Here is a 57,671-nt window from a genome sequence, read left to right as displayed (position 1 = left end):
CGAGAGCCGTTTCGAGAACTACCACCGCATCCTGGAAAGCATGGCGCAGGTACAGGTAAAAACGCGTAAAAACTTTTCCTCGTCCGATGACTGACCATTAAGCTGAGCGTCACGTCAGGCGCTGCCGGGCAGCGGTGATGACGCAGCTTACGCGGATGCCATTTAGCGAGTTTTACGTATAGAATCGTCCCCCTTTTTTCAGGTCCCCGCCCGCGGGCGGGGTCAGGAACGACATATCATGGCCTGGAGGCTACTTTGTTAAACGATCTTAAACTTTCACTGCAATACATTCTGCCTAAACTGTGGCTCACCCGCCTCGCAGGCTGGGGTGCGAGCAAACGCGCAGGTTGGCTGACGAAGCTGGTCATCGATCTGTTCGTGAAATACTACAAGGTCGATATGAAAGAGGCGCAGAAGCCGGATACCGCGGCCTATCGCACCTTCAACGATTTCTTTGTACGCCCGCTGCGCGACGACGTTCGCCCGCTGAATACCGATCCTAACGTGCTGGTGATGCCGGCCGACGGCGTAATCAGCCAGCTTGGCGCGATTGAAGACGACAAAATTCTGCAGGCCAAGGGCCACAACTACAGCCTGGAAGCCCTGCTGGCCGGCAACTATCAGATGGCCGACCTGTTCCGTAACGGCAGCTTCGCCACCACCTATCTGTCGCCGCGCGACTATCACCGCGTGCACATGCCGTGCAACGGCATCCTGCGCGAAATGATCTACGTTCCTGGCGACCTGTTCTCCGTTAACCATCTGACGGCGCAGAACGTGCCGAACCTGTTCGCCCGTAACGAGCGCGTCATCTGCCTGTTTGATACTGAGTTTGGTCCGATGGCGCAAATTCTGGTGGGCGCGACTATCGTCGGCAGCATCGAGACCGTGTGGTCCGGCACCGTGACCCCGCCGCGCGAAGGCATTATTAAACGCTGGACCTGGCCCGCTGGCGACAGCGAAGGCTCCGTCGCCCTGCTGAAAGGCCAGGAGATGGGCCGCTTTAAACTGGGCTCCACCGTGATCAACCTGTTTGCCCCGGGCCAGGTGAAGCTGGTCGACACGCTGCAAAGCCTGTCCGTGACTAAAATCGGCCAACCGCTGGCGACAACGGTGGAAGCAACCGCCGCCGCTGAACCGGCGCCGTTACCGGAAGAAGAGATCCGCGCCGAACGTCGCGCCAGCCCGCTGGTTGACGATAAACAAGACCAAGGTTAATTCTTCAGCAAAAGGGTTATGCCGTGCGCCTGATATACACTTTCCTGTTGGCCTTGAGCCTCAGTTTCGGGGCGTACGCTGCGACAGCCCCGGATGCTAAACAGATAACCCAGGAACTGGAACAGGCGAAGGCGGCAAAGCCCGCCCAGCCTGAAACCGTTGAAGTTCTGCAGTCCGCGCTGAACGCGCTTGAGGAACAAAAATCGTCCCTCGAGCGCGCCCGTCAGTATCAGGACGTTATCGACAATTTCCCCAAACTGTTTCAAAGCCTGCGCGCCCAGCTCAACAATCTGAGCGAAGAGCCGCGCCAGGTGCCAGTCGGCCTGACCGCCGATGCGCTGAACCAGGAGATCCTCCAGGTCAGCAGCCAGCTGCTGGAGTCAAGCCGTCAGGCGCAACAGGAGCAGGATCGCGCGCGTGAAATCGCCGACTCCCTGAACCAGCTGCCGCAGCAGCAAACCGACGCCCGGCGTCAGCTCAATGAGGTTGAGCGCCGCATCGGCACGCAAACCGGCAACAATGCTCTCGCCCAGGCGCAAAATCTTGCCCTGCAGGCGGAATCGGCGCGCCTGAAGGCGCTGGTGGATGAACTCGACCTCGCCCAGCTCTCCGCCAATAACCGCCAGGAGCTGTCGCGCGCCCGTTCTGAACTGGCGCAAAAGCAGAGCGAGCAGCTGGATGCCTATCTGCAGGCGCTGCGTAATCTGCAGAACAGCCAGCGCCAGCGTGAGGCGGAAAAAGCACTGGAGAGTACCGAACTGCTGGCGGAGAACAGTGAAAACCTGCCGCCGGACATCACCGCCCAGTTTAAAGTCAACCGCGAACTCTCCCAGGCGCTGAACCAGCAGGCGCAGCGTATGGATCTGGTGGCGTCCCAGCAGCGGCAGGCGACGAATCAAACGCTGCAGGTGCGCCAGGCGTTAAACACCCTGCGCGAGCAGTCGCAGTGGCTGGGCTCCTCTAATCTGCTGGGCGAAGCCCTGCGCGCCCAGGTGGCGCGGCTGCCGGAGCGTCCTCGCCCGCAGCAGCTGGATACGGAGATGGCGCAGCTGCGCGTGCAGCGTCTGCGCTTTGAGGATTTACTCAGTAAGCAGCCGCAGCTGCGGCAGATCCGCCAGGCCGACGGCGAACCGCTGACCAGCGAGCAGAACAAGATCCTGCAGGCGCAGCTGCGCACGCAGAACGAGCTGTTGAACTCGCTGCTGCGCGGCGGCGATACCCTGATGCTGGAGCTCACTAAGCTGAAGGTCGCCAACGGCCAGCTGGAAGACGCGCTGAAGGAGATCAACGAAGCCACCCACCGCTATCTGTTCTGGACTTCGGACGTCAGCCCCATCGGCTTCTCCTGGCCGCTGGAAATCGTCCAGGATCTGCGGCGCCTGATCTCCCTGGATACCATCAGCGAACTGGGTAAAGCCAGCGCGATGATGCTCACCAGCAAAGAGACCCTGCTACCGCTGTTTGCCGCCCTGCTGCTGGTTGGCTTCAGCATCAGCTCGCGGCGCCATTTCACCCGCTTCCTTGAGCGCTCCAGCGCTCGGGTGGGGAAAGTCACCCAGGATCACTTCTGGCTGACGCTGCGTACGGTCTTCTGGTCGATACTGGTGGCTTCGCCGCTGCCGGTGCTATGGATGACGCTCGGCTATGGTCTGCAGTCCGCCTGGCCATTCCCGCTGGCGGTGGCGATTGGCGATGGGGTCACCGCGACGGTGCCTCTGCTGTGGGTGGTGATGATCTGCGCCACCTTCGCCCGGCCAAACGGGCTGTTTATCGCCCACTTCGGCTGGCCGCGTAGCCGCGTGGCGAAAGCGATGCGCTACTACCTGATGAGCATCGGGCTGATTGTGCCGCTGATTATGGCGCTGATCATGTTCGATAATCTTAACGACCGCGAGTTCTCCGCTTCGCTGGGCCGCCTGTGCTTCCTGCTGATCTGCGGCGCGCTGGCGGTGGTCACTCTGAGTCTTAAGCACGCCGGTATCCCGCTCTATCTGGATAAAGAGGGGAATGGCGACAATATGGTGAACCGCCTGCTGTGGAACCTGATGCTTGGCGCGCCGCTGGTGGCCATGCTGGCGGCGGCCGTCGGCTATCTCGCCACCGCCCAGGCGCTGCTGGCGCGTCTGGAAACCTCCGTCGCCATCTGGTTCCTGCTGCTGGTGGTCTATCACATTATCCGCCGCTGGATGCTGATCCAGCGCCGCCGGCTGGCCTTCGACCGGGCCCGCCATCGTCGCGCGGAAATTCTCGCCCAGCGCGCCCGCGGCGAAGATGAGCCTGTTCACGTCAGCAGCCCGGAAGGGTCGGTGGAGACGGAGGTCAGCGAGGTCGATCTCGATGCCATCAGTACCCAGTCGCTGCGCCTTGTGCGTTCCCTGCTGATGCTGATCGCGCTGCTGTCGGTCATCGTGCTGTGGTCGGAAATTCACTCGGCGTTTGGCTTCCTTGAGAATATCTCGCTGTGGGACGTTACCTCAACGGTACAAGGAGTGGAAAGCCTCGAGCCCATCACCCTTGGCGCGGTGCTGATTGCCATTCTGGTGCTGATCATCACCACTCAGCTGGTGCGCAACCTGCCGGCGCTGCTGGAGCTGGCGATCCTCCAGCACCTCGATTTAACGCCCGGCACCGGCTACGCCATCACCACCATCACCAAGTATCTGCTGATGCTGGTCGGTGGACTGGTGGGCTTCTCGATGATCGGCATTGAGTGGTCGAAGCTGCAGTGGCTGGTCGCCGCACTGGGTGTGGGTCTCGGGTTTGGCCTGCAGGAGATCTTCGCTAACTTTATCTCCGGCCTGATTATCCTGTTTGAAAAACCGATCCGCATCGGCGATACGGTCACCATCCGCGACCTGACGGGCAGCGTCACCCGCATCAATACCCGCGCCACCACCATCAGCGACTGGGACCGGAAAGAGATTATCGTGCCGAACAAGGCGTTCATCACCGAACAGTTTATCAACTGGTCGCTGTCGGACTCGGTCACCCGCGTGGTGTTGACGGTGCCGGCTCCGGTGGACGCCGATACCGAAGAGGTGACCAAGATCCTCATCGCCGCGGCGCATCGCTGTTCGCTGGTCATCGATACCCCGGCGCCGGAGGCGTTTCTCGTCGACCTGCAGCAGGGGATCCAGATTTTCGAGCTGCGTATTTTTGCCGCCGAGATGGGGCACCGCATGCCGCTACGCCATGAGATGCATCAGCTGATCCTGGCGGGCTTCCGCGAGCATGGCATTGATATGCCGTTCCCTCCGTTCCAGATGCGGCTGGAAAGTATCGACGGCAGGCAAAGCAGTAAAACCATGACCTCGGCCGGGAAAACCAGCCGACGTACGGCTGGCAGCCTGTAGGCCATACCCTGCCCGGCGGCGGCGCCGGGCAGGCTTTCTAGCTCTCCATCACCAGCGCGCCGGACGCCAGGCGCCGACGGTAGCTTTCGTAAATTCCCCACGCCAGCAGCGAGAAGAAGATCGGCCCGCCGACCATCCACAGCGTGCTGCTCCAGTCCCCGCTGTCGATGACCGGCTGAATGATGGTGAAGATATTGGCGAAAGTCACCACCAGTAGCACCACGCCGGTCGCCAGCAGCGACGCCTGGCCTCATAAAACGAGCGCGGATAGTAGCAAGAGCACCGAAGGAGATTGTGGATATTCGGGCGAAAGCCGGGATAGCATGAGGGAGGGGGAATCAGGGCAGACCTGTCACCTCCCCCGCCCACTGGCGGCAGGAGGTGACAGCGCCATCAGGCGCGGTCGACCGTAAAGGCGATCACCTCGCCGATGCTTTCAGCGCCCAGCGCCAGCATCACCACGCGATCAACGCCCAGTGCCACGCCGGAGCAGTCCGGCAGCCCCGCCTCCAGCGCCGCCAGCAGGTTGTTATCGATGGGCTGCTGCGGGAGACCGCGCGCGGCACGCTTGCGGTTGTCCTGCTCAAAGCGCAGGCGCTGCTCATGGGCGTCGGTCAGCTCGTGGAAACCATTTGCCAGCTCAATCCCTTTGTAATAGACCTCGAAGCGCTCCGCGACCCGATGATCTTCCGGGCTGATCTGCGCTAAAGAGGCCTGAGTCGCCGGGAAATGATAAATGAACGTCGGCCGATCTTTGCCGATGTGCGGCTCCACGCCCATGGTGAACAACAGTTGCAGCAGCGTGTCGCGATCTTCTTCAGTATCGGCGATATTGCTCAGATCCAGCTTCGCCGCGACTTCGCGCAGCTGCGCTTTATCGGCAGAGAGCGGGTCAATATCCAGATGACGCTGGAACGCCTGCTGATAGGAGAGGCTTTCCGCCGGCTGGCACTCCAGCACCTGCTGCAGCAGATCGTCCACCTCGTTGATCAGGCGATACATGTCATAGCACGGACGATACCACTCCAGCATGGTGAATTCCGGATTGTGATGCCGCCCCATCTCTTCATTACGGAAGCTACGGCACAGTTGGAAGACCGGGCCACAGCCCGCCGCCAGCAGGCGCTTCATATGATATTCCGGACTGGTCATCAGGTACAGATTGAGTCCCTGTGAGTGGCCCGGGCCGACGAAACGGGTTTCAAACGGGAACAAATGGATATCCGTTACCGTCGCCTGACTCATGCAAGGCGTCTCCACCTCAAGCACGCCGCGATCGGTAAAGAAACGGCGGATTTCCGCCATCACCGCCGCGCGTTTCAACAGATTGGGAATGGGTGCGCTCGGCTGCCAGGTTGCCGTCTCGCTCATGGTACTTTCTCCGATTGCAAACAAGGGCACGAAGTCTACTCGCAACCGGCGAGTGAAACAAATTTTGTGCAATCCCCGGCAGATTACATGCCATTAATCTATCGTTAACTTAAATGCATAAATATCACTGATAAATAACCGCACATATCGATAAAAAAATCGAACACGTCAATTTTCCATACTGACCCTACGGCTATACTCCTGTACCTATAAAGGAGCAGTGATACTTTTTCGCCAGCCCGGCGGCGAAATACACTAAAACTGGAGGAATGTCGTGCACACTTTTCAAGCCGATCTCGCCGTAATTGGCGCCGGCGGGGCAGGCCTTCGCGCCGCTATCGCCGCCGCCCAGGCCAACCCCAATGCCAAAATCGCCCTGATTTCTAAAGTCTATCCGATGCGCAGCCATACGGTCGCTGCAGAAGGGGGGTCCGCAGCCGTTGCCCAGGATCACGATAGCTTTGAGTACCATTTTCATGACACCGTCGCCGGAGGCGACTGGCTGTGCGAGCAGGATGTCGTCGACTATTTCGTTCACCACTGCCCGACGGAAATGACCCAACTGGAACAGTGGGGATGCCCGTGGAGCCGCCGCCCTGACGGCAGCGTTAACGTCCGGCGCTTCGGTGGCATGAAGATCGAACGTACCTGGTTTGCCGCCGATAAAACCGGCTTCCACATGCTGCATACCCTCTTCCAGACCTCCCTTCAGTTTCCCCAAATTCAACGCTTTGATGAACATTTCGTCCTTGATCTGCTGGTCGATGACGGCCAGGCCCGCGGCCTGGTGGCGATGAATATGATGGAAGGCACGCTGGTGCAGATCCGCGCCAACGCGGTGGTGCTGGCCACCGGCGGCGCCGGACGCGTCTATCGCTACAACACCAACGGCGGCATCGTTACCGGTGACGGGATGGGTATGGCGCTGGGCCACGGCGTGCCGCTGCGCGATATGGAGTTCGTTCAGTATCACCCGACCGGTCTGCCGGGTTCCGGGATCCTGATGACCGAAGGCTGCCGCGGTGAAGGCGGGATTCTGGTCAACAAAAACGGCTATCGCTATCTGCAGGATTACGGCATGGGCCCGGAAACCCCGCTCGGCGAACCGAAGAACAAATATATGGAGCTGGGCCCGCGCGACAAAGTGTCCCAGGCCTTCTGGCACGAGTGGCGGAAAGGGAACACCATTCCCACGCCGCGCGGCGACGTGGTCTACCTCGATCTGCGCCACCTCGGCGAGAAAAAGCTGCTGGAGCGCCTGCCGTTTATCTGTGAGCTGGCGAAAGCCTACGTCGGCGTCGACCCGGTGAAAGAACCGATTCCGGTACGCCCGACCGCGCACTACACCATGGGCGGCATCGAAACCGATCAACAGTGCGAAACCCGCATCAAAGGGCTGTTTGCCGTGGGCGAATGCTCGTCCGTTGGTCTGCACGGCGCCAACCGCCTGGGCTCCAACTCGCTGGCCGAGCTGGTGGTCTTCGGCCGCCTGGCCGGGGAACAGGCCATGCGGCGCGCCGCACAAGCGGGCGAAATGAACGGCTCCGCCCTCGATGCGCAAGCTGCCGATGTGGAGCGTCGTCTGAAAGATCTCGTCAACCAGGAGGGTAACGAAAACTGGGCGAAAATCCGCGACGAAATGGGGCTCTCGATGGAGGAAGGCTGCGGCATTTACCGGACGCCAGAGCTGATGCAGAAAACTATCGACAAGCTGGCTGAGCTGCAGGAGCGCTTTAAGCGCGTGCGCATTACCGACAACTCCAGCGTATTCAACACCGATCTGCTTTACACCATTGAGCTGGGACACGGTTTAAACGTTGCCGAATGTATGGCGCACTCGGCCATCGCCCGTAAAGAATCGCGCGGTGCGCACCAGCGTCTGGATGAAGGCTGTACCGAACGCGACGACGTCAACTTCCTCAAACATACGCTCGCCTTCCGCGAGGCTGATGGCACCACCCGCCTGGAATATGGCGATGTGAAGATCACCACGCTGCCGCCGGCGAAACGTGTTTATGGCGCTGAGGCGGAAGCGGCTGAGAAGAAGGAGACCACCCATGGCTGAGATGAAAAACCTGAAAGTCGAAGTGGTGCGTTACAACCCGGAGGTCGACACGGCACCGCACAGCGCGTTCTATGACGTGCCTTATGATGAACAGACCTCGCTGTTGGACGCGCTGGGCTACATTAAAGACAACCTGGCGCCCGACCTGAGCTACCGCTGGTCCTGCCGGATGGCGATCTGCGGCTCCTGCGGCATGATGGTCAATAAGGTGCCGAAGCTGGCCTGTAAAACCTTCCTGCGGGATTACACCAAAGGTATCAAGGTTGAGGCGCTGGCCAACTTCCCGATCGAGCGCGATCTGGTGGTGGATATGACCCACTTTATCGAAAGTCTGGAGGCCATTAAGCCGTATATCATCGGTAATACCCGCACTCCGGACCAGGGACCAAACAAGCAGACGCCAGCCCAGATGGCCAAATACCATCAGTTCTCCGGTTGTATCAACTGCGGGCTGTGCTATGCCGCCTGTCCGCAGTTCGGCCTGAACCCGGAGTTTATCGGCCCGGCGGCGATCACCCTCGCCCACCGCTATAACGAAGACAGCCGCGACCACGGCAAAAAGGAGCGCATGGCGCAGCTTAACGGCCAGAACGGCGTCTGGACCTGTACTTTCGTGGGCTACTGCTCGGAAGTCTGTCCGAAGCACGTCGACCCGGCGGCCGCGATCCAGCAGGGCAAGGTGGAAAGTTCGAAAGACTTTCTTATCGCCACCCTGAAACCACGCTAAGGAGTGCATTATGACGACGAAACGCAAACCCTACGTCCGGCCGATGACCTCCACCTGGTGGAAAAAGCTGCCGTTTTATCGCTTCTACATGGTGCGGGAAGGCACGGCGGTACCGACGGTCTGGTTTAGCATTGTGCTGATTTACGGGCTGTTTGCCCTCAAGCACGGCGCCGAAAGCTGGGCGGGATATATCGGATTCCTGCAAAATCCAGTGGTGGTGATCCTCAATCTGATCACCCTGGCGGCGGCGCTGCTGCACACCAAAACCTGGTTCGAGCTGGCGCCGAAAGCCGCCAACGTCATCATCAAAGGCGAAAAAATGGGGCCAGAGCCGGTGATTAAAGGTCTCTGGGTGGTGACGGCGGTGGTCACCGTGGTGATCCTGTTTGTCGCCCTGTTCTGGTAAGGAGGCTGAGATGATTAATCCCAATCCGAAACGTTCCGATGAACCCGTTTTCTGGGGGCTGTTTGGCGCTGGCGGCATGTGGGGCGCGATTGTCGCGCCGGTGATGGTGCTGCTGGTGGGCATTTTGCTGCCGCTGGGGCTCGCCCCCGCCGACGCCTTCAGCTATGAGCGCGTGCTGGCCTTTGCCCAAAGCTTTATCGGCCGCGCGTTCATCTTTCTGATGATTGTCCTGCCGCTGTGGTGTGGGCTGCATCGTATTCACCACGCCATGCACGACCTGAAAATCCATGTGCCAAACGGCAAATGGGTCTTCTACGGTCTGGCGGCGATCCTCAGCGTCATTACTCTGGTTGGCGTACTGTTTATCTGATCCTGCAAGAGCCCGGCAGCAATTCTGCTACCGGGCTCGCTTCATAGAAAAATCTTGCCGCCTTTGCCCTGCCGGACTCTACACTTAGCTTAAAAGCCAGCAAGGAGCATACCATGCGTATCCTGCCGATAATCACCGCGGTCGCCGTCTCGTTCCTGTCTGTCGCCTGCAGCACCCCTGCCCCGCCGCCAGGCGTCACCGTGGTCACCCCCTTCGACGTTCAGCGCTATCTGGGTACCTGGTACGAAATCGCCCGCTTCGACCATCCTTTTGAAAGCGGGCTTGAAAAGGTCACGATCGCCTGGCAGCCGCGCGATGACGGCGGTCTGGACGTGGTCAATAAAGGCTATAACCCCGACCGCGGCATGTGGCAGAAAACGGACGGGGTGGCGTATTTTACCGGCGAACCCAGCCGCGCCGCGCTGAAGATCTCCTTCTTCGGCCCCTTCTATGGCAGCTATAACGTCATTGCGCTGGATAAGGAGTATCGGTACGCGCTGGTCTGCGGCCCCGACCGCGACTATCTCTGGCTACTGGCGCGAGCCCCCACCATCGCCCCGGAAGTCAGGCAGCAGATGCTGGATATTGCCACCCGGCAGGGTTTTGATATCAGCAAACTGGTCTGGGTCAATCAGCGCTACAACTAGTGCGCGCTGATCTTCAGGCCAATGATGCCGACCACGATGCAGACAAGACTGGCGATACGCATAGCGCTGGCGGATTCACCTAACAGTACGATACCGGTCACAGCGGCGCCCACGGCGCCGATCCCCGTCCAGACGGCGTAAGCGGTACCCACCGGCAGGGTTTTCATCGCCCATGAAAGCAGCGCCATGCTGACGACCATCGCGACGATGGTGATGACGCTGGGAACCAGGCGGCTAAAGCCATGGGTATATTTCAGGCCGACGGCCCACACCACTTCCAGCAGGCCAGCGATAAATAAGACTATCCAGGACATAAGGCTCCTTTGCTGGGACCGTCCCCGGATGAGAAACGCTTACGGGTCGTCCCGTAAGGTGGATGAAAAGTCGTAGTGAGTATATCCAACAGAATGGGGGAAGTGAAGAACGGTACGGCGCAAAACCGTACCGTCGAAGGCTGTTATTGCTGAGCTTTGGTTGCTGCGCCAGAGATTGCGCTGCCGCCCTCTGAAATATCCTGACCCACACCGCGCGTGGTGTTACAAGCGGTCAGTGCTGAAGAGAGGACCAAAACCGTAAAGAACGCTGCAATCGTTTTTTTCACCATAATGTCATCCTTAGTGTCAGTTTTGTTTTCATGCCCTATAAGCATAGACAAACCGTCCACAGATGAAGGGATCTTTGCGTTTTTTAAGAGAAAAGGAGTATTCGTGAAGGAAGCAGGCGCACCGGAAGGCGAGCGCGGCAGGCGAAACGGAAGGAAGTCAGCTTACAGCGCGAGAGATGGCGTGGCCCAGGCCCTGAATATCTTCACCGAAACCGCGGGCGGTATTGCAGCCAGACAGCAGTGCGCTGCTCAGAAACAGTAACGCCAGGAGTTTTACGCTGCGCTTCATGTGTCGTGCTCGTCGTGCCAGTACAGAAAGAGCGGCGCAGCACAGAGGCTGCGCCAGTCATCATGACGTGAAATTACTTCACGCGGGATACGTATTCGCCAGAGCGAGTATCCACTTTAATTACTTCGCCAATCTGGACGAACAGCGGCACTTTAACCACAGCGCCAGTAGACAGGGTCGCTGGTTTACCACCGGTACCCGCGGTGTCGCCTTTCAGACCTGGGTCGGTTTCAACGATTTCCAGCTCAACGAAGTTCGGCGGGGTGACCGCGATCGGCTGGCCGTTCCACAGGGTTACGATGCACTCAGCCTGATCCAGCAGCCATTTGGCATTGTCACCGATCGCTTTCGCGTCAGCAGACAGCTGTTCGAAGGTTTCGTTGTTCATGAAGTGCCAGAACTCACCGTCGTTATACAGGTAAGTCAGGTTCATATCGACAACGTCCGCGCCTTCTGCAGAATCAGTAGATTTGAAGGTTTTCTCAACGCGGGTGCCGGTCAGCAGACGGCGCAGCTTAACGCGCGCAAACGCCTGGCCTTTACCTGGTTTAACGAATTCGCTGGCTTCTACCGCATAAGGTTCGCCATCTAACATGATTTTAAGACCAGCACGAAAATCGTTGCTATAGTAAGTCGCCATAAGGCCCTCTGAAATTGTTTAACTGGTAGCTAAGCCACAAAATGGCGCATATTGTAACCCTAAATACCCCATCCAGAGAAGATTGGATAACGCAACTTGCCAATGTTGTGACCAGTCCTGATGAACTGCTGCGTCTTTTAAATGTAGACGCTGATGAAAAACTGCTCGCCGGACGTGAGGCCAGACGCCTGTTCCCGCTGCGCGTCCCGCGCGCGTTTATTGCCAGAATGGAGAAAGGCAACCCTGACGATCCGCTGCTTCGTCAGGTACTTACCGCCGAAGAGGAGTTTATCGTCGCCCCCGGCTACTCCACCGATCCGCTGGAAGAACAGCACAGCGTCGTGCCCGGCCTGTTGCACAAATATCGCAACCGGGCCCTGCTGTTGGTGAAAGGCGGTTGCGCAGTCAATTGCCGTTACTGCTTCCGCCGCCACTTCCCTTATGCCGAAAATCAGGGCACCAGGCGCAACTGGCAGACGGCAATGAACTATATCGCTGAGCATCCGCAGCTTGATGAAATCATCTTCTCCGGCGGCGACCCGTTGATGGCGAAGGACCATGAGCTTGACTGGTTAATGACCCAGCTGGAAGCCATTCCGCACGTTAAGCGTCTGCGTATTCACAGCCGCTTGCCGATCGTGATCCCGGCGCGCATCACCGAGACGCTGGTCAGCCGCTTCCACCGTTCGTCGCTGCAGGTGATCCTGGTTAACCACGTCAATCACGCTAATGAAATTGACGGCGAGTTTCGCGCGGCGATGGCCATGCTGCGTCAGGCGGGCGTCACGCTGCTTAACCAGAGCGTGCTGCTGCGCGGGGTGAACGATAACGCGCAAACCCTGGCCGATCTCAGCAATGCGCTGTTCAATGCCGGGGTAATGCCCTACTACCTGCACGTGCTGGACCGGGTACAAGGGGCGGCACACTTTATGGTCAGCGATGATGAAGCCCGTGAAATCATGCGTGAACTGTTGACCCTCATCTCCGGCTATATGGTGCCGAAGCTGGCGCGAGAGATCGGCGGCGAACCCAGCAAGACGCCGCTGGATTTAGGACTGAAGCAGCGTTAGCCCCCCTCCCTTGTCTGCCAGGTCGTGCTGGCAGACATCTTAATATGAATACACCGCCAGGTTGGGGCTAACATACTCGGCAATCCACTTTACCGTTACCTTCTCGATATAAACCCCAGCGGCGGCGTATTATCGATGTAACACGATCAGTACGATAACATTGATAACTATCATCACGACAATCAGCGCGATTAACCAGGTGGGAACTTTAAAGGTTATATGTAATCGTTCCGATACTTTCTCTGCCACCTTCACGCTATTTTCCCGCCTATCATTCTCCTGGATTGCTAAATTCACTGGTAGTGGAAGACTTAATTTATGGTCAATTTTCCCCGTATCATTGAAAATGACATCAGCAGTTTTACTACTGTGAAAATGCGTTAATCTTTCCCGATTCATATTCTCGCACTCTTCATCCGAGAGCGGGATAACTAAAGTATCCGGGGCGACGCTAAAGCCTTTTTGTCTGACGGTGATAATGATATCCTCAGATAGTCCGGCTTTGAGCAGCGATTTTCTCAACAAAGAGATATTTTGATAAAATGTATTTTGCGAAACTACCACACCCCGTGTTTCCCATACAGCCGCCAGAAATTCATCCCGAGAAATCACTTTGCCGCAATTCTGCAATAGCAGCAGCAAGCATCTGGCGGTAGGCGCATTGAGGCTGATGCTCTCCCCATTCCCGGCAAGCGGTCGCAGCTCATTCATATTGGCATTAAATATAATTTCCTGATTAATTATACAGCCATTAAATAATGCAATATCATCCATATCCTTGCCCCACGCAACCCTATTATCCATAACAAAAATAAATAATCCCAGCCAAACCATGGCGTGAACATTATCGCTTCAGACAGAAGCGGGGTCAGTTCACATTGAACTTCAGCTTTGAGGATACCGCATAAAAAATGACAAGCGATAGTTATCTTGTTTAAAAGCCACATTTTCAGATTAAATTTATCTAAACCTAACTCAATATCTCATTAGAAAAGGTCATTATTAAATTCACGTGTGCTTCATCAAGAATTCACAAGCATTTTTTGCACCAGACTTTTAAATTACCCCCGCTTCTCCATGGTTCGCTATGGCAAGTGATATTGTAGCGTCGTTCACAGGAGGGTAGGTTTCAGCACTATATAAGGAATGCTGGCGCTTATTTTCAATATCAATAGGAATGCATATTCCATTCCCATGATAACTGTTATCGATTCTACACAGGACTAAGTATCTATATATGGATTAATTAAATGAAAAAGACAATCGTAGCTGTAATGGTCGCTGCTTCTGCAGTTCTGAGTGCTCAGGTAATGGCAACCAACACCGCTCAGGTAACTGTACTGGGTGAAGTCTCTGATGCAGCTAACTCTTGCGTCGTGACTCCGACGGGTACCCTGAACAACGGTATCGTTCAGCTGATGACCGTGACCACTACCGAAGCGAATGCTGAAGCGGCTGGTGCTCTGTTTAAAACTCAGGACTTCGGTTTTGACGTGAAAGACTGCGCACAGGGTAGCGCCACTCCGGTTACTGCTGTAACCGTCAATGTGACCGGTGCCTCCAGCAACGCTAACATCCTGGACAACACCGCACCTGGCGGCGCTACCGGCATTGGTATCGGTATCCAGCGCGTACGTGATGCACACCGCGTAGGTTTCGACGGTTCTGACCTCATGACCGAAAGCTACACTGCAGCTGGCGGCACTCAGCTGAAGTACACCACTGGTTATGTGAAAGTGAACTCCGCGACTCCGGTTACCGAAGGTCCGGTTAAAGGTGTTGCGACCTTTACTATCGATTATACCCTCTAATTTTTCCCCGAAGGGCTCCGCTTCACGGCGGGCCCTTTTTCGCATTCAGAGAAAAACCATGTTCAGGAACTTATTAAATATCACCGCATCCTGTGCATTACTCCTCAGTAGTATTGCCCATGCTGGTATTGTGATTGAGTCCACCCGCTACCTCTATAAAGAAGGTGCGCGTGAAATCACCGCGCAAATCGAAAATAAAGATGACATCCCTTATCTGATTAAATCCTGGGTTGAAGCGCCGGCAGGGAAAACGCCCTCTTTTATGGCTACACCTCCGTTATTCCGCCTTGAGGGTAAGCAGCAGAATACCGTGCGTCTATTTTCTACCGGAAACGTCAATGCCCCGAACGACCGGGAATCCATATACTATTTTAACGTGATGGCCATCCCGCCGGCGGACGATGAGAAAGCCAACGCCAATACTATTCAACTGGCGGTCCGCCACCGCATGCGTCTGGTCTATCGTCCAAAAGCACTTTTCGACCTTTCTCCAAACATTGAAGCCAAAAAACTCGAATGGCGGAAATCAGGCACAAAACTGACGATTAAAAATCCGACACCGTTTTTCTTCTATTTCCATAGTGTTCAGATTGGTAGCAAAGAAGTGAAGCCGGAAGTCAACTCGGTCGCTCCAATGACGACCAAAGAAGTGACATTAAAAGAAAATATCAATGCCTCCAGCGTCAACTGGAAAGTAGTTAATGATTATGGCGGAGCAGGATCGCTCTATTCCTCATCGCTGTAATAAGAATTTTATTTTATCATTATAGGGATGTGTCTATGCCAAATAAGAATAATGGATTATTCAAACTATCCGCGGTCTTCCTCGCAATGCTTCCGGCATTGCTTTCTGGTTTGAATAATAAAGCGCAAGCACGTGACTTTTTCGATCCCTCATTCATTAGCTCATTGAATGGTAGCGATCCATCAACCACTCCCGACTTATCTATTTTCCAGACGCAGAACGCACAGGCGCCAGGGGATTATCGGGTAGATATCATGTTTAATGGTCGCTATCTGGATACCAGGACAATGAAGTTTGTTGCGAATAGCCGTGCCACTGGGAATAATCGAGAGCCCGCCCTGGTGCCCTGTTTGAGCCTGAAAACATTGGCAGAGTATGGCGTACGGGTTAAAGCCTTTCCCGAACTGGTCGAGGATAAAAACGGCTGCGCCAATCTTTCAGTCATCCCGGATACCAAAGCGGATTTCGACTTTACCGTCCAGCGCTTGAATATATCCATTCCGCAGGCGGCACTATCTACCACCGCGCAGGGATATATTCCACCGGATCAGTTTGATGACGGCATCAACGCCCTGCTGGTGAACTATCAGTTCAGCGGCTCAAACGACATGCAGGCCAATGACGAATACTACAGCCTGAACCTGCAGTCTGGCCTCAACGTTGGCCCATGGCGTATCCGTAACCTCAGCACCTGGAATAAAAACAACGGCGATGCGGGTGATTGGGACTCAGCCTATCTCTACATGCAGCGCAGCATTCGTCCCATCAACAGTAACCTGGTGATGGGCGAGAGCTCGTCACTCTCAGGCATCTTTGACAGTGTACCGTTTACCGGTATTCAACTGGCCACCGATACATCAATGTTGCCGGAAAGTATGCGCGGCTATGCGCCGATTATCCGTGGTATCGCCAAAACCAACGCCCGTGTCTTCATTAAACAAAACGGCTACCAGGTATACCAGACCTACGTGGCGCCTGGCGCGTTTGAAATCACCGATATGTACCCGAGCGGCGGTAGCGGCGACCTTTACGTCACCGTGGAAGAGTCCGACGGTTCTAAGCAGGAGTTCGTCGTACCGTTCGCTACGCTGCCGGTGATGGTCCGTGAAGATCAGCTGGAATATGAAATTACGTCTGGTAAATATCGTCCTTACGACGGCGGGGTCGATGAAACGCCCTTTACGCAAGCTACCGCGACCTACGGTGTCTCCAGCAGCCTGACGCTTTATGGCGGGGTGCAGGCCGCATCGCGCTATCAGGCGCTGTCAACAGGCCTCGGCTATAACCTCGGCGAGCTTGGCGCCGCCTCGGCAGACGTCACCCAGGCCTGGTCAAAAATGAAAGACGACGAAAAGACCTCTGGGCAGTCATGGCGTGTCCGTTACGGGAAAAATATTATCGAAACCGGTACAAACGTGACTATCGCTGGCTACCGCTATTCCACCCGCGGATTTAATACCCTCTCTGAAGTGTTAGATAGCTATTCTAATGATGGCAAGTATACTCCTCGCTCGCTGCGCAACCGCACCAATCTGACGCTGAATCAAAGCCTGGGTAAAGGCCTCGGCAGTCTGTCTATCAGTGGATTGATTGAAGATTACTGGGACGATAAGCGCACCAACAAGTCGATCAGCGTGGGGTACAACGGTGGCTTCCGCAATGTAAACTATTACCTCGGGTACAGCTATAACCGCTATACCTGGAGCGGGAATAACTCCGGGAAAGACGCCCAGGACGATCAGCGTATCTCGCTGACCGTCACGCTGCCGCTGAGCAACTGGCTACCGGGCACCTATACCAGTTATCAGTTAACCAACAGTAATCCGGGGTCTACCGATCAGTCCGTTTCCATCGGCGGCGTCGGACTGGATAACGATAGCCTGGACTGGAGTCTTCAGCAGGGGTACAGCAACCGGGAATATTACAGCGGCGATATGCGCGCGACCTATAACGGCGCCCGCGGCAGCGTCAATGCCGGTTACAGCTACGATCGCGGTAGCGAGCGTATAGACTATGGCGCCAACGGCAGCATTGTCGCTCATGCCGATGGGGTCACGCTTGGTCAGGACATCACCGATGCCGCCGTACTGGTTAAGGCCCCAGGTTTGGATAACGTCAAGCTGGCCAACGATAACACCATCACCACCGACTATCGTGGTTACGCCATCGTACCTTATGTCACGCCTTATCGTCGCACCGATATCACCCTCGATAGTACTTCGCTTGGCGAAGATATGGAGCTTCCGGAAACCACGCAGAGCGTCGTTCCGACACGCGGCGCCATCGTGCGGGCCAATTATGCCGGTAATATCGGCCAGCGCGCATTTGTCCATCTGAAAACGGCCAGCGGCCAGGACGTACCTTATGGTGCGATGGTGTTACTCGCCGGGAGCAGCCAGGCACAGCCAGGCATCGTCAGCGACGCCGGGATGGTCTATATGTCCGGCCTGCAGCAAACCGGAATACTTAACGTGCAATGGGGCAAAAGCGCGGCGCAGCAGTGCAATGCTTCCTTTACTTTACCGGCCAGGGAAGGCAAAGCGGCTGGCATCAGTCAAATCGAAACAATTTGTCGCTAATATTGACCAAGGACAATAAAGAATGAGAAAAACACTGATTTTTCTATCTATATTATTATGTTGTTGTGAAGCAGCTGCCAAATGCGATTATGATGGTTCCGATGGGCAAGCAGTATTTAACTTAAGTCCTAAAATCGCAACGGATCCAACAATACCCGTTGGTACAGTTTTGTATACCAAAAAAGTTGGTACCGGACACTATAAAACCTTTGAATGCAGCAAGATAATGGGTGATCAGTATATCATTACCTCATCCGCACCCGAGGTCTCTGGTGTCACGGGTATAATGGGAAAACCGGTCTATGAAACGGGGATTGATGGTATTGGTTTTCAGTTTTCAGATATTCTGGACAGCAAGCATGGTTCAATTAAACCCGCAGTGGCACAATCTACGATTGTGCCAATTTTAAAGTCGAATGATGACTACAGATTTATGACAGTATGGTTAATAAAAACAAAACCTGTCATTGATACATCCGGCGTCAGTACCAATCCGGTATTTAAATTCTCAGCGGGTAACTTAAGCACCAACCCCAGGGCGTCAGATCGTCTGTTAATGACTGCGTCTCTGAAATTCAAGAGTATTTCTTATAAGGCGACCTCCTGTGATATTTCTGTGTCTGGACCGAGCCAAATCACCTTAAATACAATTGAAAAAAATACATTAATGTCAATCCCTCGGGGTGGCACAACCCCATCACAGAAAACTATCACAATGGACGTTTCATGCCCAGCGGGTTCAATTGGTAATAAACTTTACTATTGGTTTAACCCAGTTAGTGGCACCAGTCCTGCGGGGAATGGCATCATCGATAATCTGCTAACAGGAGGCGGAGCAGCAAGCAACGTTGGCATTATCTTCAAAAAAGACAATAGTCCCGTTATATTTTATGACGCAGAGACCTACAGTATTGCCAGCGCTCAAGCATCGCAAAAAATTAACTTTACCGCCGATTATTACCGAATGAGCGACAACAGCGCTGAAGTCTCGGCCGGGCATGTAAAAGCGATACTTGAGGTAGTAGTTCAGGAAGAATAAAGAGAACCATAATCTCATAAAAGGTGGATAATGATATCCACCTTTTTTTATTTTTCCATACATAATCAAAAGCATTATGATATATACGGATGAAAGTAATGCACTACATTTGAGTCACGTCCATAATAATAGCTTAATTTAACTTGCTAAAATTAATATTGCTTTGTGAATCTATAAAATAATTAGATTAGATTAGATTCAGAATGAATCTGAAATTTCATCAACAATTCACATTAAGTTGAGTTGATTCATACTACAGCAACGACTATCTTCTCTGCGGACCAACTTCCGGTCTGGAATGAACATATAATTTTAATTTTAGTTAAAGGACTAATCATGCATCAATTAACTGTATTTGAAATGGAAGAGATTTCTGGCGGCGCGCTGACTGATACTCTTACCGATATTATGACCTGGGCTGCTAAAGAAGTAGGCGCCATCGCTCTGGGCGCCTCTCTGGGGGCGATTTTTGGTACAGGTTACGCTGGACGTTGGGGCGGCGTAAGCGGCGGTATCTTTGGTATCGGCTCGATTGGCCAGGGTGTAGGAATGATTGCCGGGGTTATTCTCGGTGGCGTCTGCTTTGGTATTGCTGCGGGTATCGTTGGCTGGGATATGACGCTGCATTATGCAACAGGTGTAATGGATGCCGTTTATGATGGCACATTAAACTTCTGGAGCAATTAATTTACGCCTCAGCTGTTTGCTCAACGTTTTGTTGACATTCTTTACTAAGTAAATAGGGCCTGAAATATCGGGCCTTTTCATTTCATTATGTAAGTGATAATTATGTTAAGAAAAATCTATCGCAAGGAAGCGATCGAATACAAAAAGCATCACTGGAAAGGAAAGGCTTTGCTGCTAGCAGGGCTTCCAGCATGGCTTATTGCATTACTTTCTTTTGCCTTTTTAGCCATTCTAATAACCACCACAATATTTTGTACCTTTACCCAACGCATTGATGTTCGTGGGGAAGTTATTACTTTACCTCATTCTGTCAATGTTTATGCGCCACAGCAAGGGTTTGTTATTTCCCAATATGCAAAAGTCGGTGACCTTGTCGCCAAAGGACAGTCTTTATATGAAATTGACATCTCCCGAAATACAACAACAGGCAACGTCAGTACGGCGCAAATAGAAGTCATTAATGAAAAGATTGCGAACGCTGAAGATATCATCACCAAACTTTCTCATAATAAAGAAGAAACTCGCTTATCTTTAGATAAACAGCTAAAAACCATCAATGATTCGTTAAAAGAAACTAACCGCATGCTGGTTAATGCGCAGACTGGTTTAAAGAAAATGCATGATAATCTTTCCAGTTACGATAAATATCTTCGTGATGGCCTTATCACCAAAGATCAGTATAACTATCAGCATTCATTATACTTTCAACAACAGAGTACCTATCAGTCTTTGGTCAGTCAGAAAATGCAACTGGAATCCCAGGTAACCCAGTTAAATAGCGATAAAATCACAAAAACGGCAGATTTTGACAACCAAATATCATCTCAGGAAAACCAGATTAATGATTACAAAAACCAGTTGGTTGAATCAAATGCCAATGGTAATGTCATTATTAAAGCAACCACAGAAGGACGCATTGAATCGCTGGCTGTAACAAAAGGACAAATGGTCGACAAAGGCAGCAGTTTAGCGCAAATCAAACCCACTGGTGATATAGAATATTATCTTATTTTATGGTTACCTAATAATAGCATACCTTACGTCAAACCGGGTGATGTCATTAACATCCGCTATGATGCTTTCCCATCCGATAAATTTGGGCAATTCCCGGGGAAAATACTTTCAATATCTTCGGTCCCGACATCCCGACAGGAACTGTCTGAATACACTAATGTTAATAATGGAACGAACCAGCAGGAACTGGCACTCTATAAAACCATTGTCAAAATTGAAAACAAAACCTTTAATTACAATGGTAAAACGCTTTCGCTTTCGAATGGACTGAAGGCTCAAGCCGTTGTATTTCTCGAAGAGCGCCCACTTTATATGTGGATGTTTACCCCTGTGTATAAGATAACTCAAAGCATTACTGGGCCAATCCATGACTAACGAATTGTTCAAAACCATTGTTGCAAAACTAAATTTTTCTCTGGTTAACAAAACGCCTGTTATTCTACAGTCAGAATCATCGGAATGTGGAGTTGCCTGTCTGGCGATGGTCTGTGGTTATTATGGGTTAAATATCGATTTATTTAATTTTCGTCAACGATTCGGTAGCCCCTCACAGGGCTCCTCACTGCTGTCTCTAAGCAAAACAGCCGAGCAGGCTGGTTTAAAAAACCGTGCGCTAGCGCTCGACCTCGATGAAATAAAACAGCTTAAGCTTCCCTGCATCATCCACTGGGGAATGAACCACTATGTAGTCCTTACAAAAGTAAAGAAAAACGGATTTGTGATTCACGATCCCGCGCTGGGTAAACGAATCATTGGCATCAGTGAGATGTCAAATAATTTTACCGGCGTTGCGCTTGAACTCTGGCCTGACCATAACTTCCAACAAGAGGAGGCGAAATCCCGTTTACGACTCCTGGATTTAATGCATAAAATTGTTGGTTTAAAATCGGCGCTGATTAAGATCTTTGCTTTCTCTGTTGTGGTAGAAGCGATTGGCCTCCTGTTGCCTATTGGTACACAGTTAGTAACTGACCATGTCATTATGGCGCACGATGAAAGTTTACTCTCTGTTATTTGTATTGGTTTAATATTTTTTACGCTATTCCGCACGTTTATTAGCATGCTCCGAGCATGGACGTCGTTAACGTTGAATACATTGACAAACATTCAATGGAAAACAACGCTATTCGATCACTTGGCAAGTTTGCCATTATCTTTTTTCGAGAAAAGACACTTAGGTGATATCCAGTCTCGTTTCTCGTCTCTGGATACCATTCGTTCAATTTTTACCAACAGTATCGTCACTGGCATCATCGATTCGATAATGACGATCGGTTTGTTAGTCATGCTGACATTATATGGCGGCTGGTTAGTCTGGGTCGTCATTGGCTTTACCGTCTGCTATGCGATTATGCGCTTCGCTACCTATAGTTTTTATCGGCGCGTAACGGAAGAGCAGGTCGTTAAAGGGGCGCGTGCTAACTCTCACTTTATGGAATCACTTTATGGCATTTCCACGATCAAAGCATTAAATTTAAAAGAACGTCGCTCGCAGCATTGGCTGAATCTTAACGTTGATGCCAGTAACGCAGGTATTAAGCAAACTCGCTTTGATATGATGTTTGGTGGGATTAATACCTTTATCACCTCTATCGATCAGGTGGTGGTACTGTGGTTGGGTGCCATTATGGTAATTGATAATGAGATGACGCTCGGTATGTTTATGGCATTTAATGCTTATCGAGGCCAGTTTTCTCAACGTGCATCGAATCTCATTGATTTGGTGATGCAGCTTCGTATGCTCTCGCTTCATAATGAACGTCTATCTGAAATCGCCTTTAGCGAACCGGAAAAAGAACTTCCATCCCGACGTGTGTTTACAGCAAACACCGGCGTGAAACTTGAAGTCAGGAACCTGAGTTATCAATACGATCCTTTTTCACAACCTATTTTTACCAATCTGAATATAACGGTTGCCCCAGGCGAGTCTGTCGCGCTAATTGGCCCATCTGGCGTTGGCAAAACCACGCTGTTGAAAGTCATGTGCGGTTTGCTTTCACCTGACTCCGGCGAAATACTGGCGGATAATCTGGAGATTCAAAAAATTGGTTTAAATAACTATCGTCTCGGTATCGCCTGCGTACTTCAGGAGGATCGTCTCTTTTCAGGTTCACTTATCGATAATATCAGTGGTTTTGATGATAACCCCGATTTGGAATTCGTAATGGAATGTGCCAAACATTGCAACATCCATGATGAAATCATGAAGATGGCGATGGGATACGAAACCATTGTCGGCGAACTGGGGCTGGGCATTTCCGGCGGTCAAAAGCAGCGTATCCTGATCGCTCGTGCTTTGTACCGTAAACCGAGTATTCTGTTTATGGATGAGGCAACTAGTCACCTGGATCTCAGAAATGAGTCGGTCATCAATCAGTCGATTTCAGCGTTAAGTATCACCCGAATTATTGTCGCGCACCGGCCATCAACCATTGCATCAGCCGATCGCGTTATTGACCTCTCACAATCGAAGTCGATGGCTACCGCTTAATAAAGGAGAAGATTATGCAAGGAACGTTTATTGGTTTTAATACTGCAGGAATTACTTTTGAAGAGCGTTTCCTGGCGCTGTTACTTAAGGTCAAGAAAGCGAATGATACCTGTGAGATTTTCTATCTTCAGGCACCCGTATTATCCGACCTGCTTCTGATATTGCAAAGTAGAATGGCCTTAATTTTTCAGCGACTTGAAAATAAAGGCGAGGCTTACAAAGATGAGATTATCGCTTATAACGAAACACTCGTAACCCATATCCCCACGGTAGAAATGGCTGAAATACAACAGCCTTCTCCTGAGCGGCGTATAATGTCTATTACGCTTAAACCTGGCGAAACGCAGTCAACGCTGATCCTGGTATTTCAGGATGAGCAAATTAAGACGTTAACTATTGATGACCGACAGGTTGAAGCCCTGATAATCGGTATTCAACAGGCATTAAAAACAGTCGGCGATCAGGAACTTATCCAGTATTTAAGTTCAAATATGGATTTTTTAATGTGCTACAGCGTCGACTTAACTACTCAGCCGAATATTGATTACCAGCAGTATCCCCAGGAAGAATGGAAGCTAAACCTGTTTTCCCATTATCTGGGCGTGCTCTATTGCTGCGAGACGGACGAAGGCAAGAAAATTGTCTCCGGAGCGGTGGTAAAAACCAGTGCGCCACATTTATCTGAAATGGAAAACAGCGTGGTAGTACGCCTTATTGAGAAAAGCCCCAAGCTTAAGGCGATGCACACGGCGCTGGCGCCATGCCAAATCTTCAGTACCATTATTCCTTCCCAGCCAGGAAGAATGCTCAGCCTGGAAGAGTGTCTGCGTCCCCTGCATGCCTTCTATCTGGAGAAGAAAGCGGAGCTTAACGCCTGACCCTCTTCTACCGGTCACGCCTCTCTCTACGCTCGCAGAGAGAGGCATCGCGCATCAGTTCGGGCACTTATATACCTGGCCGTTCATCTCGCTGTCGGTGGGCACAAAGCTCGACAACAGATTTTGCGTCGGGCTGCTGACGCCATAAATCACGTTGCCGCCCATGGCTGCCGCCTGGTTACGCAGGGCGTTAGCCGCACCGCGCATGGAGCCACCCTCATCGCCATTCTGGCCGGAGAGCCAGTTACTCTGTTTACCCGTCGCGGTCCCTAACAGCTGACACTCTGCGCCCGGCTTCTCCTGTACAAAACGCACATTCTGGCCGGCAGAGGTTAATTCATTGCTGGAACTGCAACCTGCTAACAGTAAGGCTGCGCCGGCAATCCCTGCTAAATATTTTACCTGCATGTTATTCCCCATGATCGATGAGCTGGACGCACTGGCCCGGATGTAAACCTGTCATCCTTCAAACTGCGTCGGCATGAGCCGCTTTCATTCCTTACCCGGTCGCGCTTGTCAGTCGCTTCCGATACGAAGGTGCTTGCCGCTCTGATACAGCTTAAATGATTTTATGTATAAGCCTTATACTAAAAAGCGCACCAAAAGAAAAACCCCCAGCCATTGCTGGCCAGGGGTTTCTGCTTTTTTATGCTGTATAGCGCACGATTACATCATGCCGCCCATACCGCCCATGCCGCCCATGCCGCCAGCAGCACCTAAATCAGGCGCGTCGCCTTTCGGCAGGTCGGTCACCATGCACTCGGTGGTGATCATCAGGCCAGCCACGGAAGCCGCGTACTGCAGTGCAGAACGGGTTACTTTGGTTGGGTCCAGGATACCGAAGTCGATCATGTTGCCGTATTCTTCAGTTGCCGCGTTGTAACCGTAGTTACCGTCGCCTGCTTTCACGTTGTTCGCGACAACAGACGGCTCTTCACCGGCGTTGGACACGATCTGACGCAGCGGCGCTTCCATTGCGCGCAGCGCAACTTTGATACCGACGTTCTGATCTTCGTTCTGACCGGTCAGGCCAGCGAGTTTCGCAGCAACGCGAACCAGCGCTACGCCGCCGCCAGCCACCACGCCTTCTTCAACCGCAGCACGGGTTGCGTGCAGGGCGTCGTCGACGCGTGCTTTTTTCTCTTTCATTTCAACTTCGGTAGCTGCACCGACTTTGATTACTGCCACGCCGCCAGCCAGTTTAGCGACACGTTCCTGCAGTTTTTCACGGTCATAGTCGGAGGTTGCTTCTTCGATCTGCTTACGGATCTGAGCAACACGGCCCTGGATTGCGGACTCTTCGCCAACGCCATCGATGATGGTGGTGGTGTCTTTATTGATAACCACGCGTTTCGCCTGGCCCAGGTCTTCCAGAGTTGCTTTTTCCAGCTCCATACCGATCTCTTCAGAGATAACGGTACCTCCGGTCAGAGTAGCGATATCCTGCAGCATGGCTTTACGACGGTCGCCGAAGCCCGGCGCTTTCACCGCAGCCACTTTAACGATGCCGCGCATGGTGTTAACCACCAGGGTCGCCAGCGCTTCGCCTTCAACGTCTTCAGCGATGATAACCAGCGGTTTGCCCGCTTTCGCTACAGCTTCCAGAACCGGCAGCATTTCGCGGATGTTGGAGATTTTTTTGTCAGCCAGCAGGATGAACGGGCTTTCCAGCTCAACGGCGCCGGTGTCCGGCTTGTTGATGAAGTACGGGGACAGGTAGCCACGGTCGAACTGCATACCTTCAACCACGTCCAGTTCGTCTTCCAGGCCAGTACCGTCTTCAACGGTGATCACGCCTTCTTTACCGACTTTGTCCATCGCTTCCGCGATCAGTTTACCTACGGTTTCGTCAGAGTTAGCGGAGATGGTACCTACCTGAGCGATAGCTTTGGAGTCAGAGCACGGAACAGACAGCGCTTTCAGCTCTTCTACTGCAGCCAGTACCGCTTTATCGATACCGCGTTTCAGATCCATCGGGTTCATGCCTGCAGCAACAGCTTTCAGGCCTTCGTTCACAATGGCCTGCGCCAGCACGGTTGCGGTGGTGGTACCGTCGCCTGCCGCGTCGTTCGCTTTAGAGGCAACTTCTTTCACCATCTGCGCGCCCATGTTTTCAAACTTGTCTTCCAGTTCGATTTCACGAGCAACGGAAACGCCATCTTTGGTGATGGTCGGCGCGCCGAAGGATTTGTCCAGAACCACGTTACGGCCTTTCGGGCCCAGGGTCACTTTAACTGCATCTGCCAGTACGTTTACGCCGCGCAGCATTTTTACACGAGCGTCGTTACCGAATTTTACGTCTTTTGCTGCCATTTCTTATATTCCTCAAATTCGTTCAGGGTCGTGCGAATTAAGCTTCAACAATTGCCAGGATGTCGCTTTCGGACATGATCAGTACTTCTTCGTTGTCGATCTTTTCAGTCTTCACGCCGTAGCCATCGTTGAAAATCACGATGTCACCAACTTTAACGTCCAGCGGCTGCACGGTCCCGTTTTCCAGGATGCGGCCTTTACCGACAGCGATGATTTCGCCACGCGTTGACTTAGCTGCTGCAGAACCGGTCAGAACGATGCCGCCCGCAGATTTGGTTTCAACTTCTTTACGTTTGACGATCACACGATCATGTAACGGACGAATACTCATTGATAGCTCTCCTTCGAGAAAGTCATTATCAGTTATGGGTGACGCCGGGCCGAACGCGGTTTACCGGCTAGTGCAGAGAGAGATGGGGATGGCCATTTCCGGCTTCAAGGGCAAAATTAAAAAAAAATTTTTACCTTTGCGCTGGCACGCAAAAAGCGGCGTCACCGGGCAACCGGTCATAAGGAAAAGCGATTGTGATACTCTCTTTCTTTTTACTGGCGCAGGATGGAATCATGAGTGGTTTAAAACAGGAGTTAGGGCTGGGACAGGGAGTCGGGTTGCTTTCCACCTCACTGCTGGGCACTGGCGTTTTCGCCGTCCCGGCGCTTGCGGCGCTGGTCGCTGGCGATAACAGCCTGTGGGCATGGCCGTTGCTCATCCTCCTTGTTTTTCCGATTGCCATCGTCTTCGCCCTGCTGGGCCGCCATTTCCCCAGCGCGGGCGGCGTGGCCCACTTTGTCGATATGGCCTTTGGCCCACGTCTGGCTAGCGTCACCGGCTGGTTATTTTTATCGGTTATCCCGGTCGGGCTCCCCGCCGCGCTGCACATCGCCACTGGCTTCGGCCAGGCGCTGTTCGGCTGGCATGATGCGCAGCTGTTGCTGGCGGAGCTAGGTACCCTGGCCATCGTCTGGTGGGTCGGTTCACGCGGCGCCAGCTCCAGCGCCAACCTGCAGACCCTGGTTGCCGTGCTGATTGTCGCGCTGATCGTCGCCGTCTGGTGGCGCGGCGGAATAAGCCCGGCGCAAATCCCCTTCCCCGCCCCGGCGGCGATCGACCGCGGCCAGCTCTTCTCCGCGCTGTCGGTGATGTTCTGGTGCTTTGTCGGGCTGGAAGCCTTTGCCCATCTCGCCTCGGAGTTTAAACATCCCGAGCGCGATTTTCCCCGCGCGCTGATGATAGGCCTGCTGCTTGCCGGCTCGGTCTACTGGGCCTGTACCGTGCTGGTGTTGCACTTCCACGCGTTTGGCGAGGAGATGGCGGCGGCCGCGTCTTTACCGAATATCGTGGTCCGCCTGTTCGGCGTCGAAGCGCTGTGGGTGGCCTGCGTCATCGGCTATCTCGCCTGTTTCGCCAGCCTTAACATCTATATTCAGAGCTTCGCCCGCCTGGTCTGGTCGCAGGCGCAGCATAAGCCGCAGAGCTACCTCGCGAGGCTGTCGCCGCGGCAGATCCCGCGCAACGCCCTCAACGCCGTGCTGGGCTCCTGCGTGGTCAGCACCTTGTGTATCTATTTTCTCGATATCAATCTGGACGCGCTGATCGTCTATGCCAACGGCATTTTCATCATGATCTATCTGCTGTGCATGCTGGCGGGCTGTCGTTTGCTGCGCGGGCGCTATCGGCTGCTGGCGGCGGTGGGCAGCATTCTCTGTCTGCTGCTGCTGGCGATGGTCGGCTGGAAGAGTTTGTACGCGCTGGTGATGCTGGCGGCGCTGTGGTTGTTTTTACCGAGACGCAAGCTGGCGACAGGCAGCGTATAGGCGCAATAAGAAAGCGGCCCGGTCGCGTCTGCTGACCGGGCCGATAAAAGTTAATCGCGGCGATCGTCCTTATGGTCCAGACGGTCGCGCTGTTCGTCCTTGCGCTGGAATTCCCCTTCGAAGGTCTCTCCACCGCCAGTCCCGGCGCTGAAGCCGCCGCCCGGCATCCGGCTGAAGCGCAAATGCGGCATCAGCTTCATCGTCAGGTGCTTCTGCACCGGGGGCAAAAGCAGCAGCAGGCCGAGGAAATCGGTAAAGAACCCCGGGATCAACAGCAGCAGGCCAGCGATAATGAGCGAGACGCTTTTGATCATCTCCGCCGCCGGGCTCTCGCCCGCGGCCATCTTCTGCTGCATCAGCAGGAAGTTTTTGAAGCCCTGGTTACGCACCAGCGACATCCCCACCACCGAGCTAAAGATCACCAGGATCAGCGTCATAAAGACGCCCAGCACGTGCGCGACCTGGATAAAGATCGATATCTCAATGTACACGTAAAGAAAAAAGGCAATAAACGGAATCCAACGCACCGGCGTCTCCTTCATCGACAGGCACCGAGTTCGGCCCCCGTAGTTATCAATTTGCTGATTGCATCCCACTAAGATGGGGATGCTGAGCGGCTTTTCAATCAGCGGAAATGCTTATTTTTTCCAGGAATAGGAAAGCGGTGACCCATTTCACAGATTAATAAATCTTCTCACACCCGCGATGTAATAAGTGATCAAGCTTACTGATATTCGCTATCATCAGCATATGATCTTGGGCACCGGGCCGGTTAAGGAAATAATCGTCGGCCAGAAAATATACTGAATACTGGATATTCTGTGTATTTGGTGAATTCATTGGCAGCTTGAAAAGAAGGTTCACATGTTAAACAACATTCGTATCGAAGAAGATCTGTTGGGCACCAGGGAAGTTCCCGCGGACGCTTACTACGGCGTTCATACTCTGCGAGCGATTGAAAACTTCTACATTAGCAACAGCAAAATCAGCGACATACCAGAATTCGTGCGCGGCATGGTAATGGTGAAGAAAGCCGCGGCGCTGGCAAACAAGGAGCTGCAGACCATTCCCAAAAGCGCGGCAAATGCGATTATCGCCGCCTGTGACGAAGTCCTGAATAACGGCAAATGCATGGACCAGTTCCCGGTCGATGTCTTCCAGGGCGGGGCCGGCACTTCCGTAAACATGAACACCAACGAAGTCCTGGCGAACATCGGCCTCGAGCTGATGGGTCACCAGAAAGGTGAATACCAGTATCTGAACCCAAACGATCACGTTAACAAATGTCAGTCCACCAACGATGCCTACCCGACCGGGTTCCGCATCGCGGTGTATGCCTCCATCCTCAAACTAATCGATGCGATTAAGCAACTGGGCGAAGGTTTCCAGGCGAAAGCCGTAGAATTCCAGGACATCCTCAAGATGGGCCGCACTCAGCTGCAGGACGCGGTGCCGATGACCCTCGGCCAGGAGTTCCATGCCTTCAATGTGCTGCTCAATGAAGAGACCAAAAGCATTCTGCGCACCGCGGAGCTGCTGCTGGAGGTGAACCTTGGCGCAACCGCCATCGGCACACGTCTCAACACCCCGGACGGTTATCAACAGCTGGCGGTACAGAAGCTGGCGGAAGTGAGCAACCTCCCGGTCGTTCCGGCGGAAGACTTGATTGAAGCCACCTCGGACTGCGGGGCGTACGTCATGGTCCACAGCTCGCTGAAACGCCTGGCGGTGAAACTGTCCAAGATCTGTAACGACCTGCGCCTGCTCTCTTCCGGACCGCGCGCGGGCCTCAACGAAATCAACCTGCCTGAGCTGCAGGCTGGTTCTTCTATTATGCCGGCGAAGGTTAACCCTGTGGTGCCGGAGGTGGTCAACCAGGTCTGCTTTAAAGTGATCGGCAACGACACCACAGTAACCATGGCCTCCGAAGCCGGGCAGCTGCAGCTGAACGTAATGGAGCCAGTGATCGGCCAGGCGATGTTCGAATCTATCCATATTCTGACCAACGCCTGCTACAACCTGCTGGAGAAATGCGTCAACGGCATTACCGCCAACAAAGCGGTGTGCGAAGGTTACGTCTATAACTCCATCGGTATCGTTACTTACCTCAACCCGTTTATCGGCCACCACAATGGCGATATCGTCGGCAAGATCTGCGCCGAAACCGGGAAGAGCGTGCGGGAAGTGGTGCTGGAGCGTGGGCTGCTGACGGCGGCGGAGCTGGATGACATTTTCTCCGCGCAAAACCTGATGCATCCTGCTTATAAAGCGAAGCGTTATACCGATGAAAGCGAACAGTAATCTTTCCGGATAGTCATTCAAAGGCATGTCAGCGATGACATGCCTTTTTGCTTTTTAGTTTTACTAAAATACAACAATCCAATATCAACTTGTTAAAAAACAAGGAAGGCATATATGTTTGGTGCAGAACTGGTTATTGTCCTGCTGGCGATTTATCTCGGCGCCCGGCTCGGCGGCATCGGTATCGGCTTTGCTGGTGGCCTTGGCGTCCTTGTCCTGACGCTTATTTTTCAAATTAAACCGGGTGCGATCCCCTTCGACGTTATTGAAATCATTATGGCGGTGATTGCCGCTATCGCCGCCATGCAGGTCGCAGGCGGGATGGATTACCTCGTCAGCCTCGCCGAACGGATGCTGCGTCGCCACCCGAAATATATTACCTTCCTTGCCCCGCTGGTGACCTGGTTTATGACCGTGCTCGCCGGCACTGGCCATACCGCCTTCTCCACGCTGCCGGTGATCACCGAAGTGGCCAAAGAGCAAGGCATCCGTCCGTCCCGTCCGCTGTCGATTGCGGTGGTGGCCTCCCAGATAGCGATCACCGCTTCGCCTATCTCCGCCGCGGTGGTGTTCTTTGCCGGGATCCTGGAGCCGCTGGGCGTTAGCTACCTGATGCTGTTGGCCATCTGTATTCCGGTCACCCTGCTGGCGGTAATGCTCACCGCTATCGTCTGCAACTTCCTCGGCTGCGAGCTGAAAGACGATCCTGTTTACCAGGAGCGGCTGGCCAAGGGTGAAGTCAGTCTACGCGGCAGCCAGGTATTTGAACTGAAGCCGCACGCCAAACGTTCCGTTCTGCTGTTTCTGATCGGCATCGTGGCGGTGATGTTCTACGCTACGGCCATCAGCGATACCGTCGGCCTGATCAAAAACCCTGTACTACCGCGTAACGAGGCGATCGTGGTGTTTATGCTGACCATCGCCACCCTGATCAGCATCACCTGCAAAATCGACACCGGCGAAGTGCTCAATGCCAGTACCTTTAAGTCCGGGATGAGCGCTTGCGTCTGCGTGCTCGGCGTCGCCTGGCTGGGGGATACCTTCGTTAAAGCGCATATCAGCGACATCCAGGCCGTGGCCGGCGACTTGCTGCAAAACTACCCGTGGCTGCTGGCGGTGGTGCTGTTCTTCGCCGCCACGCTGCTCTACTCGCAGGCGGCCACCACCAAAGCGCTGATGCCCGCCGCGCTGCTGCTGGGCGTCAGCCCGCTGACGGCGATTGCCTCCTTTGCCGCGGTCTCGGCGCTGTTCGTCCTGCCCACCTACCCGACCCTGCTGGCGGCGGTGGAGATGGACGACACCGGCTCAACCCGCATTGGTAAATATGTCTTTAACCACGCCTTCCTGATCCCCGGCGTTATCGCTATCACCCTGTGCGTGATCCTGGGTTTCATCTTCGGCGGGATTATGCTGTAAATGCCGTCGGCAGCGGGCCCCGCGCGGGCCCGCTGCCCGTTTCCCTCCCATTCCCCGCTCGTGACGCTAATATCCCCGCATCTTGCATGCTATAGTGCCTCTTTTCGCTGATACGAGGTTCATGATGACTACGCCTGATGCTGTTGTTGTGCTCTGTACCGCGCCGGATGAAGCAACCGCCCAGGATCTGGCGGCGAAAGCGCTGGCGGAAAAGCTGGCCGCCTGCGCCACGCTCCTGCCGGGGGCCACCTCGCTCTATTACTGGGAAGGGAAGCTGGAGCAGGAGTATGAAGTTCAGATGCTGCTCAAAACCGATCTTGCCCATCAGCAGGCGCTGCTGGACTGCCTGAAGTCTCACCACCCGTATCAAACCCCTGAACTGCTGGTTCTGCCCGTCACGTATGGAGACAACGATTACCTCTCATGGCTTACCGCATCATTACGCTGATCCTGCTGCTGTGCAGCGCGTCAGCCACCGCCGGGTTATTCGACGCACCGGGGCGCTCGAACTTCGTGCCTGCTGACCAGGCCTTCGCCTTTGACTTTCAGCAGCAACAGCATGACCTCAACCTGAGCTGGCAAATCAAGGATGGTTATTATCTTTATCGTCAACAGTTTACCTTCCGCGCCGCCGGGGCGACTCTCGACGAACCGGCACTGCCGGCGGGCGAGTGGCACGAGGATGAGTTTTACGGCAAAAGCGAGATCTTTCGCCAGCGCCTGACCGTTCCGGTCACGGTGAAGCAGGCGGACAAAGACGCCACTCTCACCGTCACCTGGCAGGGCTGCGCCGATGCCGGATTCTGTTATCCGCCGGAGACCAAAGTGATCCCGCTGAGCGCCGTGCTGGCGGCTTCGGCAGATGGCCAGGCGTCCACCATTGACCCTGCGCCGCCGCCGAGCAGTCGTCCGGTGTTCAACCCGCCGCTGCCGGTTGAGCCGCGTCCGTCCCCGGAGATCGCCACTTCACCTGCGCCTGCCTCTGCGCCGCCAGCTGACGCCCCCGCCCGCCTGCCTTTCACCGCCCTGTGGGCGCTGCTGATAGGCATTGGTATCGCCTTCACCCCCTGCGTGCTGCCGATGTACCCGCTGATTTCCGGCATCGTGCTGGGCGGCAAACAGCGGCTTTCCACCGCGCGCGCCCTGCTGCTGGCCTTTATTTATGTCCAGGGGATGGCCTTAACCTACACCGCGCTGGGGCTGGTGGTGGCCGCCGCCGGGCTGCAGTTCCAGGCGGCCCTGCAGCACCCGTATGTGCTGGTGGGCCTGTCGGCGGTGTTTATACTGTTGGCCCTCTCCATGTTCGGCCTGTTTACGCTGCAGCTGCCCTCCTCGCTGCAGACGCGGCTGGCGCTGCTCAGCAATAAACGCCAGGGCGGATCGCCCGGCGGAGTCTTTGCGATGGGCGCTATTGCCGGGCTGATCTGCTCCCCCTGCACCACCGCGCCGCTGAGCGCCATCCTGTTATATATCGCCCAGAGCGGTAATCTGTGGCTGGGCGGCGGCACGTTGTACCTCTACGCGCTGGGCATGGGCCTGCCGTTGATCCTCGTCACCGTGTTTGGCAACCGTCTGCTGCCGAAGAGCGGGCCATGGATGGGCCATGTGAAGACCGCCTTCGGGTTCGTGATCCTGGCTCTGCCCGTTTTCCTGCTGGAGCGCATACTCGGCGACCAGTGGGGATTACGTCTGTGGTCAATGCTCGGTATCGCCTTCTTCAGCTGGGCGTTTATCACCTCGCTGGGCGCCACCCGGCCGTGGATGCGGCTGGTGCAAATCATTCTTCTTGCCGCCGCGCTGGTCAGCGCCCGTCCCCTGCAGGACTGGGCGTTTGGCGCCCCGGCGCTCGAGCAGCAGGCGCACCTGGCCTTCACCCGCGTCAGCTCGGTGGCCGAGCTTGACCGGGCGCTGGCGCAGGCAAAAGGTCAGCCGGTGATGCTCGATCTCTACGCCGACTGGTGCGTGGCCTGCAAAGAGTTTGAAAAATACACCTTTAGCTCACCTGACGTGCAGCAGGCGCTGAAAGGCGTCGTGTTATTACAGGTTGATGTGACGAAGAACAGTCCGCAAGACGCCGCGCTGCTGAAGCGCCTGCAGGTGCTCGGTCTGCCGACGATTCTGTTCTTCAACGCGCAGGGTCAGGAACAGCCCGACCGGCGAGTCACCGGCTTTATGGATGCTGCGGCATTCAGCGCCCATTTGCGCGATTGGCAAGCATGAGCGACACTTTAGGAGGAAAGATGGAGGAGAACACCGTGCTGCGTGAAGACGTCCTGGCAGAAGCCATTAAAATTCTTGAAATTGAAGGTATCGCCAACACGTCGCTGGAGATGGTCGCTGAGCGCGTGTCCTGTCCGACGAGCGACCTGAAACGCTTCTGGCCCGATCGTGAAGCGCTGCTGTATGACGCGCTTCGCTATCTGAGCCAACAGGTGGATGCCTGGCGCCGTCAGCTGCTGCTGGACGACACCTTAAGCGCAGAGCAAAAGCTGCTAGCACGCTATAGCGCACTCACCACCTGCGTCAGCAATCAGCGTTACCCCGGCTGTTTGTTTATCGCCGCCTGCACCTTTTATCCGGATGCCCAGCACCCGATTCACCAGCTGGCGGAACAGCAGAAGCAGGCTTCGCTGGCCTACACCCATGAGCTGCTGACCCAGCTGGAGGTGGATGATCCGGAAATGGTCGCCAAGCAGATGGAGCTGATTGTCGAGGGCTGTCTGAGCCGCCTGCTGATCAAACGTAGCCAGACGGATGTCGATACGGCGCGGCGGCTGGCAGAAGATATTCTGCGCTTCGCCCAGTGCCGTATGGGCGGGGCATTAACCTGATTCTGATATCCTAACCGCCATGTCGCGCCTATAATTTCCCCCTCACTGATTGCTGACAGGGATTGATATGCGCGCGTTCTTCTGGGCTGTCTGGCTGGGGCTGTGTTCTACGCCCCTGCTGGCGGCTCCCCTGCAAGGTTTTTCCTTTGCGCAAAAAGACTGGGAGCTCGCCTGCGATAACACCGGCACCTGCCGGGCGGCGGGTTACGGCGACCGCATGGGCGAGGTTAGCGTGCTGTTGACCCGCAACGCGGGCAGCGAACAGCATCCCACCGCCACGGTCACCTTCGCGCAGATCGAACACGATATCCCCGCCGACTCCACCGCCAGCCTGCTGATCGACGACCGGGACCTCGGCTCGCTGGATGCCGTGGATGACAGCCACTTCCGTCTGGACAGCGATCAGACATCCGCCGTGCTGCAGGCCCTGGCGAACCAGCGTAAAATCGAATTCGCCCTTAACGGCCAGCACATGCTGCTTTCCAGCGCTGGCAGCCGCGAAGTGCTGCGTAAAATGGATGCGTTTCAGCGACGAACCGGCACCGCCGATGCGCTGCTGGATAAAGGCGATGCGGGCGACGACGCCATTTTGCCCGCCGCCCCCGCCCCGGAAATCATCGCCGCGCCGGTGATCCACAACGCGCAGCCTGTACCGCTAAACATGCTCCAGCGCCAGAAGCTATTGCCCTCCCTGACGCCGCTGCTGAATCAGCGCTGTGAAGACTGGCAGAACCCGGCCATTTCGGCGGCAGAGCGCCAGATTACCCTTACCGCGCTGGATAAAACCCATTCGCTGGCGCAGGCGCTCTGCTGGCGAGCGCCCTATAACGACGGCTATGCCCTGTGGCTGGTCGATAACGCCCAGTTGAGCAAACCGCGGCTGCTCACTACCGAGGCCTCCAGCTACGCCAACGGCACGCTGGTCTTCCTGCATAAAGAGCGGGGCATGGCCGACTGCGTAACCGGCGAGACGCGGGTCTGGGAGGGTAAGACCTTCGTTCCCAGCCTGAAGTACAGCACCGGTATGTGCCGGGAAATCACCCCGGGCGGTACCTGGATGCTGCCGACCTTTGTCAGCCAGGTGATCCCGAAGCAGCAGAAAGAGGCGGATAACCTGGCCCTGCGAACGCTGTATAACGCGGTGCTGAAGGCGCAAAAAAGCGATCCCGAACTGGCGCTGAACCGGGTCGCCGAGCAGTTTCCGTTAACCGGCCATATTACCGACTTCACCCTCACTTACGCCGATGACAGCCTGGTGACGACCAGCAAACCGTCCCCGGATATCAGCGATGACGAGTGGCAGGCGTTTCTGCGCTCCGCAATTAGCGCAGATTCAGAAAACGGCAAAGTCAGCTTTACGCTTATCGACCTCGACGGCGACGGCAAACGCGATCTGATCATCGACAGCTACGTGGGCGGCACCGGGCTCTTCAGCTACACCGGGGTGCTCCGGCGCGGCGAGGATGATTTTGCCGCCGTCGACGGTAGCGACAGTGATAATGGCGACGATTTCGATGCCGGGGTGCCCGGCGCCCTCTTTTCCATTAATGGCCGCGGGGCTAACCAGTGGAACCACTGGGTCAAAATCAACGGCCAGGTGTATGCCCTGTGGTACAACGGCCAGTTTGGCGAAGATAATCTCTACCTGCTGCGCCCGTTCAGCACCGCCAGCCAGACGCCCGCGGTGACGGTTCGCTATCGCTATACGCTGAACAGCATCCGCTCCCCGGAGAAAGACCAACCGCTGACCCCCAGCCTGAGCGACGGCGATAAAGCGGATCTGCTGCGCTCGCTGGAGGTTATGCAGGGCAACCTGCTGAAAGATAAGCCCGCCAGCGACAACGATGCACCGATCTGCCCCATTCCGCCCGGCACCTCCGCCGACGAGGCGGACAACTACTACAGCGGCGTTGCCGTCAACTATATCTATGAGACGGTGGCCTATATTCCGGTGTGGCTGAACGGAAAATGTTATATCGGCACCATTTTCAGCCATCATGGCGCCTATCGTCACGGCGTGGATGCGGAAATCACGCTGAGCTCGCCGCGGGAAGATGAAGAGGTGATTGGTGATTACCTGATTTCCGGGTTGCGTCACGTTATCTCCGTCACCAGCGGCTGGAAAAGCCGTCAAGGTGATAACGGCATGCAGTGATATTGAGTCAAAATGCGCCTTTGAGCGCGGAATTGCCGCAAAGATAAGCAATCGACAAGTAATTTAAGAAATTTGGTTGACGGGGTGGGCGGATTACGGTTTAATGCGCCCCGTTGCCCGGATAGCTCAGTCGGTAGAGCAGGGGATTGAAAATCCCCGTGTCCTTGGTTCGATTCCGAGTCCGGGCACCACTTATTCAGAGAACCCAGCCTATGGCTGGGTTTTTGCTTTTCTGTAGCCGGACTCTTCATCGAACTGCGTTCGATTATTCGCCGCACAGCGGCTCACCCCTTCGGGGCCAGCGCGACACGCGCGCTGTTCAACGCCTGCGGCGTTAGTCCGAGTACGGGCACCACTATTTAAAGAACCCGCCCACAAGGCGGGTTTTTGCTTTTCTACATCCGGACTTTTTCATCGAACTCCACTCTATGATCCCTGCCAAGCGGCGCTGCGCTTGCGCGGGCCTACGCTGTTTGAGCCTGCGGGAGGACCCGTAGGCCGGATAAGGCATTTATGCCGCCATCCGGCATAACCGCGGGTACGGAGTCTGATGCATATCGCCCGGCGGCGCTGCGCTTGCGCGGGCCTACGCTGTTTGAGCCTGCGGGAGGATCCGTAGGCCGGATAAGGCATTTATGCCGCCATCCGGCACAACCGCGGGTAAGGCGTCTGATGCATATCGCCAGGCGGCGCTGCGCTTGCGTGGGCCTACGCTGTTTGAGCCTGCGGGAGGACCCGTAGGCCGGATAAGGCATTTATGCCGCCATCCGGCACAACCGCGGGTACGGCGTCTGATGCATATCGCCAGGCGGCGCTGCGCTTGCGTGGACCTACGGACAATGAAACGCCTGCGCAAACGCAGGCCGTCAGGCAAACGCAATAAAGAAAGGTATTATTCGGCGGCGGTTTTCCCTTTGCCGGGTAGTCTGAACGCTTCGCCATAAGGCTTAGCAATGCCCATGCGATATTGCGTCTCTTTAGCCGCCTGGTGGAGATCGGCAAACTCCTCTTTCGGCGCCGGCGGACGTTGCGCCTTTTTCAGACACTGATTGCGATGGTGACGGATCCACTCTCGGTCCTCATCGTCCAGACAACGCTGCATCACCTCAATCCATCTGGATGCCGCCCGACGGTAGAGCCCGCAGGCTTCTAACCGCTCCGCAATACTGTCCCTTATTCTCATCCACCTCGCTCCTCTGATGCTTTCACGATATCTCATGGTATTCCGACACGTGAGCCGGAATACCATGGTAAAGTTAATTTATGACAAAACTATTCCTCTGCGGCGCAAGGAATATATTCATTATAATAATCGCTGTGCATAGCAAACCGCCATGGCGGTAATTACTTCCAAAGAGCTCCGGAATTATATGCCGGGCGCCACCCTGGATACCGACCGGTATCGACGGTTGTACCTATCAATATCTATTTAATTTATTACATTTCCATCATTACATACCTTGCGATATCACCCATTTCCTGTACAACCAGCCCTCATGGCGATCGACCGGACTGGTCCAGCAGTTTATTTTTGAAGATAAATAAGCAGGCTTCATTAAAATTATCTAACCCCAGTCGTTCATAAAGCGCGGTCCGCTTGCGGTAAAGGCTTTTTAGCGAAGTATTAAGATTCAACGCCACCTCCTCCATTGTCATCCCCGCCCCAAGAAAACGCAGCATCAGCTGCTCTGTCATACTTAAGCGCAGATTGTCGAACCACTCTTTGGTCAGCCGATTACTCTTCATCTCCAGGAAAAGCCCAAATAAGGTCGCCATATCGGCGGGTGATAATGACATGTTTAAAAACGATTTCAGGCTGAGTAAATGCTCTTCCCGATGGCGCATATCGAGGACAATACAGCATATTCGCTTTCTGGATTGTGCCGCCTCCATCACCAGATAATCGTAATGACAAAGCGGCGAACGGCTATCAACCAGCAGAGAGAGTTCATCAACCTCATTATCTAAAATCGCTTTTCCGCTAGAATCTAACTGAATGATATCAGGGAAGAAATTCTTAACACCTTGAAAAAGATAGTGATCCTGGGTAACTAATATCATTGAATTTGCCACAAGTCGTCCCTTTAACATTTAATCAACAAATTCTCGTCAACCAGACATTATCCTTGCCCCTGTGGATCGCTCCGCATGGCGGTAAAAATAACGAGATCTGTGATTTATCATTAGCGCGGCATCTGAATCTGGCTGTGAAAAACCTCCCAGGGTTCGGACAGAAAATAAACGGATTAATTATAAATAAAAAAATCCCACAGAAAAGATGCTTTTTTTGCTATTAAGAGTTTTTGTCAGAAATCATCTTAAATATCTATATAAAATCTTTCCCCTCACAGCAATATAAGCCACCAGGAAAATTTGAAACAAAATTCCAGTCAGCTTCATTTTTTATTTATTTCAGTAAGTTAAAGACATTGACTTCAACATGGCGATTCGAATTAAACCATTTTTACAGATTTATCTTAAAACTCAGCTCGTCATTTAACCATATTTATCCGCCGCGGTATCGGGTATAAATTATCCATTCAATTATCCACAGGAGATAGGTTTATTAGTTTGCAATAAGTCATTCACCCGCAGTGCCAGTCAGCTAAATGGGACCAGCCTCATCCTTTCACTCACCGTCAAAGGACGGTCGTGTTGTGCAATGGATTCTTGATGAACATATGGCAAATAGAAATGGAAAGATCACCTTATTCAAATACGTTATTGTTTAATCGCAACACGAAACTCTCGCTATCAATCGGCGTGCTTTTGCTCTTCCCGACGCTGGTTCAGGGAGCGGACTCGCTCTATGACCAGCAGATCCTGCAAGCGCGTCAGGGCCAGTACGCCCCCTTTCTCTCATATCTTCAGCAGTACCAGCTACGGCATGCGTTAACCCCTTCTCAGGTAGCCGACTGGCTGCAGGTAGCCCTCTGGGCCGGCCAGGACGATGAGGTCGTGAAAATCTGGCGACGCTATCAGGTCTATATGCCGCTTCCCGCACGGGGCACCGCCGCCGCCGCGCAGGCTTTGCGCAACCAGAAACAGTGGCAAGCCTCGCTCCTCCTCTGGCAGCAGGCTCTCAGCCAGTCCCCTGACAGTGACGACTATCGTATCGGCTATATCAAGACGCTGGCCGATGCCCGCAAGGACGGCGAGGCGCTCAGCGAAGCGCGTCGCCTGGTGGCGGAGCAGGCGAGCGTGGCTCACCTGCAGACCCTCTCTTATGTCTACCTGCGGCTTGGCAAAAGCTGGGACCAGCTGCTGGTGGACACGCAGATCCTCGATCGCGAACCGCAGAACAAAGCCGCGCTGGCCAGCCTGATGGCGACCCTGACCCGCAACCGGATCGACTCACCCGCCTTCGGCCTCGCGAATAGCGTCGAACTGACGCCCGCGGAAAAGCGCAACCTGCAGCTGAACGCCGCCGCCGAGCTGGTGCGCCTTGCCGATACGCCTTCCCGTGAAGAAAATGCGCGTTACGCGCTGGCCCGCACGGCACTGGCGCAATACGACGCGATGATCGCCGCCTGGCGTCCCGATCCGCAGGCCGCCCCGGACATCACCCGGGCGCGCATTGACCGTCTGGGCGCGCTGTACGCCAACGCAGACTACGCGCAGATCATCCGCGAATACCAAAGCCTGCTCGCGCAGCAGCAGGTGGTTCCCGACTGGGCCATCGGCTGGGTCATCTCCTCTTATATCGCCCTTAAGCAGATTGAGCCTGCGTTGACGCTCATTCATCAGCATCCCTCGTGGTTGACGAGCCAACAGAATGAAGAACATGAGCTTTTCTACGCCCTGCTGGACACAGGTCAGTATCCGGCAGCGCAACGGTATGTCGCCCGCCTCACCCGGAATGCGCCCTACATCCGTCATCTCTACGGCTCGCCGACGCCCCAGCCGAACGACGACTGGCTCACCGCGCAGACGCTTAACGTGCACTATCTTTCCGCCACCAACGCCCTGCCGCAGGCCGAAGCCCGCATGCAGCGCCTGGCGGCGACGGCCCCCGGCAACCAGGGGCTGCAGATCGACTATGCCGCCGTGCTGCAGGACAGAGGGCTGCCGCGGGCTGCCGAACGCCAGTTGAAAGCGGCGGAAGCCCTGGAGCCCGCCAGCCTGCAGCTGGAGCGCCAGCAGGCCTGGGTCGCTCTCGATCTGCAGGAGTGGCGGCAGATGGATCTGCTGACCGACGACGTTATCGCCCGCTCGCCACGGGATCTAAATACCCAACGCCTGGCCAAAGCCCGCGAAATCCATCATTTCTCCGAGCTGCGCCTGAGCGTCGGCAAAGGGCTGCATTCCGACAACCCGGTGAGCGGTACCCACGACCTCAGTTTTGAGACGGCGATCTACAGCCCGCCGATAGCCGACAGCTGGCGGTTGTTTGGCGGCCACCGCTTTGCCAAAGGCAATTTTGAAGAGGGGAAAGGCAGCCGTCGCCAGCTGTTCGCCGGTATTGAATGGCGCCCGCGCGACGCCTGGGGAGAACTTGAACTCTCCAGCGTCAATTTTCACGGCGAGAATAAGCCCGGCGTCCGCCTTTCCGCCGCGCACGACGTCAACGATCGCTGGCAGCTGGGCGGCGAGCTGGAGCGGATTTCGCAGCAGACGCCGCTGCGCGCGTTACGCAACGGCGTCAGCGCCAACCGCGGCGAAGGCTGGCTGCGATGGTATCAAAACGAGCGCCGGGAGTACCGCGTCAGCGTGGCCGCCAGCCGCTTTACCGACCACAACCGTCGTCAGGAGTACACCCTCTCTGGTAAAGAGCGCCTCTGGCAGACGCCGTGGTTAACGCTGGATCTGCAGCCCGGTCTGGCGGCCAGCGCCAATAGCCGCACTGACACCGCGTATTACAGTCCGGCCCGCGACCTCGCGGCCACCGCAGCGCTGACCGTCGATCACACGCTTTACCAGCGGTATGACACCGTCTGGAGTCAGCAGCTGCTCGCCGGCGGCGGCAGCTACTGGCAAAAAAATCACGCCGCCGGCGCGATAACGACGCTGGGCTACGGCCAGCGTCTACGCTGGAACAACCTCGTCGACGCCGGGGTGATGCTGAACTGGGACAAACGCCCCTACGACGGTAAACGTGAAAACAACCTCGCCATCACTGTTGATGCAAACATACGGTTTTAAGGATGACCATGCTGAACACGACCCTGCGCAACGGCCTGATGCTTCTCGGCTGGCTGTGCCTTATCTTCAGCGTGCGTGCTGAGGAGGTCCCCTTCCTCGCCCCGCAGCAACGACCCCAGCTGGAGGCCAATAAACCCTGGCCGGCGGATCGCTTTCTGGTGCTGGCCTATCATGACGTCGAAGACGACGCCGCCGACCAGCGTTATCTTTCGGTGCGGAACAGCGCGCTTAATGAGCAGATCGCCTGGCTGCTGCATCATGGCTACCATGCCGTGAGCGTTCAGGACATTCTGGACGCGCATCATGGCCTTAAGTCGCTTCCGCCTAAGGCTTTTCTTCTCAGCTTCGACGATGGCTATAGCAGTTTTTATACCCGCGTCTGGCCGCTGCTTAAAGCCTGGAACGTTCCGGCGCTGTGGGCGCCGGTGGGCAGCTGGGTGGACACCCCCGCCAACCAGCCCGTTAATTTTGGCGGCCTGATGACGCCGCGCGATCGCTTCGCCACCTGGGAGATGGTGCGCGAGCTCAGCCGCTCGCCGCTGGTGGAGATCGGCGCGCACACCTGGGCCTCGCATTACGGCCTGCCGGCCAATCCGCAAGGCAGCCGCGAGCCCGCCGCCGCCAACCGAGGCTGGGATAAAACCACCGGCCGCTATGAAAGCGACGCGCAGTTTACCCGGCGAATGACCGATGACGTGCAGAAAGTAACGGCGAAAATCCACGACGTCGCCGGGAAAGCGCCGCGCGCCTGGGTGTGGCCCTACGGCGCCGCCAGCGGCAGCACTCTGGCCATCGCCAAACAGCAGGGGTATCAGCTGGCGTTTACGCTGAACGACGGCCTGGGCAACGTGAAGGATCTGGACAATATTCCGCGCATGCTGATCGCCGGTAACCCGTCGATCAAGGCCTTTGCCAACGCAGTGACGCAGATTCAGGAAGCCGATCCTGTTCGGGTGATGCATGTCGATCTGGACTATGTCTATGACCCCAATCCCGTCCAGCAGGCAAAGAATATCGATAAGCTGATACAGCGCGTCTATGACATGAAAATCAGCCACGTCTTTCTGCAGGCCTTCTCCGACCCGCAGGGCGACGGCACGGTCAAGTCGCTCTATTTCCCCAACCGCTGGCTGCCGATGCGCGCCGACCTGTTTAACTTCGTCTCCTGGCAGCTGCAGACCCGCGGCGGGGTGAAGGTTTATGCCTGGATGCCGGTGCTGGCCTTCGATCTCTCGTCCGATCTGCCGCGCGTTCAGCGCTGGGATCCGCAAACCGGGAAGGCGTTGCTTGCCCATCAGCCCTATGTTCGCCTGTCGCCCTGGGATCCGCGGGTTCGCCAGCAGATCACCGACATCTATGAGGATCTGGCCCGACACGCCAGCTTCAGCGGGATTCTGTTCCACGACGACGCCGTGCTGACCGATTTTGAAGACGTGAGCCCGGAGGCGGTCGCCGCCTGGCGGCAGAGTGGCCTGGCGCGCGATGCCGGCCCGGTGCCCCAGCGTCCGCAGGAGCGTGAAGCATGGATGCGTTTCAAAAGCCAAACCCTGACCCGCTTCACTCTGCAGCTGCGCCAGGCGGTGCAGGCCATCCGCGGCCCGCAGGTAAAAACGGCGCGTAATCTCTTCGCCCTGCCGATCCTGGAGCCGCAGAGCGAAGCCTGGTTTGCGCAAAATCTGGATGACTTCCTTGCCGCCTATGACTGGACGGTGCCCATGGCGATGCCGCTGATGGAGTCCGTGCCGATCGACGCCAGCCAGGCCTGGCTGACGCGGCTGGTGCAGACCGTTGCCCGCCACCCGGGCGCGCTGAAGAAAACCATCTTTGAGCTACAGGCCAGAGACTGGAGCCGACGCCAGCACAACGCCATTCCTGACCAACAGCTGGCGGACTGGATGCGTTTGCTGCGGCTGAACGGCGTCAAAAACTACGGCTACTACCCAGACGATTTCATTAACAATCAGCCTGATATCTCCCGTATCAGACCGCAATTCTCTTCCTGGTGGTACCCTGACCATGACTGATCGTATTATCGCATTGTGCATTTTATGCCTCGTATTCGGGCTACCGTTAGGCGTCGCAGCGGTATTTACCGGCGAGCTTATCCTCGACTTTGTCTTTTTCTGGCCGCTGTTTATGTCGGTGCTATGGATCACCGGGGGTCTGTACTTCTGGTTTCAGCTGGAGCGCCACTGGCCGTGGGGCGAGGATACCCCGCCGCCGACGCTGCCGGGCAATCCGCTGATCTCGATCCTGATCCCCTGCTTTAACGAGGAGAAAAACGCCCGGGAGACCATCAGCGCGGCGCTGGCCCAGCGTTACGCCAACCTCGAAGTGATCGCGATTAACGACGGCTCTTCGGACAACACCGCCCAGGTGCTCCAGCAGCTGGCGCAGGAGGAGCCGAGGCTGCGGGTGATCCACCTGGCCGCCAATCAGGGAAAAGCGGTGGCGCTCAAAGCGGGCGCCGCCGCCGCCCGCGGCGACCTGCTGGTCTGCATCGATGGCGACGCCCTGCTGGACCGGGATACCGCGGCCTGGCTGGTCGCGCCGCTGATCCACTACCCGCACGTCGGGGCGGTCACCGGCAACCCGCGGATCCGCACCCGATCCACGCTGATCGGCCGCATTCAGGTCGGGGAGTTTTCGTCGATCATTGGGCTTATCAAGCGGACGCAGCGGATCTATGGCCGGGTCTTTACCGTCTCCGGGGTGATCGCCGCCTTCCGGCGCCAGGCGCTGGCGGACGTCGGCTACTGGAGCCCGGATATGATCACCGAAGATATTGATATCAGCTGGAAGCTTCAACTCCGCCACTGGGACATCTTTTTCGAGCCGCGGGCGCTGTGCTGGATCCTGATGCCTGAGACCCTCAAAGGGTTATGGAAGCAGCGTCTGCGCTGGGCCCAGGGCGGGGCCGAAGTCTTTCTGGTCAACCTGCGCCGTCTGTTTCACTGGCAGCATCATCGGATGTGGCCGCTGTTTCTGGAGTATGCCTGCTCCACGCTGTGGGCCTTTGCCTACGCGGTCACCATCCTGCTGTTTATCCTCAGCCGCCTGATGCCATTGCCGGACAACCTGACCGTGCACAGCCTGTTTCCGCCTGAGTTCACCGGCATGCTGCTCGGCCTGATGTGCCTGCTGCAGTTCGTCGCCAGCCTGTATATCGAACGGCGCTATGAGAAAAAGGTGGCCAAATCCCTGTTCTGGGTGATCTGGTTCCCGATGGTTTACTGGATGATCGGCCTGCTGACCACGCTGGTCGCTTTTCCGAAAGTCATGTTGAAACGTCAACGTTCCCGCGCGCGCTGGGTGAGCCCGGACCGGGGAAAAGGAAGCCTGCGATGAATGAAAACACGCTCATCTTAACCGAACACCGCGTGCTGCCCCGGCTGGTGGACGCCGGTTTAACGCTGCTGGCCTGGCTCGGTTTTCTGTTCTTTCTCTACGCCAATTTGCTGATGCAGTTCATCGCGCCGCCCTCTCCGCGCTGGGAATCGCTGATGGACTCCCTGAATACGGCGCTGGTGTATCTGCTGATTGCCGCGCTGAACGGCTGGCTGTTGATCCTCTGGTACCACTATAACCGACGCCGCGCCCGCACCCGGCGTCACACCGCGGTGCTTACTCTGCGGGATGAGGAGCTGGCCAGCAGCTTTAACGTCGCGCCACAGATTATCTCGGAGATGAGCCGCTATAATTTGCTGACCGTTTACCACGATCAAATCGGGCAGATTATTGATTTAAAAAGCCACGCGCTGCCGCCGCCGCACGAGGAGAGGGATCATGAATGATAGCAGGGCCGCCCTCGGCGGCCCTGACCGGGTAACGACGCCGCCGATCAGCCGCCGGCTTTTTTAATCGCGGCTTCGAGCGAGGCTTTATCCGCCAGCCCCGGGAAGACGGTGATGCTGGCTTCCGTGGCGCCGGTGGTCGGCATCACGATCACGCCCGGCGTGCCGCTGAGACCAATCTCCTGCGCCAGGTCGTTAATGCTCTGCAGTACCGGTTCGACGTCGCTGGCCTTCTTCGCATCAAAGCCGGCTTTCTTCGCCTGCTGCTGGATATCCGCCGTCGTCAGCTTGCCTTCGTTATGTCCGGTGGCGTAGATCCCGTTATGGTAGGTCAGATAGGCATCCGCCCCTTTCTGCTGATAGATCTGCAGGCCGGTTTTCGCTGCTTCCAGCGAGCTTTCCCAGCGGCCGCCAAAGATAGGCCACTCTTTAAAAGCGAAGCGGGTCTGCGGATGCGCTTTAATCACCTGTTCCATCACCGGCGCCAGCCGGCTGCAGTAGACGCACTGGTAGTCAAAGAACTCAATCACCGTGACTTTGCCGTTGGCCGGGCCGTAGGTCGGGGTATTTTTATCCTGGGTCAGCAAGGCGGCATTCTTCAGCACCGCCTGGGTGGCCGCGCTGGCCTGTTGCTCAGCCTGAATTTGCTGCAGTTTCTGGCTTGCCTGCAGGAGAACTTCCGGGTGGGCGACCAGGTAATCGGCGGCGATTTTGCCGATTTGCGCCTCCTGTTCCGGGGTGAAGGTCGCCGGCGCGTCAGCGGCAGAGGCCATCGCCGGCAGTAAAACAGCGCTCAGCAGGGCGACAGAGAGGTATTTCTTGTGGCCAGACATAGTGGGGATCCTTGCGATAAGTGAACGGCAGGTGTGTCTGTATGACAAAATATCACCCTTTTTCGCCGAAGCCTTGCCCGACGGCGCGTTGATTCGTAACTTTATTTTTCAGGCTCAGGTTCCACGCGCGTCGGCGCGGGCCGGCGCCAGCGGTCAACGCTCACCGGGCGGAGTCCCCTGCGCAGCGGCTTTTCGTGGTATTTATTTCAGGTGGTTTCTCTCAATATGTATGCGTTTCTTCAACAATGGGACATGGCGGTGATTATGCTGCAGATTGTCGCCATCGACTTACTGCTGGGCGGCGATAACGCCGTGGTGATCGCCATGGCCTGTCGCAAACTGCCGCCGCAAAAACGCACCAAAGCGATCGTCATCGGCACCGTAGGAGCCATTCTGGCGCGCATCCTGCTGCTGGCGATCGCCCTGTATCTCCTGTCGCTGCCGTGGCTGAAAATAGTCGGCGCGCTGCTCCTGCTGTGGATTGGCATCAAGCTGGTCAGTGATGAGGAGGACGAGAGCGAGGTTGCCAGCTCAGGCAGCCTGTGGCGCACCGCAGTCACCATCACCGTCGCCGATGTGATCATGTCGCTGGATAACGTGCTGGCGGTGGCTGCCGCAGGCAAAGGACACATTGCGCTGGTCGCCCTCGGCGTGGCGATCAGCATCCCGGTTATCGTCGCCGGCAGCAAACTGGTGCTGGCCCTGCTCACCCGCTTTCCCGCGGTGGTGCTGCTGGGCGGGATGCTCATCGGCTGGATTGCCGGCTCAATGCTGGTCAGCGACCCTACCCTCCGCCAGCTGTTTCCCACTGCCGGCGAGGGCATGGCGCGCCTGGCCGGCGCCATCGGCGCGCTGCTGGTGCTGTTCGCAGGCTGGCGCCGTCGTCAGCGGCCGCAGACCAAAGACTAGCCTTGCCCAAGACGCCGTTGACCCCGACGGCGTCAAGTTTCTGCCACTTTTCTTCCCCTTCAGGGCGCATTTGCCCTACGCTTTATACAGACGCCTGATCCAGGGAATATGTAACCACCGCACTGAGCATAGATGAGATAACAGCATGGAATTGAAGGATTATTATGCCATTCTCGGGGTGCAACCAACCGACGATCTGAAAACCATCAAGACCGCCTACCGCCGCCTGGCGCGCAAGTACCACCCCGACGTCAGTAAAGAAAATGATGCCGAAGCCAAATTTAAGGATCTCGCCGAAGCCTGGGAAGTCCTGAAAGATGAGCAACGGCGCGCGGAATACGATCAGCTCTGGCAGCATCGCAACGATCCCGGGTTCGGTCGCCAGCAGCAGACCCACGAGCAGAGCTACAGCCAGCAGGATTTCGACGACATCTTCTCCTCCATGTTTGGCCAGCAGGCGCATCAGCGTCGCCGCCAGCACGCGGCGCGCGGCCACGACCTGGAGATCGAGGTCGCAGTGTTCCTTGAAGAGACGCTGGCCGAGCAAACCCGCACCATCAGCTATAACCTGCCGGTGTATAACGTGTTCGGCATGATCGAAAGCGAAACGCCGAAGACGCTGAATGTGAAGATCCCCGCCGGGGTAGTCGATGGTCAGCGTATCCGCCTGAAAGGCCAGGGGACGCCGGGCGAAAACGGCGGCCCGAACGGCGATCTGTGGCTGGTGATCCACATCGCCCCGCACCCGCTGTTCGACATCGTGGGACATAACCTGGAGATCGTCCTGCCGCTGGCGCCGTGGGAGGCCGCGCTGGGCGCCAAAGTCACGGTGCCCACCCTGAAAGAGAGCATTCTGCTGACGGTGCCGCCGGGTAGCCAGGCAGGGCAGCGCCTGCGTATCAAGGGCAAAGGGCTGGTGAGCAAAACCCACACCGGCGATTTGTTCGCCGTTATTAAAATTGTGATGCCGCCAAAACCAGATGAAAAAGCGCGTGAGCTCTGGCAACAGCTGGCCACCGCCGAAGCCAGCTTCGATCCGCGTAAGACATGGGGGAAAGCCTGATGGCTACAGTAACAGTGACGTTTACCATTACCGAATTGTGCCTGCGTACCGGGGTGTCGGAAGAGGAGCTGACGGAGATTGTCGGCTTAGGCATGATTGAACCGCACCAGCCGCAGGCGGACACCTGGCTGTTCGACGACAGCGCGGTGACGATTGTCCATCGCGCGGTGCGCCTGCGTAACGAGCTGGAGCTGGACTGGCCGGGGATCGCGGTAGCGCTGACCCTGCTGGATGAGAACGCGCGGCTGACCCGCGAAAATCGCCTGCTGCAGCAGCGCCTGGCCCGCTTTCTCACCCACGGATAGGGGCGACATCCCGCCTGGCGGCGTTCCGTCTTCGCGCCGGGTGGCGGCTACGCCTGACCCGGCCTACAAATGATACCGGCCCCACCCTTTGCACTGGATTTGTAGGCCCGCGCAAGCGCAGCGCCGCCGGGCATGGTCACCGAGATGGCACCGTCTTCGCGACGGGTGGCGGCTGCGCCTGACCCGGCTTACAAATGATACCGGCCCCACCCATTGCACTGGATTTGTAGGCCCGCGCAAGCGCAGCGCCGCCGGGCATGGTCACCGAGATGGCACCGTCTTCGCGCCGGGTGGCGGCTACGCCTGACCCGGCCTACAAATGACATCGGGCCCACCCTTTGCACTGGATTTGTAGGCCCGCGCAAGCGCAGCGCCGCCGGGGAAAGCGCTTAATCCGGCAGCGAACCGGCGAGGTTGCGCGCCGAAACGCTCTCGCTCACCGGCGCGGGCGGCTCCGGCGCCTTAGCCGGGGCAGCCGCTGGCGCGGCTGCCGGGGCGGAAGAGGCCGGCTGGATCTCAAGGAACGAGGCCAGCATCTTGCGCAGCGTTTCCGGTTTAGTGTCTTCCGCCAGCAGCGCCGCCAGCATCGACGGCAAGCGGCTATCGACTTCCCCTAACGCCAGCCCCGCCAGCAGCGCCGTGCGCGACATATCGCCGCGGTCGCCGCGGTGGTGGGCCTCAATTTTTGCGTCCGCGAAGCGCTCGCTGGCGCTGATATCCGGGCGCAGGTAAATCAGCACTTTTCTGCGATCCAGAGTCATAGACGCTCCTTAGCCAATAATTTTCAGACCACGCACCAGGGCGAACTGCGGCTCTTCAGCCACCACGAAACGGTCCTCACGCAGGCCCATACGTTCACGAATGGCATCGGCCACCAGCGGCGCGCCGCCGCCAATCACGATGGCATGCGAGTAGCCTTTAAAGCTATCGATAGCCGTCAGGACGCGGGTGGTCAGACGTTCGATGCTGTTATTGATCACCTTCTTCACCTCAGAAACTGCATCCGGATCGTTAATGTTATCGGTCAGATACTCTTCGTCGTGGCGATTGATAATGATCTGGTCGACGTTATAGCTTGAGGTATCGGTGTTAGCCCGCGCCAGCGCCAGCTTAACGGCGTCGGTCACCAGCGATACGCCCAGCTTCGGATCGCCGTAAATGCGCGAAACCGAGGTCATCTGCCCGGCTACCATCGAGATATCGAGCGTGGTGCCGCCGAGGTCGATAATCAACACCGAATGGGAGGGCTTGAGTTCATCACACAGGCTAATGCCCGCCGGAATCGATTCCGGGCGCACGGTGACTTTGGTGATATTGAACACCACGCCTTTATTCAGTTTAACTTCGCGCAGCAGGCTCTTTTTCTTACGCTCAATGTTGTCGAGGCGATATTGCGCATCCTCGTCATAAAATTCAGTCAGCGGCAGCGTCACGACGATTTCGACGTCCTGCGGCTCAAGACCGCTGGTCAGCAGCGCGTGATGGACAGCGATGGAGTTCAACGGGCTGTACTGCCAGTCAATATTATTGGTCGGGAGCGCATCGGGGGTGATCAGGTCGAATGAGTACTTTTCATCATCCACGGTGTAGTTAAAAGGCTTCCCGGAACCGAAGGTGGCAGACCAGCCGCGTTTAAAACTGTTGGGGCTGATATGGGTGAAAGTTTCGCCATCTTGCTCCCACAGCATTTTGATATTGGTTGAACCATCATCGATAAAAATGCGCATCGCATTGCTCCATCACTGAGACAAATAAGAGAAAAATGTAACACCCAACAAGCGTAGCAAGAGTTAAAAAGCAGCGCAAGAGCACGAAAAAGAGACGATTCTGAGTTTTATTTGAGAACAAATGGAGCCAATAGCAACTCCGTGCGCATAAAAAGAGACCATTTTGAGATAAATTAGAGAAATACGTTTTTCTCTTTTTGCCCGTTTTCGACGCTCATTTTTGTCCAAAAAGAGAGCATCCCTCCCCTCTTTCGTCAGCGGTTTTTGAACGCTTTTTACACCTGGTTGGGTACCACAATGGGCCGTTCCGGCTCAGCCACATTTTCCGGTACCCGGCGATATTTATCCAGCAGGTGAATCTGAATGCGACGCAGCATATCGCCGTTGAGCTTGTAATAGCGGAAATAGAGAAACAGCGTCAGGGCAAAAAAGAGCGTCGGCAGCGCTATCATAATCGCTTGCATCCCCAGCAGCGTCTGGGACGACTGGGCCACATTCGGCACATAACCGATGATACCGAGCACGATGGCGATAAACCAGGCCGCGAACGCCGAGCCCGCTTTCACCACCAGCGTCTGCACCGAATAGGCGATACTTTCGCAGCGGATGTTCATCGTATATTCGCCGTAGTCGACGGTATCGGCCACCATAATAACCTGCAGCACCCAGAACAGCGCGGTGCCGATATTCAACAGCACGCCGGCCAGCGAAATCAGCGCGACGTTGTAGACCCCGCTCAGCGCCATCAGCAACAGCACGCCGCAGCCCAGCACCGGCATGATCGAGGCTCCCGCCCACAGAATGCGCCGCGACAGCCCTTTCACCAGCCGCGGAAACAGCACTAACGTCAGCAGGTTCGCCGCGCCGGCGTAGGACATGTAATACGGGAACATCTCCGCGCTGCCAATCACGTAGGTAAAGTAGTAAATCGCAAAGCCAGCGATAATATTCGCCGCCGTGTTATAGGCCAGCGCCATGCCCAACAGGCAGGCCAGCTGATCGTTTTTATAGATCAGCGCCACCATCTGGCGCAGTGAGAGATGGCTGGCATCCTCGCTCACGCCGCTATCCGAGGAGTAAACCTCGTGGACGTTGCGCAGCGTGACGAGGGTGGAAACCACGAAGAAGGCGATCAACACCAGGGTGAACATCTGGAAACCGAAACCGCGGTCGGCGCCGCCCACGGCGCTGACAAACGGCAGCGTGACGCCGGCAGTGACGAATCCCGCCAGGCTGGCGAAAAAGCGTGGATACGGCACCAGCTGTTCACGTTCGCGTTTATCAAGGGTAATGGTCGGCACCAGCGACCAGAACGGCACATCCATGATGGTGTAGGTGAACCCCCACAGCAGATAGGTCAGCCACACCCATGCCAGCAGCGCCCCGCCGGAGAAGTGATGGGCGCTGAACAGCATATACAGCACTACCGAGTTGGTTATCGTGCCAATCAGGATCCACGGTTTGAATTTCCCCCATCGCGATCGCGTACAGTTGACGATCCAACCCATGATCGGATCGGCTATCGCATCGAGGATCCGCGCCACCAGAAACAAGATGCCGACCACCCCAACCGACAGTCCAACAATATCGGTGTAGTAATACATCAGATACATGTAGACGATACCGATAGCGAAATCTTTACCAAAGGCACCAAATCCGTAGCTGAGCTTTGTTGTCATTGAAATACTCATAGGGTACAGGTCGCTGTCGCCAGCGCCTCCTTCAGTGTTTGATAGAGCATGCAGGACGCCGCCGGGTCGTTGCCCCCGGCGGCATGAGAAGATTAACGATGCAGCCAGGACGGCAGCCAGTCGCCGTGGCTGGCGATCAGATCGTCCACCAGCGCGTAGATCTCTTCGATCCCCAGCACCGCAGCGGTGTGCGGATCCATCATCGTGGCGTAATAGACGTAATCGCGATTTTCGGTGAGGATCGCCTCCGTGAGCAGCGTCTGCACGTTGATGTTGGTCTGCATCAGCGCCGCCAGATGCGCCGGCAGCGCACCCATTTTGGTCGGCTGAATGCCGTTGGCGTCCACCAGGCAAGCCACTTCCACGCAGCAGCCCTGCGGCAGGTTGTCGATAAGGCCGTCATTGCGTACGTTGCCATACACCACGCTTGGCTCGCCGGTCCAGATGGCGTTCATGATGGTGCTGGCATACTCGCGGGATGGCTTCACCTCGATGCGCTCGCCGCGCTGATAGCTCTCCAGCTCCTGATGCCAGTTGGCCAGTTGCTCGACGCAGCGTTTCGGGTATTCATCCAGCGGCACTTTATAGCGGGCGATAAGGTCCTCGCGGCCCGGCTTGATAAACCATGGCGTGTATTCGGCAAAATGCTCCGACGACTCGGTCACAAAGTAGCCGAGCTTTTTGAACATCTCATAGCGGACGATGTTTTCGCAGCGCGGGTTGCCGTGCAGGTTAGGCTTCGGCGCGCGCCCGTCAGCGTAGGCCTGCAGCAGGTCGGGATAAAGGTTGACATAGCTGCCGTCGGCGAGCTTTTTCTCCAGCGAGAGATAGAACGCCATATGGTTAATCCCGGCGCAGCGGTAGCGTAAATCCGCCGGGTTGAGGTCAAGATCGCGCGCCAGTTCTTCCGCCGTTCCCTGCACCGAGTGGCACAGGCCAACCTGTTTAATATGCGGGTAGCGGGCGTAGATGGCCCAGGTGTTCATCGCCATTGGGTTGACGTAGTTAAGCAGGGTGGCGTCCGGGCAGACCTCGGTCATGTCGTCGCAGATAGCCCATAGATGAGGTATGGTGCGCAGGGCGCGCATAATGCCCCCCGGACCCAGCGTATCGGCGATGGTCTGCTCCAGGCCATGGCGTTTACAGACCTCAAAATCAGTGACGGTACAGGGCTCATAGCCGCCAATCTGGAAGGCGACCACAACGAAATCAGCGCCCTGCAGGGCGGTTTTGCGATCGCGATGGCAGCTGATTTCGCCCTTCGCGCCGACGGAATCCATCAGCTTGCGCACCACGGTATGCGACTCTTCCAGCCGGGTGTCATCGATATCCATCAGCGCGACATGCGCCGATTTCAGCGCCGGGCGCTGGAAAACATCACCGAGAATATTTTTAACGAACACCGTCGAACCGGCGCCGATAAAGGTAATTTTTGGGGCGGTCATTACGCTCTCTCCATCAGGTCATTGAACCCTTGCAGAGTGGCACGCCATTCAGCGTTGCGCTGCCCTGTTCCAACCGGAGCATTCCCGAAAGCTCAGATCGGCCATTAAGCGCCACAAAATCTGAGTTTTCGGGAACAGATTGCGCAAAAAGGAGAGAAAATGGGCCGATTCTTCCGCTAAGCTGTCGTCAGTTCTGGCGAAAAATGCAGCCACTCTGACAATTCAGGAATACGCTAACGATGGAATACCGCTTCACCTCCCTGCCCCCCGATCCCTTTATGTGCAGCAGCGATGAAAAGCAGAGCCGCAGCCCGCTGGCGCTCTACTCTGAGTATCAGCGTATGGATATCGAGCTGCGCCCGCCGCACGCCATGCCTACCAGCCACTGGCATGGCCAGGTGGAGGTCAACGTGCCGTTCGATGGCGACGTGGAATATTTGATTAATAACGAAGTGGTGCGCATAGAGAAAGGCTATATCACTCTGTTCTGGGCCTGTACGCCGCATCAGTTGACCCGCCCGGGGGATTGCCAGCAGATGGCGATCTTTAACCTGCCGATGCATCTGTTTCTCTCATGGCCGCTGGACCGGGAGCTGATCAACCACGTCACTCACGGGATGGTGATTAAATCCCTCGCCGCCCAGCAGCTGAGCGCCTTCGAGGTGCGCCGCTGGCAGCAGGAGCTGAACCACGACAATGAACAGATTCGCCAGCTGGCGATCGATGAAATCGCCCTGATGCTGAAGCGGCTGAGCCTCGCCGGCTGGCAGCCGATTCTGGTCAACAAAACCTCGCGCACCCATAAGAACAGCGTCTCGCGCCATGCGCAGTTTTATGTCAGCCAGATGCTGGAATTTATCGCCGCCCACTACGACCAGGCGCTGACCGTCAATGCCGTCGCCGAGCACGTTAAGCTCAACCCGAACTATGCGATGGGGGTATTCCAGAGAGTGATGCAGCAAACCATGAAGCAGTACATTACCGCCATGCGTATCAATCACGTGCGGGCGCTGCTGAGCGATACCGACAAGACCATCCTGGATATCGCCCTCACCGCCGGTTTCCGCTCCAGCAGCCGTTTCTACAGCACCTTTACCCGTTACGTGGGGATGCCGCCGCAGCAGTACCGTAAACTTAGCCAACAGCGTCGTCACGGTCTGGCCTTGCCGGAGGCATAAAAAATGCCGCCGGGGTTTCCCCTGGCGGCATGATTAGCAGTGAAAACAGTTAGTCGTTGATACGCGGATGCTGCTGCACCAGACGCGACCGTTTTGCCTGCAGATCGGCGATCTCCTGATCGATATCTTCGATTTTTTGTTCGATGTTATCGTAGTGCTCGCCAAGGATTTCTTTCGCTTCCTGAATATCCGACGCCGCCGGGGTCGCCCCTTTCAGCGGACGGTTAGCCGTCTCTTTCATCGACAGGCCCGTCGCCATACCCACCACCGCGATCACCATCAGGTAGTATGCCGGCATCATCAGGTTCTGGGTGGTCTCCACCAGCCACGCCGCCAGGGTTGGCGTCAGACCGGCAATCAGCACCGAGATGTTAAAGGCGCTGGCCAGAGCGCTGAAGCGGATGTGGGTCGGGAACATCGCCGGCAGCGATGAGGCCATCACGCCGATAAAGCAGTTCAGCACCACCGCCAGCAGCAGCAGACCGGCGAAGATCAGGCTCGTCACGTTGCTGTTGATCATAATGAAGGCCGGGATCGACAGGGCAAACAGCGCCACGCTACCAATCAGGATAAACGGACGGCGGCCGAAGCGGTCGCTGAGCATGCCGATAACCGGCTGCACAAACAGCATCCCGACCATGATGGCGATGATGATCAGCACCCCATGGTCTTCCGAGTAGTGCAGGTTATGCGACAGGTAGCTCGGCATGTAGGTCAGCAGCATGTAATAGGTCACGTTAGTGGAAATCACCAGACCGATACAGGTCAGCAGGCTGCGCCAGTGCTTAGTGGCAATCTCTTTAAAGGAGACCTTCGGCCCGTCCTGCAGACCTTCACGGTCGCCCTGCTCCATGGTGTCCACATGCTGCTGGAACGCCGGGGTTTCTTCCAGCGCATGGCGCAGATAGAGCCCGATGATGCCTAACGGCAGCGCCAGGAAGAACGGGATACGCCAACCCCACTCAAGGAAGTTCTGTTCCCCCACTACGCTGGAGATCAGGACCACCACGCCAGCCCCCATCACAAACCCGGCGATGGAGCCAAAGTCCAGCCAGCTGCCCATAAACCCGCGTTTACGGTCAGGGGAGTATTCCGCGACGAAGATCGATGCCCCGGTATATTCACCACCGACCGAGAAGCCCTGCGCCATTTTACACAGCAGCAGCAGGATCGGCGCCCAGATACCTATCGTGGCATACGAAGGAATAAGGCCGATACAGAAAGTACTTATCGACATGATCACGATAGTTATCGCGAGAATTTTCTGCCGACCATATTTATCGCCCAGCATCCCGAAGAACAGGCCGCCTAACGGACGAATTAAAAATGGAACGGAAAAGGTGCCGAGTGCGGCAATCATCTGCACGCTTGGGTTGGCATCGGGGAAGAAGACTTTACCTAAGGCGTAGGCCACAAAGCCGTAGACGCCGAAATCGAACCACTCCATCGCGTTGCCCAGGGAGGCCGCGGTGATCGCCTTTTTCAGTTTACCATCGTCGATGATGGTCACATCCTTAAGGGTGATGGGCTTTATTTTTTTCCTTTTAAGCATATTTTTCCTCTGCTACTCCGCCTTGAGTGCACGCCTCTTCGCCGAATGGCAAAGCCATTCGCATCGTGCGTCAGGAGCGGTGAATTGCTGTGCTCCTCATTTCAAGCGTAGCAGGTTTGCCTGCACTGTCTGCTGACAGAATGTACAACCGAACCTGTTGACGCCTGCTCTGGCTACTGGTGAATAAATAGAGCGGCTCATCGTGATAATTGATGAAATTGACCTGCTCCCCTTTTTTACCCTAACAGTGTTTATATCTGCGATCAACTTCACATAAATTTACCGCCTAATTACAGAGTGTCGAAAAATAAATAAGTTCATTTCCTGCCGATCGCCCGGAAATTATTTCGTCGATTTTGCTCCACCTCGGGCGGTTAATTTCAGCGTTTATTCGCTTCTTCCCGGAATAACACCACGGCTATTTTTTATCAAAAAAACACCCGACAAAAGTGGGTGATTGCGCTATAATCACACCCACTTTCGGCTCTCAGCCGCTGTTTAAAGGACCAACGTCCTGTTTTTCGACGACATCACGAGGAACGTCATGCAACTGCCACACTGCCCAAAATGCGATTCGACTTACACTTATGAAGACAACGGCATGTACATCTGCCCGGAATGCGCCCATGAGTGGAACCCTGCCGAAGCCACGGAAGAAACCGACGTTCTGATCGTTAAAGATGCCAACGGCAATTTACTGGCCGATGGCGACAGCGTCACGGTAGTGAAGGATCTGAAGGTTAAAGGCAGCTCTTCGATGCTGAAAATCGGCACCAAAGTGAAGAATATCCGCCTGGTCGAAGGCGATCACAATATTGACTGCAAAATTGACGGTTTTGGCCCGATGAAGCTGAAATCTGAATTCGTCAAAAAGAACTGATTTATTTCCGGGCAGGCGACGCGATTATTTTCCCCTATCGCCGTCGCCGCTCCCGATATCCTGACGGTCCCTCGCCTCCCTGCGTATCCGGTTATTTATCCGGCCAGCCGCCGCTATTTATGCAGCCCCCTGCAGCGGTATTCCCACCCCATTTTCGCGCTGCCGTCTGGCTCAATCCCGCTGCGGGCGACTACGCTTTACGGGTTACGGTCACTGAGGTATTCACCATGTCCTTAAGTCCCTACCTTGCCTTTGCGGGCAACTGCGCCGAGGCGATCGCTTTCTATCAGCAGACGCTGGGCGCGGAGCTGATGTTT

At 55.7% G+C, this 57,671-nt stretch carries 52 protein-coding genes, 1 tRNA gene and 2 pseudogenes (2 of these 55 only partly in view); 36 read left to right on the top strand and 19 right to left on the bottom strand.

Annotated elements, in window-relative coordinates; translation table 11 throughout:
- From rsgA to mscM, 3 genes are all read left to right on the top strand, one after another.
- Positions 1–94, top strand: the end of a protein-coding gene (gene rsgA / locus ACQUTI_RS21220; RefSeq protein ID WP_053810855.1) for a small ribosomal subunit biogenesis GTPase RsgA. The gene continues 968 nt to the left of window position 1, outside the view; only the last 94 of its 1,062 coding nucleotides appear in the window; the start codon falls outside the window, past its left edge; its stop codon occupies positions 92–94.
- A gap of 161 nt (positions 95–255) precedes the next feature.
- On the top strand, positions 256–1,218 hold the full coding sequence (asd, locus tag ACQUTI_RS21215) for an archaetidylserine decarboxylase (RefSeq protein ID WP_122542098.1): 963 nt from the start codon (positions 256–258) through the stop codon (positions 1,216–1,218).
- A gap of 23 nt (positions 1,219–1,241) precedes the next feature.
- Positions 1,242–4,571, top strand: a complete 3,330-nt coding sequence (mscM, locus tag ACQUTI_RS21210; RefSeq protein WP_023319553.1) for a miniconductance mechanosensitive channel MscM — start codon at positions 1,242–1,244, stop codon at positions 4,569–4,571.
- A gap of 37 nt (positions 4,572–4,608) precedes the next feature.
- Here the strand turns inward: mscM and ACQUTI_RS21205 are convergent.
- Positions 4,609–4,815 (bottom strand): annotated as a pseudogene (locus tag ACQUTI_RS21205) (glutamate/gamma-aminobutyrate family transporter YjeM); the annotation flags it as partial.
- Between the two features lie 149 nt (positions 4,816–4,964).
- Complete coding sequence (gene epmA / locus ACQUTI_RS21200) at positions 4,965–5,942, bottom strand: elongation factor P--(R)-beta-lysine ligase (RefSeq protein ID WP_004206428.1); 978 nt, start codon at positions 5,940–5,942, stop codon at positions 4,965–4,967.
- 274 nt (positions 5,943–6,216) lie between these two features.
- On the opposite strand from epmA, the gene frdA reads away from it, so the two are divergent.
- From frdA to ACQUTI_RS21175, 5 genes are all read left to right on the top strand, one after another.
- The gene (frdA, locus tag ACQUTI_RS21195) at positions 6,217–8,007 is read left to right on the top strand and encodes a fumarate reductase (quinol) flavoprotein subunit (RefSeq protein ID WP_017900930.1); all 1,791 of its coding nucleotides are present in this window, start codon (positions 6,217–6,219) and stop codon (positions 8,005–8,007) included.
- On the top strand, positions 8,000–8,734 hold the full coding sequence (frdB, locus tag ACQUTI_RS21190) for a fumarate reductase iron-sulfur protein (RefSeq protein ID WP_122542102.1): 735 nt from the start codon (positions 8,000–8,002) through the stop codon (positions 8,732–8,734). Before frdA ends, frdB begins: the two co-directional genes overlap by 8 nt.
- A 10-nt stretch (positions 8,735–8,744) precedes the next feature.
- Positions 8,745–9,140: a fumarate reductase subunit FrdC gene (gene frdC, locus ACQUTI_RS21185; RefSeq protein ID WP_002885530.1), complete on the top strand. Its 396-nt coding sequence runs from the start codon at positions 8,745–8,747 to the stop codon at positions 9,138–9,140.
- Between the two features lie 10 nt (positions 9,141–9,150).
- The gene (gene frdD / locus ACQUTI_RS21180) at positions 9,151–9,510 is read left to right on the top strand and encodes a fumarate reductase subunit FrdD (RefSeq protein ID WP_002885526.1); all 360 of its coding nucleotides are present in this window, start codon (positions 9,151–9,153) and stop codon (positions 9,508–9,510) included.
- Positions 9,511–9,623: 113 nt separating this feature from the next.
- Positions 9,624–10,157, top strand: a complete 534-nt coding sequence (locus tag ACQUTI_RS21175) for a lipocalin family protein (RefSeq protein WP_004206426.1) — start codon at positions 9,624–9,626, stop codon at positions 10,155–10,157.
- On the opposite strand, the gene sugE is transcribed toward ACQUTI_RS21175, so the two are convergent.
- The 4 genes from sugE to efp form a co-directional block, all read right to left on the bottom strand.
- Positions 10,154–10,471 (bottom strand): quaternary ammonium compound efflux SMR transporter SugE, encoded by a 318-nt coding sequence (sugE, locus tag ACQUTI_RS21170; RefSeq protein ID WP_004206425.1) that lies wholly within the window; start codon positions 10,469–10,471, stop codon positions 10,154–10,156. The two genes, ACQUTI_RS21175 and sugE, sit on opposite strands and share 4 nt — an antisense overlap.
- A 143-nt stretch (positions 10,472–10,614) precedes the next feature.
- Entirely contained in the window at positions 10,615–10,761 is a 147-nt protein-coding gene (ecnB, locus tag ACQUTI_RS21165) for a lipoprotein toxin entericidin B (RefSeq protein WP_004206423.1), read from the bottom strand.
- 157 nt (positions 10,762–10,918) lie between these two features.
- The gene (locus tag ACQUTI_RS21160; RefSeq protein WP_004206422.1) at positions 10,919–11,050 is read right to left on the bottom strand and encodes an entericidin A/B family lipoprotein; all 132 of its coding nucleotides are present in this window, start codon (positions 11,048–11,050) and stop codon (positions 10,919–10,921) included.
- A 73-nt stretch (positions 11,051–11,123) separates the two neighbouring features.
- Positions 11,124–11,690, bottom strand: a complete 567-nt coding sequence (gene efp, locus ACQUTI_RS21155) for an elongation factor P (protein ID WP_004206421.1) — start codon at positions 11,688–11,690, stop codon at positions 11,124–11,126.
- A gap of 41 nt (positions 11,691–11,731) precedes the next feature.
- Here efp and epmB point away from each other — a divergent pair, with 41 nt between their 5' ends.
- Entirely contained in the window at positions 11,732–12,760 is a 1,029-nt protein-coding gene (epmB, locus tag ACQUTI_RS21150; RefSeq protein WP_053810858.1) for an EF-P beta-lysylation protein EpmB, read from the top strand.
- A gap of 129 nt (positions 12,761–12,889) precedes the next feature.
- Here the strand turns inward: epmB and ACQUTI_RS21145 are convergent, their stop codons facing one another.
- A complete protein-coding gene (locus ACQUTI_RS21145) occupies positions 12,890–13,534 on the bottom strand; it encodes a winged helix-turn-helix domain-containing protein (protein ID WP_044525214.1) in 645 nt (214 codons plus the stop codon).
- A gap of 476 nt (positions 13,535–14,010) precedes the next feature.
- On the opposite strand from ACQUTI_RS21145, the gene ACQUTI_RS21140 reads away from it, so the two are divergent.
- The 8 genes from ACQUTI_RS21140 to yjeJ all read left to right on the top strand — a co-directional run bounded on the left by ACQUTI_RS21140 (position 14,011) and on the right by yjeJ (position 24,004).
- Complete coding sequence (locus ACQUTI_RS21140; protein WP_004206418.1) at positions 14,011–14,571, top strand: fimbrial protein; 561 nt, start codon at positions 14,011–14,013, stop codon at positions 14,569–14,571.
- 58 nt (positions 14,572–14,629) lie between these two features.
- The gene (locus ACQUTI_RS21135; protein WP_004206417.1) at positions 14,630–15,316 is read left to right on the top strand and encodes a fimbrial biogenesis chaperone; all 687 of its coding nucleotides are present in this window, start codon (positions 14,630–14,632) and stop codon (positions 15,314–15,316) included.
- Positions 15,317–15,351: 35 nt separating this feature from the next.
- Positions 15,352–17,895 (top strand): fimbria/pilus outer membrane usher protein, encoded by a 2,544-nt coding sequence (locus ACQUTI_RS21130; protein WP_122542104.1) that lies wholly within the window; start codon positions 15,352–15,354, stop codon positions 17,893–17,895.
- Positions 17,896–17,917: 22 nt separating this feature from the next.
- The gene (locus tag ACQUTI_RS21125; RefSeq protein WP_043519272.1) at positions 17,918–18,934 is read left to right on the top strand and encodes a fimbrial protein; all 1,017 of its coding nucleotides are present in this window, start codon (positions 17,918–17,920) and stop codon (positions 18,932–18,934) included.
- Positions 18,935–19,270: 336 nt separating this feature from the next.
- Positions 19,271–19,621, top strand: coding sequence for a hypothetical protein (locus ACQUTI_RS21120; RefSeq protein WP_043519271.1), 351 nt, complete (start codon positions 19,271–19,273; stop codon positions 19,619–19,621).
- 102 nt (positions 19,622–19,723) lie between these two features.
- Positions 19,724–21,010 carry an HlyD family secretion protein gene (locus tag ACQUTI_RS21115; protein ID WP_023291696.1) on the top strand — a complete coding sequence of 429 codons (1,287 nt, stop codon included), beginning with the start codon at positions 19,724–19,726 and terminating at the stop codon, positions 21,008–21,010.
- Positions 21,003–23,126, top strand: a complete 2,124-nt coding sequence (locus ACQUTI_RS21110; RefSeq protein WP_044525176.1) for a peptidase domain-containing ABC transporter — start codon at positions 21,003–21,005, stop codon at positions 23,124–23,126. The genes ACQUTI_RS21115 and ACQUTI_RS21110 overlap by 8 nt, the downstream gene beginning before the upstream one ends.
- Positions 23,127–23,140: 14 nt before the next feature.
- The gene (gene yjeJ / locus ACQUTI_RS21105) at positions 23,141–24,004 is read left to right on the top strand and encodes a YjeJ family protein (RefSeq protein ID WP_044525175.1); all 864 of its coding nucleotides are present in this window, start codon (positions 23,141–23,143) and stop codon (positions 24,002–24,004) included.
- Positions 24,005–24,058: 54 nt separating this feature from the next.
- On the opposite strand, the gene ACQUTI_RS21100 is transcribed toward yjeJ, so the two are convergent.
- The 3 genes from ACQUTI_RS21100 to ACQUTI_RS21090 all read right to left on the bottom strand — a co-directional run bounded on the left by ACQUTI_RS21100 (position 24,059) and on the right by ACQUTI_RS21090 (position 26,648).
- Positions 24,059–24,412, bottom strand: coding sequence for a DUF4156 domain-containing protein (locus ACQUTI_RS21100; RefSeq protein WP_004206410.1), 354 nt, complete (start codon positions 24,410–24,412; stop codon positions 24,059–24,061).
- A 258-nt stretch (positions 24,413–24,670) separates the two neighbouring features.
- Positions 24,671–26,317: a chaperonin GroEL gene (groL, locus tag ACQUTI_RS21095; RefSeq protein ID WP_002885441.1), complete on the bottom strand. Its 1,647-nt coding sequence runs from the start codon at positions 26,315–26,317 to the stop codon at positions 24,671–24,673.
- A 37-nt stretch (positions 26,318–26,354) separates the two neighbouring features.
- Positions 26,355–26,648, bottom strand: a complete 294-nt coding sequence (locus ACQUTI_RS21090) for a co-chaperone GroES (protein ID WP_004152420.1) — start codon at positions 26,646–26,648, stop codon at positions 26,355–26,357.
- A gap of 233 nt (positions 26,649–26,881) precedes the next feature.
- Between ACQUTI_RS21090 and yjeH the strand changes: the two genes are divergently transcribed.
- Positions 26,882–28,132, top strand: a complete 1,251-nt coding sequence (gene yjeH, locus ACQUTI_RS21085; protein ID WP_004206408.1) for an L-methionine/branched-chain amino acid transporter — start codon at positions 26,882–26,884, stop codon at positions 28,130–28,132.
- 50 nt (positions 28,133–28,182) lie between these two features.
- Here the strand turns inward: yjeH and ACQUTI_RS21080 are convergent, their stop codons facing one another.
- The gene (locus ACQUTI_RS21080) at positions 28,183–28,659 is read right to left on the bottom strand and encodes an FxsA family protein (RefSeq protein ID WP_004206407.1); all 477 of its coding nucleotides are present in this window, start codon (positions 28,657–28,659) and stop codon (positions 28,183–28,185) included.
- 337 nt (positions 28,660–28,996) lie between these two features.
- Here ACQUTI_RS21080 and aspA point away from each other — a divergent pair, with 337 nt between their 5' ends.
- From aspA to ACQUTI_RS21045, 7 genes are all read left to right on the top strand, one after another.
- Positions 28,997–30,433 (top strand): aspartate ammonia-lyase, encoded by a 1,437-nt coding sequence (gene aspA / locus ACQUTI_RS21075; protein WP_002885424.1) that lies wholly within the window; start codon positions 28,997–28,999, stop codon positions 30,431–30,433.
- 114 nt (positions 30,434–30,547) lie between these two features.
- Complete coding sequence (locus tag ACQUTI_RS21070; protein WP_017900073.1) at positions 30,548–31,849, top strand: anaerobic C4-dicarboxylate transporter; 1,302 nt, start codon at positions 30,548–30,550, stop codon at positions 31,847–31,849.
- 124 nt (positions 31,850–31,973) lie between these two features.
- Positions 31,974–32,297 carry a divalent cation tolerance protein CutA gene (gene cutA, locus ACQUTI_RS21065; protein ID WP_004206404.1) on the top strand — a complete coding sequence of 108 codons (324 nt, stop codon included), beginning with the start codon at positions 31,974–31,976 and terminating at the stop codon, positions 32,295–32,297.
- Entirely contained in the window at positions 32,273–34,069 is a 1,797-nt protein-coding gene (locus ACQUTI_RS21060; RefSeq protein ID WP_048322721.1) for a protein-disulfide reductase DsbD, read from the top strand. Before cutA ends, ACQUTI_RS21060 begins: the two co-directional genes overlap by 25 nt.
- A gap of 35 nt (positions 34,070–34,104) precedes the next feature.
- Positions 34,105–34,680, top strand: coding sequence for a transcriptional regulator (locus ACQUTI_RS21055; RefSeq protein WP_032426201.1), 576 nt, complete (start codon positions 34,105–34,107; stop codon positions 34,678–34,680).
- Between the two features lie 67 nt (positions 34,681–34,747).
- A complete protein-coding gene (locus ACQUTI_RS21050; RefSeq protein ID WP_004206401.1) occupies positions 34,748–36,835 on the top strand; it encodes a DUF1176 domain-containing protein in 2,088 nt (695 codons plus the stop codon).
- Positions 36,836–36,950: 115 nt separating this feature from the next.
- Positions 36,951–37,026 (top strand) — tRNA-Phe (locus ACQUTI_RS21045).
- Positions 37,027–37,727: 701 nt separating this feature from the next.
- Here the strand turns inward: ACQUTI_RS21045 and ACQUTI_RS21040 are convergent.
- Both ACQUTI_RS21040 and ACQUTI_RS21035 read right to left on the bottom strand, forming a co-directional pair.
- Positions 37,728–38,018 (bottom strand): PerC family transcriptional regulator, encoded by a 291-nt coding sequence (locus ACQUTI_RS21040; protein ID WP_004153693.1) that lies wholly within the window; start codon positions 38,016–38,018, stop codon positions 37,728–37,730.
- A gap of 311 nt (positions 38,019–38,329) precedes the next feature.
- Positions 38,330–38,896 carry a helix-turn-helix transcriptional regulator gene (locus ACQUTI_RS21035; protein ID WP_004206400.1) on the bottom strand — a complete coding sequence of 189 codons (567 nt, stop codon included), beginning with the start codon at positions 38,894–38,896 and terminating at the stop codon, positions 38,330–38,332.
- 633 nt (positions 38,897–39,529) lie between these two features.
- Between ACQUTI_RS21035 and pgaA the strand changes: the two genes are divergently transcribed.
- The 4 genes from pgaA to pgaD are packed head-to-tail and all read left to right on the top strand — an operon-like array spanning position 39,530 to position 45,771.
- On the top strand, positions 39,530–41,977 hold the full coding sequence (gene pgaA / locus ACQUTI_RS21030; RefSeq protein WP_181939339.1) for a poly-beta-1,6 N-acetyl-D-glucosamine export porin PgaA: 2,448 nt from the start codon (positions 39,530–39,532) through the stop codon (positions 41,975–41,977).
- A gap of 8 nt (positions 41,978–41,985) precedes the next feature.
- The gene (pgaB, locus tag ACQUTI_RS21025; protein WP_428923359.1) at positions 41,986–44,001 is read left to right on the top strand and encodes a poly-beta-1,6-N-acetyl-D-glucosamine N-deacetylase PgaB; all 2,016 of its coding nucleotides are present in this window, start codon (positions 41,986–41,988) and stop codon (positions 43,999–44,001) included.
- Positions 43,994–45,325: a poly-beta-1,6-N-acetyl-D-glucosamine synthase gene (gene pgaC / locus ACQUTI_RS21020; RefSeq protein WP_017900080.1), complete on the top strand. Its 1,332-nt coding sequence runs from the start codon at positions 43,994–43,996 to the stop codon at positions 45,323–45,325. The genes pgaB and pgaC overlap by 8 nt, the downstream gene beginning before the upstream one ends.
- Positions 45,322–45,771 carry a poly-beta-1,6-N-acetyl-D-glucosamine biosynthesis protein PgaD gene (gene pgaD, locus ACQUTI_RS21015; protein ID WP_064151108.1) on the top strand — a complete coding sequence of 150 codons (450 nt, stop codon included), beginning with the start codon at positions 45,322–45,324 and terminating at the stop codon, positions 45,769–45,771. Before pgaC ends, pgaD begins: the two co-directional genes overlap by 4 nt.
- Positions 45,772–45,818: 47 nt before the next feature.
- Here the strand turns inward: pgaD and ACQUTI_RS21010 are convergent, their stop codons facing one another.
- The gene (locus ACQUTI_RS21010; protein WP_004206394.1) at positions 45,819–46,604 is read right to left on the bottom strand and encodes a DsbA family protein; all 786 of its coding nucleotides are present in this window, start codon (positions 46,602–46,604) and stop codon (positions 45,819–45,821) included.
- A gap of 225 nt (positions 46,605–46,829) precedes the next feature.
- Between ACQUTI_RS21010 and ACQUTI_RS21005 the strand changes: the two genes are divergently transcribed.
- The 3 genes from ACQUTI_RS21005 to cbpM all read left to right on the top strand — a co-directional run bounded on the left by ACQUTI_RS21005 (position 46,830) and on the right by cbpM (position 48,881).
- A complete protein-coding gene (locus ACQUTI_RS21005) occupies positions 46,830–47,513 on the top strand; it encodes a TerC family protein (RefSeq protein WP_114506482.1) in 684 nt (227 codons plus the stop codon).
- A 145-nt stretch (positions 47,514–47,658) separates the two neighbouring features.
- Positions 47,659–48,576, top strand: coding sequence for a curved DNA-binding protein (cbpA, locus tag ACQUTI_RS21000; protein WP_017900085.1), 918 nt, complete (start codon positions 47,659–47,661; stop codon positions 48,574–48,576).
- Positions 48,576–48,881: a chaperone modulator CbpM gene (gene cbpM, locus ACQUTI_RS20995; protein ID WP_023319527.1), complete on the top strand. Its 306-nt coding sequence runs from the start codon at positions 48,576–48,578 to the stop codon at positions 48,879–48,881. Before cbpA ends, cbpM begins: the two co-directional genes overlap by 1 nt.
- Before the next feature lie 389 nt (positions 48,882–49,270).
- On the opposite strand, the gene ACQUTI_RS20990 is transcribed toward cbpM, so the two are convergent.
- From ACQUTI_RS20990 to ACQUTI_RS20975, 4 genes are all read right to left on the bottom strand, one after another.
- On the bottom strand, positions 49,271–49,642 hold the full coding sequence (locus ACQUTI_RS20990) for a plasmid partitioning/stability family protein (protein WP_008807236.1): 372 nt from the start codon (positions 49,640–49,642) through the stop codon (positions 49,271–49,273).
- Between the two features lie 9 nt (positions 49,643–49,651).
- Positions 49,652–50,608 carry a plasmid segregation protein ParM domain-containing protein gene (gene parM, locus ACQUTI_RS20985; protein WP_004177778.1) on the bottom strand — a complete coding sequence of 319 codons (957 nt, stop codon included), beginning with the start codon at positions 50,606–50,608 and terminating at the stop codon, positions 49,652–49,654.
- 275 nt (positions 50,609–50,883) lie between these two features.
- Positions 50,884–52,299: a melibiose:sodium transporter MelB gene (gene melB / locus ACQUTI_RS20980; RefSeq protein ID WP_062913513.1), complete on the bottom strand. Its 1,416-nt coding sequence runs from the start codon at positions 52,297–52,299 to the stop codon at positions 50,884–50,886.
- 92 nt (positions 52,300–52,391) lie between these two features.
- Positions 52,392–53,744, bottom strand: a complete 1,353-nt coding sequence (locus tag ACQUTI_RS20975) for an alpha-glucosidase/alpha-galactosidase (RefSeq protein WP_053810864.1) — start codon at positions 53,742–53,744, stop codon at positions 52,392–52,394.
- Positions 53,745–53,983: 239 nt separating this feature from the next.
- Here ACQUTI_RS20975 and melR point away from each other — a divergent pair, with 239 nt between their 5' ends.
- Positions 53,984–54,922, top strand: a complete 939-nt coding sequence (gene melR / locus ACQUTI_RS20970; RefSeq protein WP_004206385.1) for a transcriptional regulator MelR — start codon at positions 53,984–53,986, stop codon at positions 54,920–54,922.
- A 49-nt stretch (positions 54,923–54,971) separates the two neighbouring features.
- Here the strand turns inward: melR and proP are convergent, their stop codons facing one another.
- On the bottom strand, positions 54,972–56,474 hold the full coding sequence (proP, locus tag ACQUTI_RS20965) for a glycine betaine/L-proline transporter ProP (RefSeq protein WP_023291673.1): 1,503 nt from the start codon (positions 56,472–56,474) through the stop codon (positions 54,972–54,974).
- A 187-nt stretch (positions 56,475–56,661) separates the two neighbouring features.
- On the opposite strand from proP, the pseudogene ACQUTI_RS20960 reads away from it, so the two are divergent.
- The 3 genes and pseudogenes from ACQUTI_RS20960 to yjdN all read left to right on the top strand — a co-directional run.
- Positions 56,662–56,931 (top strand): annotated as a pseudogene (locus ACQUTI_RS20960) (hypothetical protein).
- A gap of 87 nt (positions 56,932–57,018) precedes the next feature.
- Positions 57,019–57,354 (top strand): zinc ribbon domain-containing protein YjdM, encoded by a 336-nt coding sequence (locus ACQUTI_RS20955; protein ID WP_004206382.1) that lies wholly within the window; start codon positions 57,019–57,021, stop codon positions 57,352–57,354.
- Between the two features lie 227 nt (positions 57,355–57,581).
- On the top strand, positions 57,582–57,671 hold the 5' end (the start) of the coding sequence (gene yjdN / locus ACQUTI_RS20950) for a VOC family metalloprotein YjdN (protein WP_004206380.1). Its footprint extends 345 nt past the window's final position; 90 of the gene's 435 nt are visible here — the first part of the coding sequence; its start codon is at positions 57,582–57,584; the stop codon falls past the right edge of the window.

Origin of the sequence: Klebsiella sp. 7-CIP_Kleb., assembly GCF_050378655.1 — a bacterium.
In the GTDB taxonomy this organism is placed as follows: domain Bacteria; phylum Pseudomonadota; class Gammaproteobacteria; order Enterobacterales; family Enterobacteriaceae; genus Klebsiella; species Klebsiella quasipneumoniae.
This window is presented reverse-complemented; position numbering and strand designations above follow the sequence as displayed.

Bases quoted from the DNA above. Each gene is read 5' to 3' on its own strand.
- epmA (WP_004206428.1), bottom strand. From the start codon at position 5,942: ATGAGCGAGACGGCAACCTGGCAGCCGAGCGCACCCATTCCCAATCTG.
- yjeH (WP_004206408.1), top strand. From the start codon at position 26,882: ATGAGTGGTTTAAAACAGGAGTTAGGGCTGGGACAGGGAGTCGGGTTG.
- cbpA (WP_017900085.1), top strand. From the start codon at position 47,659: ATGGAATTGAAGGATTATTATGCCATTCTCGGGGTGCAACCAACCGAC.
- ACQUTI_RS21090 (WP_004152420.1), bottom strand. From the start codon at position 26,648: ATGAGTATTCGTCCGTTACATGATCGTGTGATCGTCAAACGTAAAGAA.
- cutA (WP_004206404.1), top strand. From the start codon at position 31,974: ATGACTACGCCTGATGCTGTTGTTGTGCTCTGTACCGCGCCGGATGAA.
- yjeJ (WP_044525175.1), top strand. From the start codon at position 23,141: ATGCAAGGAACGTTTATTGGTTTTAATACTGCAGGAATTACTTTTGAA.
- pgaD (WP_064151108.1), top strand. From the start codon at position 45,322: ATGAATGAAAACACGCTCATCTTAACCGAACACCGCGTGCTGCCCCGG.
- parM (WP_004177778.1), bottom strand. From the start codon at position 50,608: ATGCGCATTTTTATCGATGATGGTTCAACCAATATCAAAATGCTGTGG.
- ACQUTI_RS21125 (WP_043519272.1), top strand. From the start codon at position 17,918: ATGAGAAAAACACTGATTTTTCTATCTATATTATTATGTTGTTGTGAA.
- melR (WP_004206385.1), top strand. From the start codon at position 53,984: ATGGAATACCGCTTCACCTCCCTGCCCCCCGATCCCTTTATGTGCAGC.
- melB (WP_062913513.1), bottom strand. From the start codon at position 52,299: ATGAGTATTTCAATGACAACAAAGCTCAGCTACGGATTTGGTGCCTTT.
- pgaA (WP_181939339.1), top strand. From the start codon at position 39,530: ATGGAAAGATCACCTTATTCAAATACGTTATTGTTTAATCGCAACACG.
- ACQUTI_RS21115 (WP_023291696.1), top strand. From the start codon at position 19,724: ATGTTAAGAAAAATCTATCGCAAGGAAGCGATCGAATACAAAAAGCAT.
- ACQUTI_RS21010 (WP_004206394.1), bottom strand. From the start codon at position 46,604: ATGTCTGGCCACAAGAAATACCTCTCTGTCGCCCTGCTGAGCGCTGTT.
- ACQUTI_RS21100 (WP_004206410.1), bottom strand. From the start codon at position 24,412: ATGCAGGTAAAATATTTAGCAGGGATTGCCGGCGCAGCCTTACTGTTA.
- pgaC (WP_017900080.1), top strand. From the start codon at position 43,994: ATGACTGATCGTATTATCGCATTGTGCATTTTATGCCTCGTATTCGGG.
- ACQUTI_RS20975 (WP_053810864.1), bottom strand. From the start codon at position 53,744: ATGACCGCCCCAAAAATTACCTTTATCGGCGCCGGTTCGACGGTGTTC.
- ACQUTI_RS20990 (WP_008807236.1), bottom strand. From the start codon at position 49,642: ATGACTCTGGATCGCAGAAAAGTGCTGATTTACCTGCGCCCGGATATC.
- ACQUTI_RS21175 (WP_004206426.1), top strand. From the start codon at position 9,624: ATGCGTATCCTGCCGATAATCACCGCGGTCGCCGTCTCGTTCCTGTCT.
- ACQUTI_RS21060 (WP_048322721.1), top strand. From the start codon at position 32,273: ATGGCTTACCGCATCATTACGCTGATCCTGCTGCTGTGCAGCGCGTCA.
- ACQUTI_RS20955 (WP_004206382.1), top strand. From the start codon at position 57,019: ATGCAACTGCCACACTGCCCAAAATGCGATTCGACTTACACTTATGAA.
- proP (WP_023291673.1), bottom strand. From the start codon at position 56,474: ATGCTTAAAAGGAAAAAAATAAAGCCCATCACCCTTAAGGATGTGACC.
- pgaB (WP_428923359.1), top strand. From the start codon at position 41,986: ATGCTGAACACGACCCTGCGCAACGGCCTGATGCTTCTCGGCTGGCTG.
- ACQUTI_RS21035 (WP_004206400.1), bottom strand. From the start codon at position 38,896: ATGATATTAGTTACCCAGGATCACTATCTTTTTCAAGGTGTTAAGAAT.
- frdD (WP_002885526.1), top strand. From the start codon at position 9,151: ATGATTAATCCCAATCCGAAACGTTCCGATGAACCCGTTTTCTGGGGG.
- ACQUTI_RS21135 (WP_004206417.1), top strand. From the start codon at position 14,630: ATGTTCAGGAACTTATTAAATATCACCGCATCCTGTGCATTACTCCTC.
- epmB (WP_053810858.1), top strand. From the start codon at position 11,732: ATGGCGCATATTGTAACCCTAAATACCCCATCCAGAGAAGATTGGATA.
- ACQUTI_RS21110 (WP_044525176.1), top strand. From the start codon at position 21,003: ATGACTAACGAATTGTTCAAAACCATTGTTGCAAAACTAAATTTTTCT.
- ACQUTI_RS21145 (WP_044525214.1), bottom strand. From the start codon at position 13,534: ATGGATGATATTGCATTATTTAATGGCTGTATAATTAATCAGGAAATT.
- sugE (WP_004206425.1), bottom strand. From the start codon at position 10,471: ATGTCCTGGATAGTCTTATTTATCGCTGGCCTGCTGGAAGTGGTGTGG.
- aspA (WP_002885424.1), top strand. From the start codon at position 28,997: ATGTTAAACAACATTCGTATCGAAGAAGATCTGTTGGGCACCAGGGAA.
- efp (WP_004206421.1), bottom strand. From the start codon at position 11,690: ATGGCGACTTACTATAGCAACGATTTTCGTGCTGGTCTTAAAATCATG.
- ACQUTI_RS21120 (WP_043519271.1), top strand. From the start codon at position 19,271: ATGCATCAATTAACTGTATTTGAAATGGAAGAGATTTCTGGCGGCGCG.
- frdB (WP_122542102.1), top strand. From the start codon at position 8,000: ATGGCTGAGATGAAAAACCTGAAAGTCGAAGTGGTGCGTTACAACCCG.
- frdC (WP_002885530.1), top strand. From the start codon at position 8,745: ATGACGACGAAACGCAAACCCTACGTCCGGCCGATGACCTCCACCTGG.
- groL (WP_002885441.1), bottom strand. From the start codon at position 26,317: ATGGCAGCAAAAGACGTAAAATTCGGTAACGACGCTCGTGTAAAAATG.
- cbpM (WP_023319527.1), top strand. From the start codon at position 48,576: ATGGCTACAGTAACAGTGACGTTTACCATTACCGAATTGTGCCTGCGT.
- ecnB (WP_004206423.1), bottom strand. From the start codon at position 10,761: ATGGTGAAAAAAACGATTGCAGCGTTCTTTACGGTTTTGGTCCTCTCT.
- ACQUTI_RS21050 (WP_004206401.1), top strand. From the start codon at position 34,748: ATGCGCGCGTTCTTCTGGGCTGTCTGGCTGGGGCTGTGTTCTACGCCC.
- ACQUTI_RS21005 (WP_114506482.1), top strand. From the start codon at position 46,830: ATGTATGCGTTTCTTCAACAATGGGACATGGCGGTGATTATGCTGCAG.
- ACQUTI_RS21140 (WP_004206418.1), top strand. From the start codon at position 14,011: ATGAAAAAGACAATCGTAGCTGTAATGGTCGCTGCTTCTGCAGTTCTG.
- ACQUTI_RS21070 (WP_017900073.1), top strand. From the start codon at position 30,548: ATGTTTGGTGCAGAACTGGTTATTGTCCTGCTGGCGATTTATCTCGGC.
- ACQUTI_RS21130 (WP_122542104.1), top strand. From the start codon at position 15,352: ATGCCAAATAAGAATAATGGATTATTCAAACTATCCGCGGTCTTCCTC.
- ACQUTI_RS21040 (WP_004153693.1), bottom strand. From the start codon at position 38,018: ATGAGAATAAGGGACAGTATTGCGGAGCGGTTAGAAGCCTGCGGGCTC.
- ACQUTI_RS21160 (WP_004206422.1), bottom strand. From the start codon at position 11,050: ATGAAGCGCAGCGTAAAACTCCTGGCGTTACTGTTTCTGAGCAGCGCA.